Annotated in this window: 50 protein-coding genes, 1 tRNA gene and 1 riboswitch (1 of these 52 running past the window's edge); of the genes, 29 read left to right on the forward strand and 22 right to left on the reverse strand. The window is 70.8% G+C overall.

Annotated elements, in window-relative coordinates:
- The 3 genes in view from nuoL to nuoN are tightly spaced (at most 5 nt apart) and all read left to right on the forward strand, a layout consistent with a single transcriptional unit that may run on beyond the window.
- A protein-coding gene (nuoL, locus tag ACWCQ1_RS23700) for an NADH-quinone oxidoreductase subunit L (RefSeq protein ID WP_133043369.1) crosses the window boundary here: on the forward strand, positions 1-1,729 show its 3' portion. Its footprint begins 218 nt before the window's first position; 1,729 of the gene's 1,947 nt are visible here — the last part of the coding sequence; its start codon lies off the left edge, out of view; it ends in the stop codon at positions 1,727-1,729.
- A gap of 5 nt (positions 1,730-1,734) precedes the next feature.
- Complete coding sequence (locus ACWCQ1_RS23705; protein ID WP_133043368.1) at positions 1,735-3,309, forward strand: NADH-quinone oxidoreductase subunit M; 1,575 nt, start codon at positions 1,735-1,737, stop codon at positions 3,307-3,309.
- Positions 3,306-4,964, forward strand: coding sequence for an NADH-quinone oxidoreductase subunit NuoN (gene nuoN, locus ACWCQ1_RS23710; protein WP_133043367.1), 1,659 nt, complete (start codon positions 3,306-3,308; stop codon positions 4,962-4,964). The genes ACWCQ1_RS23705 and nuoN overlap by 4 nt, the downstream gene beginning before the upstream one ends.
- A 66-nt stretch (positions 4,965-5,030) precedes the next feature.
- Here nuoN and ACWCQ1_RS23715 read toward each other — a convergent pair whose 3' ends face one another.
- The gene (locus tag ACWCQ1_RS23715) at positions 5,031-5,558 is read right to left on the reverse strand and encodes a hypothetical protein (RefSeq protein WP_358593144.1); all 528 of its coding nucleotides are present in this window, start codon (positions 5,556-5,558) and stop codon (positions 5,031-5,033) included.
- Positions 5,559-5,766: 208 nt separating this feature from the next.
- On the opposite strand from ACWCQ1_RS23715, the gene recQ reads away from it, so the two are divergent.
- Positions 5,767-7,797 carry a DNA helicase RecQ gene (gene recQ, locus ACWCQ1_RS23720; protein WP_451027308.1) on the forward strand — a complete coding sequence of 677 codons (2,031 nt, stop codon included), beginning with the start codon at positions 5,767-5,769 and terminating at the stop codon, positions 7,795-7,797.
- A gap of 40 nt (positions 7,798-7,837) precedes the next feature.
- On the opposite strand, the gene ACWCQ1_RS23725 is transcribed toward recQ, so the two are convergent.
- The 8 genes from ACWCQ1_RS23725 to fahA all read right to left on the reverse strand — a co-directional run bounded on the left by ACWCQ1_RS23725 (position 7,838) and on the right by fahA (position 17,725).
- Positions 7,838-10,756: a fumarate reductase/succinate dehydrogenase flavoprotein subunit gene (locus tag ACWCQ1_RS23725; RefSeq protein WP_451027309.1), complete on the reverse strand. Its 2,919-nt coding sequence runs from the start codon at positions 10,754-10,756 to the stop codon at positions 7,838-7,840.
- A 29-nt stretch (positions 10,757-10,785) separates the two neighbouring features.
- The gene (locus ACWCQ1_RS23730; protein ID WP_451027310.1) at positions 10,786-11,643 is read right to left on the reverse strand and encodes an ABC transporter ATP-binding protein; all 858 of its coding nucleotides are present in this window, start codon (positions 11,641-11,643) and stop codon (positions 10,786-10,788) included.
- Complete coding sequence (locus ACWCQ1_RS23735) at positions 11,627-12,499, reverse strand: ABC transporter permease (RefSeq protein ID WP_451027311.1); 873 nt, start codon at positions 12,497-12,499, stop codon at positions 11,627-11,629. The genes ACWCQ1_RS23730 and ACWCQ1_RS23735 overlap by 17 nt, the downstream gene beginning before the upstream one ends.
- Before the next feature lie 158 nt (positions 12,500-12,657).
- The gene (locus ACWCQ1_RS23740) at positions 12,658-13,998 is read right to left on the reverse strand and encodes an ABC transporter substrate-binding protein (protein WP_451027339.1); all 1,341 of its coding nucleotides are present in this window, start codon (positions 13,996-13,998) and stop codon (positions 12,658-12,660) included.
- Positions 13,999-14,031: 33 nt separating this feature from the next.
- Positions 14,032-14,259: a 4Fe-4S dicluster domain-containing protein gene (locus tag ACWCQ1_RS23745; RefSeq protein WP_016437651.1), complete on the reverse strand. Its 228-nt coding sequence runs from the start codon at positions 14,257-14,259 to the stop codon at positions 14,032-14,034.
- A 76-nt stretch (positions 14,260-14,335) separates the two neighbouring features.
- The gene (locus ACWCQ1_RS23750) at positions 14,336-15,124 is read right to left on the reverse strand and encodes a GntR family transcriptional regulator (protein WP_451027312.1); all 789 of its coding nucleotides are present in this window, start codon (positions 15,122-15,124) and stop codon (positions 14,336-14,338) included.
- A gap of 120 nt (positions 15,125-15,244) precedes the next feature.
- Entirely contained in the window at positions 15,245-16,186 is a 942-nt protein-coding gene (locus tag ACWCQ1_RS23755) for a M56 family metallopeptidase (RefSeq protein ID WP_451027313.1), read from the reverse strand.
- A 321-nt stretch (positions 16,187-16,507) separates the two neighbouring features.
- Positions 16,508-17,725, reverse strand: a complete 1,218-nt coding sequence (gene fahA, locus ACWCQ1_RS23760) for a fumarylacetoacetase (RefSeq protein ID WP_451027314.1) — start codon at positions 17,723-17,725, stop codon at positions 16,508-16,510.
- Between the two features lie 195 nt (positions 17,726-17,920).
- Between fahA and ACWCQ1_RS23765 the strand changes: the two genes are divergently transcribed.
- From ACWCQ1_RS23765 to ACWCQ1_RS23775, 3 genes are all read left to right on the forward strand, one after another.
- Complete coding sequence (locus ACWCQ1_RS23765; RefSeq protein ID WP_451027315.1) at positions 17,921-19,189, forward strand: carboxylate--amine ligase; 1,269 nt, start codon at positions 17,921-17,923, stop codon at positions 19,187-19,189.
- Positions 19,190-19,255: 66 nt separating this feature from the next.
- Positions 19,256-20,452 (forward strand): FAD-dependent oxidoreductase, encoded by a 1,197-nt coding sequence (locus ACWCQ1_RS23770; RefSeq protein ID WP_451027316.1) that lies wholly within the window; start codon positions 19,256-19,258, stop codon positions 20,450-20,452.
- 238 nt (positions 20,453-20,690) lie between these two features.
- Complete coding sequence (locus ACWCQ1_RS23775; RefSeq protein ID WP_358593153.1) at positions 20,691-21,494, forward strand: HAD family hydrolase; 804 nt, start codon at positions 20,691-20,693, stop codon at positions 21,492-21,494.
- 21 nt (positions 21,495-21,515) lie between these two features.
- On the opposite strand, the gene ACWCQ1_RS23780 is transcribed toward ACWCQ1_RS23775, so the two are convergent.
- On the reverse strand, positions 21,516-21,998 hold the full coding sequence (locus ACWCQ1_RS23780; RefSeq protein ID WP_133043355.1) for a transglycosylase SLT domain-containing protein: 483 nt from the start codon (positions 21,996-21,998) through the stop codon (positions 21,516-21,518).
- 3 nt (positions 21,999-22,001) lie between these two features.
- A riboswitch (cyclic di-AMP (ydaO/yuaA leader) is annotated at positions 22,002-22,192 on the reverse strand.
- 132 nt (positions 22,193-22,324) lie between these two features.
- Complete coding sequence (locus tag ACWCQ1_RS23785; RefSeq protein WP_358593154.1) at positions 22,325-22,612, reverse strand: hypothetical protein; 288 nt, start codon at positions 22,610-22,612, stop codon at positions 22,325-22,327.
- Positions 22,613-22,831: 219 nt separating this feature from the next.
- Between ACWCQ1_RS23785 and ACWCQ1_RS23790 the strand changes: the two genes are divergently transcribed.
- The 5 genes from ACWCQ1_RS23790 (at position 22,832) to ACWCQ1_RS23810 (ending at position 28,680) form a co-directional block, all read left to right on the forward strand.
- Positions 22,832-23,842 (forward strand): polyprenyl synthetase family protein, encoded by a 1,011-nt coding sequence (locus tag ACWCQ1_RS23790; RefSeq protein ID WP_133043353.1) that lies wholly within the window; start codon positions 22,832-22,834, stop codon positions 23,840-23,842.
- Positions 23,843-24,116: 274 nt separating this feature from the next.
- Positions 24,117-25,079: a CHRD domain-containing protein gene (locus ACWCQ1_RS23795; RefSeq protein ID WP_358593155.1), complete on the forward strand. Its 963-nt coding sequence runs from the start codon at positions 24,117-24,119 to the stop codon at positions 25,077-25,079.
- Between the two features lie 271 nt (positions 25,080-25,350).
- Positions 25,351-26,607 carry a LolA family protein gene (locus tag ACWCQ1_RS23800; RefSeq protein WP_358593156.1) on the forward strand — a complete coding sequence of 419 codons (1,257 nt, stop codon included), beginning with the start codon at positions 25,351-25,353 and terminating at the stop codon, positions 26,605-26,607.
- Between the two features lie 209 nt (positions 26,608-26,816).
- A complete protein-coding gene (locus ACWCQ1_RS23805; RefSeq protein WP_133043350.1) occupies positions 26,817-27,791 on the forward strand; it encodes an ABC transporter ATP-binding protein in 975 nt (324 codons plus the stop codon).
- Positions 27,778-28,680, forward strand: coding sequence for an ABC transporter permease (locus ACWCQ1_RS23810; RefSeq protein WP_451027317.1), 903 nt, complete (start codon positions 27,778-27,780; stop codon positions 28,678-28,680). The genes ACWCQ1_RS23805 and ACWCQ1_RS23810 overlap by 14 nt, the downstream gene beginning before the upstream one ends.
- Before the next feature lies 1 nt (position 28,681).
- On the opposite strand, the gene ACWCQ1_RS23815 is transcribed toward ACWCQ1_RS23810, so the two are convergent.
- Together ACWCQ1_RS23815 and ACWCQ1_RS23820 are read right to left on the reverse strand one after the other, a co-directional pair.
- A complete protein-coding gene (locus tag ACWCQ1_RS23815) occupies positions 28,682-29,278 on the reverse strand; it encodes a flavodoxin family protein (RefSeq protein ID WP_358593158.1) in 597 nt (198 codons plus the stop codon).
- Between the two features lie 120 nt (positions 29,279-29,398).
- Positions 29,399-29,917, reverse strand: coding sequence for a DUF6668 family protein (locus ACWCQ1_RS23820; RefSeq protein WP_133043347.1), 519 nt, complete (start codon positions 29,915-29,917; stop codon positions 29,399-29,401).
- Positions 29,918-30,169: 252 nt separating this feature from the next.
- Between ACWCQ1_RS23820 and ACWCQ1_RS23825 the strand changes: the two genes are divergently transcribed.
- On the forward strand, positions 30,170-31,621 hold the full coding sequence (locus ACWCQ1_RS23825) for a tetratricopeptide repeat protein (protein ID WP_451027318.1): 1,452 nt from the start codon (positions 30,170-30,172) through the stop codon (positions 31,619-31,621).
- 68 nt (positions 31,622-31,689) lie between these two features.
- Here the strand turns inward: ACWCQ1_RS23825 and rarD are convergent, their stop codons facing one another.
- Both rarD and ACWCQ1_RS23835 read right to left on the reverse strand, forming a co-directional pair.
- Positions 31,690-32,643: an EamA family transporter RarD gene (rarD, locus tag ACWCQ1_RS23830; RefSeq protein ID WP_133043345.1), complete on the reverse strand. Its 954-nt coding sequence runs from the start codon at positions 32,641-32,643 to the stop codon at positions 31,690-31,692.
- Between the two features lie 168 nt (positions 32,644-32,811).
- Positions 32,812-33,666 carry an SDR family oxidoreductase gene (locus ACWCQ1_RS23835; protein ID WP_451027319.1) on the reverse strand — a complete coding sequence of 285 codons (855 nt, stop codon included), beginning with the start codon at positions 33,664-33,666 and terminating at the stop codon, positions 32,812-32,814.
- A gap of 92 nt (positions 33,667-33,758) precedes the next feature.
- On the opposite strand from ACWCQ1_RS23835, the gene ACWCQ1_RS23840 reads away from it, so the two are divergent.
- Positions 33,759-34,169, forward strand: coding sequence for a winged helix-turn-helix transcriptional regulator (locus ACWCQ1_RS23840; RefSeq protein WP_358593161.1), 411 nt, complete (start codon positions 33,759-33,761; stop codon positions 34,167-34,169).
- A 94-nt stretch (positions 34,170-34,263) separates the two neighbouring features.
- On the opposite strand, the gene ACWCQ1_RS23845 is transcribed toward ACWCQ1_RS23840, so the two are convergent.
- The 5 genes from ACWCQ1_RS23845 to ACWCQ1_RS23865 all read right to left on the reverse strand — a co-directional run bounded on the left by ACWCQ1_RS23845 (position 34,264) and on the right by ACWCQ1_RS23865 (position 41,152).
- Complete coding sequence (locus ACWCQ1_RS23845) at positions 34,264-35,343, reverse strand: 2-oxoacid:ferredoxin oxidoreductase subunit beta (protein WP_133043342.1); 1,080 nt, start codon at positions 35,341-35,343, stop codon at positions 34,264-34,266.
- A complete protein-coding gene (locus ACWCQ1_RS23850; protein ID WP_133043341.1) occupies positions 35,336-37,279 on the reverse strand; it encodes a 2-oxoacid:acceptor oxidoreductase subunit alpha in 1,944 nt (647 codons plus the stop codon). The genes ACWCQ1_RS23845 and ACWCQ1_RS23850 overlap by 8 nt, the downstream gene beginning before the upstream one ends.
- A 266-nt stretch (positions 37,280-37,545) precedes the next feature.
- Positions 37,546-38,205, reverse strand: coding sequence for a LuxR C-terminal-related transcriptional regulator (locus ACWCQ1_RS23855; protein WP_308286707.1), 660 nt, complete (start codon positions 38,203-38,205; stop codon positions 37,546-37,548).
- 261 nt (positions 38,206-38,466) lie between these two features.
- Positions 38,467-39,831, reverse strand: a complete 1,365-nt coding sequence (locus ACWCQ1_RS23860) for a sensor histidine kinase (RefSeq protein ID WP_358593162.1) — start codon at positions 39,829-39,831, stop codon at positions 38,467-38,469.
- Positions 39,832-39,952: 121 nt separating this feature from the next.
- The gene (locus tag ACWCQ1_RS23865; protein WP_358593163.1) at positions 39,953-41,152 is read right to left on the reverse strand and encodes a sensor histidine kinase; all 1,200 of its coding nucleotides are present in this window, start codon (positions 41,150-41,152) and stop codon (positions 39,953-39,955) included.
- 143 nt (positions 41,153-41,295) lie between these two features.
- Here ACWCQ1_RS23865 and ACWCQ1_RS23870 point away from each other — a divergent pair, with 143 nt between their 5' ends.
- The 13 genes from ACWCQ1_RS23870 (at position 41,296) to ACWCQ1_RS23930 (ending at position 54,059) form a co-directional block, all read left to right on the forward strand.
- The gene (locus ACWCQ1_RS23870; protein ID WP_451027340.1) at positions 41,296-41,742 is read left to right on the forward strand and encodes an NADH-quinone oxidoreductase subunit A; all 447 of its coding nucleotides are present in this window, start codon (positions 41,296-41,298) and stop codon (positions 41,740-41,742) included.
- On the forward strand, positions 41,733-42,521 hold the full coding sequence (locus tag ACWCQ1_RS23875) for an NADH-quinone oxidoreductase subunit B (RefSeq protein WP_451027320.1): 789 nt from the start codon (positions 41,733-41,735) through the stop codon (positions 42,519-42,521). Before ACWCQ1_RS23870 ends, ACWCQ1_RS23875 begins: the two co-directional genes overlap by 10 nt.
- Entirely contained in the window at positions 42,518-44,299 is a 1,782-nt protein-coding gene (locus ACWCQ1_RS23880) for an NADH-quinone oxidoreductase subunit C (RefSeq protein WP_451027321.1), read from the forward strand. The genes ACWCQ1_RS23875 and ACWCQ1_RS23880 overlap by 4 nt, the downstream gene beginning before the upstream one ends.
- On the forward strand, positions 44,296-45,264 hold the full coding sequence (locus tag ACWCQ1_RS23885; RefSeq protein WP_133043335.1) for a complex I subunit 1/NuoH family protein: 969 nt from the start codon (positions 44,296-44,298) through the stop codon (positions 45,262-45,264). Before ACWCQ1_RS23880 ends, ACWCQ1_RS23885 begins: the two co-directional genes overlap by 4 nt.
- A gap of 2 nt (positions 45,265-45,266) precedes the next feature.
- Positions 45,267-45,875, forward strand: a complete 609-nt coding sequence (locus ACWCQ1_RS23890; protein ID WP_358593166.1) for a NuoI/complex I 23 kDa subunit family protein — start codon at positions 45,267-45,269, stop codon at positions 45,873-45,875.
- Entirely contained in the window at positions 45,872-46,564 is a 693-nt protein-coding gene (locus ACWCQ1_RS23895) for an NADH-quinone oxidoreductase subunit J family protein (RefSeq protein ID WP_451027322.1), read from the forward strand. The genes ACWCQ1_RS23890 and ACWCQ1_RS23895 overlap by 4 nt, the downstream gene beginning before the upstream one ends.
- Complete coding sequence (nuoK, locus tag ACWCQ1_RS23900; RefSeq protein WP_133043332.1) at positions 46,564-46,962, forward strand: NADH-quinone oxidoreductase subunit NuoK; 399 nt, start codon at positions 46,564-46,566, stop codon at positions 46,960-46,962. The genes ACWCQ1_RS23895 and nuoK overlap by 1 nt, the downstream gene beginning before the upstream one ends.
- Positions 46,959-48,953 (forward strand): NADH-quinone oxidoreductase subunit 5 family protein, encoded by a 1,995-nt coding sequence (locus tag ACWCQ1_RS23905; protein WP_451027323.1) that lies wholly within the window; start codon positions 46,959-46,961, stop codon positions 48,951-48,953. The genes nuoK and ACWCQ1_RS23905 overlap by 4 nt, the downstream gene beginning before the upstream one ends.
- Before the next feature lie 6 nt (positions 48,954-48,959).
- Positions 48,960-50,534: an NADH-quinone oxidoreductase subunit M gene (locus tag ACWCQ1_RS23910; protein WP_451027324.1), complete on the forward strand. Its 1,575-nt coding sequence runs from the start codon at positions 48,960-48,962 to the stop codon at positions 50,532-50,534.
- Complete coding sequence (locus ACWCQ1_RS23915; protein ID WP_451027325.1) at positions 50,531-52,039, forward strand: NADH-quinone oxidoreductase subunit N; 1,509 nt, start codon at positions 50,531-50,533, stop codon at positions 52,037-52,039. The genes ACWCQ1_RS23910 and ACWCQ1_RS23915 overlap by 4 nt, the downstream gene beginning before the upstream one ends.
- 192 nt (positions 52,040-52,231) lie before the next feature.
- Positions 52,232-53,095: a zinc metalloprotease HtpX gene (gene htpX / locus ACWCQ1_RS23920; RefSeq protein WP_133043328.1), complete on the forward strand. Its 864-nt coding sequence runs from the start codon at positions 52,232-52,234 to the stop codon at positions 53,093-53,095.
- A complete protein-coding gene (locus tag ACWCQ1_RS23925) occupies positions 53,092-53,484 on the forward strand; it encodes a YccF domain-containing protein (protein ID WP_451027326.1) in 393 nt (130 codons plus the stop codon). Before htpX ends, ACWCQ1_RS23925 begins: the two co-directional genes overlap by 4 nt.
- Positions 53,485-53,615: 131 nt before the next feature.
- Positions 53,616-54,059, forward strand: a complete 444-nt coding sequence (locus ACWCQ1_RS23930; RefSeq protein ID WP_451027327.1) for an SMI1/KNR4 family protein — start codon at positions 53,616-53,618, stop codon at positions 54,057-54,059.
- 24 nt (positions 54,060-54,083) lie between these two features.
- On the opposite strand, the gene ACWCQ1_RS23935 is transcribed toward ACWCQ1_RS23930, so the two are convergent.
- The gene (locus ACWCQ1_RS23935; RefSeq protein ID WP_451027328.1) at positions 54,084-55,343 is read right to left on the reverse strand and encodes an APC family permease; all 1,260 of its coding nucleotides are present in this window, start codon (positions 55,341-55,343) and stop codon (positions 54,084-54,086) included.
- Positions 55,344-55,559: 216 nt separating this feature from the next.
- Here ACWCQ1_RS23935 and ACWCQ1_RS23940 point away from each other — a divergent pair, with 216 nt between their 5' ends.
- Positions 55,560-55,826 carry a GlsB/YeaQ/YmgE family stress response membrane protein gene (locus ACWCQ1_RS23940; protein ID WP_133043324.1) on the forward strand — a complete coding sequence of 89 codons (267 nt, stop codon included), beginning with the start codon at positions 55,560-55,562 and terminating at the stop codon, positions 55,824-55,826.
- Between the two features lie 130 nt (positions 55,827-55,956).
- On the opposite strand, the gene ACWCQ1_RS23945 is transcribed toward ACWCQ1_RS23940, so the two are convergent.
- Complete coding sequence (locus tag ACWCQ1_RS23945; protein WP_451027329.1) at positions 55,957-56,445, reverse strand: YajQ family cyclic di-GMP-binding protein; 489 nt, start codon at positions 56,443-56,445, stop codon at positions 55,957-55,959.
- A 225-nt stretch (positions 56,446-56,670) separates the two neighbouring features.
- On the opposite strand from ACWCQ1_RS23945, the gene ACWCQ1_RS23950 reads away from it, so the two are divergent.
- Positions 56,671-56,752 (forward strand) — tRNA-Tyr (locus ACWCQ1_RS23950).
- Positions 56,753-57,244 lie beyond the last annotated feature (492 nt).

Genomic DNA, 57,244 nt, shown 5'->3' on the forward strand with positions numbered 1-57,244 from the left:
GAGCTTCCAGGCGGACGTCACCTTCCGCCTCGACCAGCTCTCGATGACGTTCGTCCTGCTGATCACCGGCGTCGGCTCGCTGATCCACCTGTACTCGGTCGGGTACATGGAGCACGACGAGCGCCGGCGCCGCTTCTTCGGCTATCTGAACCTGTTCCTCGCGGCGATGCTGCTCCTGGTCATCGCCGACAACTACCTGCTGCTGTACGTCGGCTGGGAGGGCGTCGGTCTCGCCTCGTACCTCCTCATCGGCTTCTGGCAGCACAAGCCCAGCGCGGCGACGGCGGCGAAGAAGGCCTTCCTGGTCAACCGCGTCGGCGACATGGGCCTGTCCATCGCGATCATGCTGATGTTCGCGACGTTCGGCACCTTCGCCTTCGGACCGGTCTTCAGCCACGCGGGGGACGCCTCGGAGGGCAAGCTCACCGCCATCGCCCTGATGCTCCTGCTCGCCGCCTGCGGCAAGTCCGCCCAGGTGCCGCTGCAGTCCTGGCTCGGGGACGCGATGGAGGGCCCGACCCCGGTCTCGGCCCTCATCCACGCCGCGACGATGGTGACCGCGGGCGTCTACCTGATCGTCCGCTCCGCGTCGATCTTCAACGGCGCGCCGGACGCGCAGACGGCGGTGGTCGTGGTCGGAGCGGTCACGCTCCTGTTCGGTGCGATCGTCGGTTGCGCGAAGGACGACATCAAGAAGGCGCTGGCCGGCTCGACCATGTCGCAGATCGGCTACATGGTGCTGGCGGCGGGCCTCGGCCCCATCGGCTACGTCTTCGCGATCATGCACCTGGTGACGCACGGCTTCTTCAAGGCCGGGCTCTTCCTCGGCGCCGGTTCCGTCATGCACGGCATGAACGACGAGGTCGACATGCGCAAGTACGGCGGCCTCCGGAAGTACATGCCGATCACCTTCATCACCTTCGGCCTCGGCTACCTCGCCATCATCGGCTTCCCGGGTCTGTCCGGCTTCTTCTCCAAGGACAAGATCATCGAGGCTGCCTTCGCCAAGGGCGGCACCGAGGGCTGGATCCTGGGCACCTGCGCCCTGGTGGGCGCGGCGATCACCGCCTTCTACATGACGCGCGTGATGCTGATGACGTTCTTCGGAGAGGAGCGCTGGAAGAACCAGCCCACTCGCTCCCCCGAGGCGCCGAGCGCGGAGCCCGCCGCCGAGCACCGCGGCGAGCACGCCGAGCCGCACCCGCACGAGTCCCCGAAGGTCATGACGATCCCGATGATCGTGCTGGCTTTCGGCTCGGTCTTCGCCGGCGGGTTCTTCAGCATCGGCGACCGCTTCCTGCACTGGCTGGAGCCCGTCACCGGGCACAGCGAGGGCGACTCCCCGCTCAGCGCCGGGGCCGTCACCGGCGCGACGATGGTCTGCCTGGTCATCGGCGTCGGCATCGCGTACGCCATGTACGGCCGCCGCCCGGTGCCGTCCGTCGCCCCGCGCGGGTCGCTGCTCACCCGGGCCGCCCGGCGCGACCTGCTGCAGGACGACTTCAACCACGTCGTCCTGGTCCGCGGCGGCGAGCACCTCACCCGCTCCCTGGTGTACGTCGACCACACCCTGGTCGACGGCGTCGTCAACGGCACGGCGGCCTCGGTCGGGGGCCTGTCCGGACGCATGCGCAGGCTGCAGAACGGCTACGCGCGCTCCTACGCGGTCTCGATGTTCGGCGGCGCGGCGATCATCGTCGCCGCGACCCTGCTGATGAGGGCGGTCTGATACCGATGTCCTTTCCTCTGCTGACAGCGACGGCGGTGCTCCCGGCGATCGGCGCGATCGCCACAGCCGCCGTACCGGCCGCGCGGCGCACCGCCGCCAAGTGGCTGGCGCTGACCGTCTCGCTCGCCACCCTCGCCCTGGCCGTCACCGTCCTGGTCCGCTTCGACCCGGACGGCGGCCGCTACCAGCTCACCGAATCCCACGCCTGGATCAAGGACTTCGGGGTTCGCTACGAACTCGGCGTGGACGGCATCGCGGTGGCGCTGATCGCGCTGACCGCCCTGCTGATCCCGTTCATCATCCTCGCGGGCTGGCACGACGCCGACCCACTGGAGACCGGAAGCCGTCGCTGGCGTCCCACACAGGGTTTCTTCGCCCTGATCCTGGGCGTCGAGGCGATGGTGATCATCTCCTTCGAGGCCACCGACGTCTTCCTCTTCTACATCTTCTTCGAAGCCATGCTCATCCCGATGTACTTCCTCATCGGCGGCTTCGGGGACCGTGCCCACGAGCACGGAGAGGAGGCGGCGTCCACGCAACGGTCGTACGCGGCCGTGAAGTTCCTCCTCTACAACCTGGTCGGCGGCCTCATCATGCTGGCCGCGGTGATCGGCCTGTACGTGGTCGCCGGGAACTTCAGCCTCCAGGAGATCGCCCAGGCCCGCGCGAACGGCTCGCTGCACATGGCGACCAGCACCGAACGCTGGCTGTTCCTCGGCTTCTTCTTCGCCTTCGCGGTGAAGGCGCCGCTGTGGCCGCTGCACACCTGGCTGCCCAACGCCATGCAGGAGTCGACCGCCCCGGTCGCCGTCCTCATCACGGCGGTCGTCGACAAGGTGGGCACCTTCGCGATGCTCCGCTTCTGCCTCCAGCTCTTCCCGGAGGCCAGCAAGTGGGCGACGCCCGTGATCCTCGTCCTGGCGCTCATCAGCATCGTCTACGGCGCGCTGCTCGCGGTCGGCCAGCGGGACATCAAGCGCCTGGTGGCGTACGCGTCCATCTCGCACTTCGGCTTCATCATCATGGGCATCTTCGCGATGACCAGCCAGGGCCAGTCCGGCGCGACCCTCTACATGGTCAACCACGGGATCTCCACGGCCGCGTGGATGCTGCTGGCCGGGTTCCTGATCTCCCGGCGCGGCTCGCGGCTCATCGCCGACTACGGCGGCGTGCAGAAGGTCGCCCCGGTGCTCGCCGGCACGTTCCTGATCGGCACGCTGGCCACGCTCTCCCTGCCGGGACTCGCGCCCTTCGTGAGCGAGTTCCTCGTCCTGGTCGGCACGTTCACGCGCTACCCGGCGATCGGCATCATCGGCACCTTCGGCATCGTCCTCGCCGCGCTGTACGCCCTCGTCCTCTACCAGCGGACAATGACGGGCCCGGTGAAACCGGAGGTCTCCGCGATGCCCGACCTCAGAGCCCGTGAACTGGTGGTCGTCGCTCCGCTGATCGTTCTGCTGATCTTCCTGGGCGTCTACCCGAAGCCGGTGACGGACATCGTCAACCCGGCAGTGAAGTCGACCCTGTCCGACGTACACAAGAAGGACCCCAAGCCCGAGGTGGAGGCGGTGGCCAAGTGAGCGCAGCAGCCGTCCACAGCCTGTGGACAACGGCGGCAACGGCGGCCGAACCGATCTCGAAGATCAACGCGCCGAAGATCGAGTACGGGCAGTTGTCGCCCACCCTGATCGTCGTGGGCGCGGCGATCGTCGGGGTACTGATCGAGGCGTTCGTGCCGCGCAGGTCGCGTTACTACGCCCAGGTGTTCGTCTCCGCCGTCGCGCTCGTCGCCGCCTTCGCGGCGGTCGTGGCGCTCGCGGCCGACGGATACGGCACCACCAAGGCGCACATCGCGGCGATGGGCGCGATCGCGGTCGACGGACCGTCCCTGTTCCTGCAGGGCACGATCCTGCTGGCCGGCCTGGTCGGCCTGTTCACCTTCGCCGAGCGGCGCCTGGACCCGGCGGCACACGGCAACCGGGTCGACTCCTTCGCCGCGCAGGCCGCGTCCGTGCCGGGCAGCGACAGCGAGAAGGCGGCCGTGAAGGCCGGGTTCACCACCACCGAGGTGTTCCCGCTGCTGCTGTTCGCGGTCTCCGGAATGCTGGTCTTCCCCTCGGCCAACGACCTGCTGACCCTCTTCGTGGCCCTGGAGGTCTTCTCCCTCCCGCTCTACCTGCTGTGCGCCCTGGCCCGCCGCAAGCGGCTGATGTCGCAGGAGGCGGCGGTCAAGTACTTCCTGCTCGGCGCCTTCGCCTCGGCGTTCACGCTGTTCGGCATCGCGCTGCTGTACGGGTACGCGGGCTCGGTGTCGTACGGGACGATCGCGCGGGTCGTCGACGGCACGGTCACCAACGTCGACCCGGCGCTCGCGGACACCATGGGCAACGACGCGCTGCTGCTGGTCGGCGGCGCGATGATCGTCATGGGGCTGCTGTTCAAGGTGGGCGCCGTCCCGTTCCACATGTGGACGCCGGACGTCTACCAAGGCGCGCCGACCCCGGTGACCGGGTTCATGGCGGCGGCGACGAAGGTGGCGGCCTTCGGCGCGCTGCTGCGCCTGCTGTACGTCGTCCTGCCCGGCCTGCGCTGGGACTGGCGGCCGGTCATGTGGGCCGTCGCGATCGTCACCATGCTGGGCGGCGCGATCGTCGCGATCACCCAGACGGACATCAAGCGGCTGCTGGCGTACTCGTCGATCGCGCACGCGGGATTCATCCTCGCGGGTGTCATCGCGACCTCGAAGGACGGCGTCTCGTCCGTCCTGTTCTACCTGGCCGCGTACTCCTTCGTGACCATCGGCGCCTTCGCCGTCGTCACCCTGGTGCGCGACGCGGGCGGCGAGGCCACCCACCTGTCCAAGTGGGCCGGACTCGGCCGCCGTTCACCGCTGGTGGCGGCCGTGTTCGCGGTGTTCCTGCTGGCCTTCGCCGGCATCCCGCTGACCTCCGGCTTCGCCGGGAAGTTCGCCGTGTTCAAGGCGGCGGCGGAGGGCGGGGCGGCCCCGCTGGTCGTGATCGGTGTGATCTCGTCCGCCATCGCTGCCTTCTTCTACATCCGCGTGATCGTGCTGATGTTCTTCAGCGAGCCCAGGCCGGAGGGCCCCACGGTCGCCGTGCCCTCCCCGCTGACGATGACCGCCATCGGGCTCGGTGTGGTGGTCACGCTGGTCCTCGGTGTCGCACCGCAGTACTTCCTGGACCTGGCGAGCCAGGCGGGAGTGTTCGTGCGCTGACCCGCGACGGGCACGCACAAGGCCCCGGTTCCCCCTGCGGGGGCCGGGGCCTTCGCGCATGCCTGATCAGGCGGTCGCGCACGTGACGTCGGGGTTGTACGCCGAGAAGAGCCCGTTGTCGTTGGGCTGGTAGATCCACGCGTGGAGGGTGTAGTAACCGGAGACCGGGTTCTTCTGGAAGGTCTGGCCGAACAGCGTCGGCGTGGCCTGCCCCGTGTCCTTGACGATCCACTCCACCGCGACCAGCTTGCGGTTGGCGCCGACCTCGTCCGTGTCCACGAAGTCGAAGTCGTCGGCGACCTTGTCCGCGTAGACCAGCGCCGCGGGTTTCGCCGGATCGAGTGAGCCGATGTTCGCCTTGTTGACGTAGTGGTAGCCCACGCCCCCCGCAGTGGTGGCGTAGCACCCGCCCAGCGGGACGAAGCCACCGTCCTTGGCGAGGCCCTCGTAGGCGTACTGGGCCGTCGCGTTGTACGTGTCGATGAGATCGGTCCAGACGGAGGGGTCGGTGTCGGCCTGGGCGGGCACGGCGGCCAGCGAGAAGGCAGCGGCCATCGCCACGGTGATGGCGGCCTTGAGGGGCCGAGGGGACATCGCGGTGCTCCTTGCGCTCGGGGATGGGCGGGCCACCCCCGTCCCGCCCGAGCAGCATGTCCCGGCCGTCGGGAGCGCGCCATGCGACGGGAGCCATTGGGCTGACGCCGGGCCCGGCAGGCACAGCCTGTGGATAACTCCGGCGCTGTCGGTCCGGACCCCTATCGTGGAGGCAGTGGTCGAGGGACGACGTACGGGGGACAGGACTATGGGTGGGATGGGCGGGATCAGCGCGATGCCAAGGGTGACCGGGACGGCAGGGGCGACTGAGAGCGAGGCGCTGGCCACGCTGCACCGGGTCTTCGGGTACGAGGCCTTCCGGGGCGAGCAGGAGGCGGTGATCGAGCATGTGGTGGCCGGCGGCGACGCCGTGGTCCTCATGCCGACCGGTGGCGGCAAGTCGCTGTGCTACCAGATCCCGGCCCTGGTCAGACCCGGTACGGGCGTGGTGGTCTCGCCGCTCATCGCGCTGATGCAGGACCAGGTGGACGCGCTGCGGGCGCTCGGCGTGCGCGCCGGGTTCATGAACTCAACGCAGGACTTCGACGAGCGCAGGGTGGTGGAGGCCGAGTTCCTGGCCGGGGAGCTGGACCTCCTCTACCTGGCGCCGGAGCGGCTCCGCCTGGACTCCACCCTCGATCTCCTCTCCCGGGGCAAGATCTCCGTCTTCGCGATCGACGAGGCGCACTGCGTGTCCCAGTGGGGCCACGACTTCCGCCCCGACTATCTGGCCCTGTCCCTGCTCGGCGAGCGCTGGCCGGACGTGCCGCGCATCGCACTCACGGCGACGGCCACGCACGCGACGCACCAGGAGATCACCGAGCGGCTGCACATGCCGACGGCCCGGCACTTCGTGGCGAGCTTCGACCGGCCCAACATCCAGTACCGGATCGTGCCCAAGGCCGACCCCAAGAAGCAGCTGCTGGGCTTCCTGAAAGAGGAGCACGCGGGCGACGCGGGCATCGTGTACTGCCTGTCGCGCAAGTCCGTGGAGGCGACGGCGGAGTTCCTCAGCCGCAACGGCATCGAGGCGGTCCCGTACCACGCCGGTCTGGACGCGGGCACACGCGCGGCGCACCAGTCCCGGTTCCTGCGGGAGGAGGGACTGGTCGTGGTGGCGACCATCGCCTTCGGCATGGGCATCGACAAGCCGGACGTCCGCTTCGTCGCCCACCTCGACCTGCCCAAGTCGGTCGAGGGCTACTACCAGGAGACGGGCCGCGCGGGCCGCGACGGTCTGCCGTCCACGGCCTGGATGGCGTACGGCCTCAACGACGTCATACAGCAGCGCAAGCTGATCCAGCTCGGCGAGGGCGACGAGGCGTTCCGCCGGCGGGCCGCCGCCCACCTGGACTCGATGCTGGCGCTGTGCGAGACGGCCCGGTGCCGGCGCGGACAACTGCTGAACTACTTCGGCCAGGAACCGGACCCGGCCGGCTGCGGCAACTGCGACACGTGTCTGACCCCGCCCGAGACCTGGGACGGCACGGTCGCCGCGCAGAAGGTGCTGTCGACGGTGGTGCGGCTGCAGCGGGAACGTGGGCAGAAGTTCGGCGCGGTCCAGATCATCGACATTCTCCTGGGCAAGCGCACCGGCAAGGTCATCCAGTTCGACCACGACCAGCTGTCGGTGTTCGGCATCGGCGAGGAGCTGACCGAGGGCGAATGGCGGGGCGTCATACGGCAGTTGCTGGCCCAGGGGCTGCTCGCGGTCGAGGGGGAGTACGGCACGCTGGTGCTGACCGAGGCCAGCGGATCGGTGCTGCGGCGCGAGCGGGAGGTGCCACTGCGCAAGGAGCCGAAGAAGCCGGCGACCTCGCGGTCGGCGTCCTCGTCCACCGGCCGGGGCGAGCGCAAGGCCAAGGCCGCTGCGGTCGAGCTGCCCGAGGCGCTGCAGCCGGCGTTCGAGGCCCTGCGTGCCTGGCGCGCCGAGCAGGCCCGGGAGCAGGGCGTCCCGGCGTACGTCATCTTCCACGACGCGACGCTGCGGGAGATCGCCCTGGCCTGGCCGACGTCGGTACGGCAGCTCGGCGGCATCAGCGGGGTCGGCGAGAAGAAGCTGACGACGTACGGGGAGGGTGTGCTGGCGGTACTGGCCTCACTGGGCGACGCCCCGGGTGCGGCTCCGGCGACGGACGGCAAGCCGACGGCGGATGCCAAGCCGGCGGAGGACGACAGGCAGATGCACGACGACTGGCCCGAGATGGACGCGGAGCCGGAGCCGGACGACTGGATATAGGCGGCCGGGAGTGCCGTGGGCTGCGGGTTGTCTGTGACGGTCACACCGCCCGCGCCGCGTACGCCCTGACGTCCGCGTCCGAGTCCGTCGTGGCCGTGGCGAGGGCCGCGCGGGCGTCGGCGGTGCGGTTGTGCCGGGTCAGGGCCAGTACGGCGGCCTTGCGGACATCGGCGTTCGGGTCGGCGAGGGCCTTCGCCAGGGCGGGGACGGCCACGTCGGACCCGGCGGCGGACAGCGCGGTCGCGGCGCCCGACCGGACCTGCCACGCGGAGGCGGACAGGGCGGCCACGGCACGCGCGGCCAGCGGCGGCGGACACCCGGTCGTACCGAGCGCCCCGTAGGCGGCCCCCTGGACCAGCACGTCGGGGTCCTGGGTGAGGTCGGCAAGGGCGGCAAGGATGCTGGCCGACGGGCTGCCGGGCACGGTGTCGTGGGAACCGACAGTCCCCGCACCGCCCTCCGCCCACACCGTCGCCAGCGCCTTGGCGAGGGTCACCCGGACCTCGCGGGACGGGTCGGCGGTGGCGGCCCGGGCCAGTTCCGTGGCGGCGTCGACCGAGACCAGGGCCCGGACGGCCTCGATGCGGACCGGGATCTCCGCGTCGGTCAACGCCCCGGCGAACAGCGCCGCGTCACCCAGGCGCAGGGCGCGCAGGACGTCCAGAGCGGCGGCACGGACGACCGGGTCGGCCACGGTCAGCGCGGCGGCGAGGCCGTCCCGGAGAGTGGTCTCCGCGGGCAGTGTCTCGACGAGTTCCCGGAGTGAGGCGGCGGCCGCGGCCCGCACCTCGGCGGCGCCGTCGCGGAGGGCCTCGGCGAGGGCGGGTCCCGTCCCCGGCGGCACCGTCTCCGTGAGAACGGCGACGGCCTCACGGCGGACGGCCGGCGCGGGGTCGGTCAAGTAGGGCCGCAGCGCGTCGAGTTCGGGTTCCTCCTCGGCGAGGGCGACGAGTTCGAGGAGGCGCGCCGAGGCCCGCTCGGCGTCGAAGGCGTCGGAGGCGTCGGATGCGGGGGTCTGGTCCCCGGCCGGCTCGGAGAAGCCGGCCGAACCCGAACCCGAACCCGAACCCGAACCCGAAGCCGCGCCCAGCCCGGCACCCGTGCGCTCCGCCACCGACGCGGCGCCCGTGACCGCGCCCGTCGCCACCGGTGCCACGTCCCGTGACCCGGCCGTGGCGACTTGCTCGGCGTGGACCTCGCCGAGGTGGCGGGACGGGCCGCCCACCGGCGTGAACTCGTCGATGGGCACGAGGTACGGAGCCACGGGACGGGCCGTGAACTCCATCGCACCGGAGGGGGACTTGTGGAGATCGAGATGGTGGAACCAGGAGGTGTCGTCGCGGTGGGGATGGTCCAGGCGATCGTGGTACAGGCCCCAGCGGGACTCCGTCCGGGCCAGCGACGCGCGCGCGGCCATCTCCGCGCAGTCGCGGATGAAGGTGACCTCGGCGCACCGCATCAGCTCGTGCGGGGTCCGCGCACCCATCGCCGCGATGTCTTCGCGCATCCGCTCGAAGGCCTCGAGAGCGAGCGAGAGCCGGGCGCCCGACTTCGGCGGTGCCACGTAGTCGTTCACGAAGCGGCGCAGCTTGTACTCGACCTGGGTCTGCGGCGGCCCGTCCGGGTTGCGCAGCGGGCGGTAGATCAGCTCGTGCGCCTCACGCAGCTGGTCGGCGGACAACTCCCCTTCGTACGGGGAGTACTGGGCCGCGTCCGCGCCCGCGAGATCACCGAAGACGAACGCGCCGATCATGTAGTTGTGCGGCACGCAGGCCAGGTCGCCGGCGGCGTACAGCCGGGGCACGGTCGTACGGGCGTGGTCGTCCACCCGTACCCCCGAGGCCGAGTGGCCGCCGCACAGGCCGATCTCGGAGATGTGCATCTCCACGTCGTGGGTGCGGTAGTCGTGGCCGCGGCCGGAGTGGAAGGTCCCGCGCGTGGGCCGCTCCGTGGAATGCAGGATCGACTCCAGGGCGGAGATCGACTCCTCCGGGAGATGGCTCAGCTTCAGGTACACCGGCCCCCGGTCGGAGGCGACCTCCGCCGCGAACTCGGCCATCATCTGGCCGGACCAGTAGTCGGAGTCGACGAAGCGTTCGCCGTGCCGGTTTACCTGGTAGCCGCCGAAGGGGTTGGCGACGTAGGCGCAGGCGGGGCCGTTGTAGTCCTTGATCAGCGGGTTGATCTGGAAGCACTCGATGCCGGTGAGCTCGGCGCCCGCGTGGTAGGCCATCGCGTAGCCGTCGCCCGCGTTGGTCGGGTTCTCGTAGGTGCCGTACAGGTAGCCGGAGGCGGGGAGTCCCAGGCGGCCGCATGCGCCGGTCGCCAGGATCACCGCGCCGGCGCGCACCACCACGAAAGCACCCGTACGCGTGTTGAAGCCGACCGCCCCCACGGCCCGCCCGTCCTCGGGGGACGTCAGCACGCGCACCGGCATCACCCGGTTCTCGATGCGGATCCGCTCCCGCATCTCGCGCCGCCGCAGCTGCCGGTACAGAACCTTCTTGACGTCCTTGCCCTCGGGCATCGGCAGCACGTAGGAGCCGGAGCGGTGCACCTGGCGGACCGCGTAGTCGCCGTGCTCGTCCTTCTCGAACTTCACGCCGTACGACTCGAGCCGCTGCACCATCGCGAAGCCGCGGGTGGCGGTCTGGCGGACGGTGGACTGGTCGACGATGCCGTCGTTGGCGCGGGTGATCTCGGCGACGTAGTCGTCGGGCTCGGCGCGGCCGGGGATGACCGCGTTGTTGACGCCGTCCATGCCCATGGCGAGCGCGCCGGAGTGGCGGACGTGGGCCTTCTCCAGCAGCAGCACGTTCGCGCCGTGCTCGGCGGCGGTCAGCGCGGCCATGGTGCCGGCGGTGCCGCCGCCGACGACGAGGACGTCGCAGGAGATCTCCTCCGCCTCGTCGGGGGCGGGGATCTGCAGAGGGGTGTCCACCAAAGTGCCTTTCACCATACGAGTCACCGTCCGGGTGCCGGGCCGGGTCACGTTCCGAGCGAGGAGAGGACGTCGCGGCGCAGCGCCACGCGCGCGGGGTCGTCGTGCGCCGTGCGGTCACGAGGGCGCGGCACCTCGCGTACGGCGGTCAGCCGGCCGTTGCCGAGCAGGGCAACGCGGTCGCCGAGGAAGAGCGCCTCGTCCACGTCGTGGGTGACGAAGACGACCGTCGCGCCCGTGCCGCCGAGCACCTCCACCAGCAGGTCCTGCATGCCGGCGCGGGTCTGGGCGTCGAGTGCGCCGAAGGGTTCGTCCATGAGGACGGCGCGGGGTGCTCCCGCGAGCGCGCGGGCCAGCTGGGCGCGCTGGCGCTGCCCGCCGGAGACCCCGTGCGGCAACTGCCGTGCGTGCGCGGCGAGTCCGACCCGGTCGAGCCAGGAGTCGGCCTGGGACCGGCGTGCGGTGCGGGACAGGCCCTTGATGGCAAGGGGGAGTTCGACGTTGGCGCGCAGGGTGCGCCAGGGCAGGAGGGCGTCCTCCTGGAAGACCAGGGCGCGGTCCGCGGCGGGGCCGGTCAGCGCGCCGCCGTCCTGGGTGATCTCGCCGGCGAGCAGCGGCAGCAGCCCGGCCAGGGTGCGCAGCAGCGTCGACTTGCCGCAGCCGGAGGCGCCGACGACGGTGAGGATCTCGCCGGGGGCGATGTCCAGGTCCACGTCCGCCAGGACCGCGGCGTCCGGACGGCCGAGGGCGGCGCGCCGGAGGGCGAGGCGCGTACCCCGTACCGTGCCCGGCGCTTGCCCCTCGCTCTTCGGTGCCTGCCCCTCCTTCTCCGGGAGGGGAGGGCGGGACGCTTCGGGGTCGGTCACTTCCGGGGTGGTCACTTCCGTGTCAGACGAGGTGCTCATCGCGTGTCTCCTCGGTCGACGGGGCGGTCTCGGTCTTCGCGGTCGCGGCGGCGGGCGACACCGGGACGGTCGCTCGGGGGCGTACGCCGGGGACGTAGGAGGTCCGCGGCAGCCACCGTGTGAGACGGCGGCCGAGCAGTTCCACGGCCGTGGAGGTGACCCAGCCGAGTACGCCGATCGTGACCATGCCGACGAAGACGCCCGCGTAGTTGACGACCGTGTAGTCCTGCCAGGTGCGGTAGCCGACGCCGTACTGGCCGGAGATCATCTCGGCGGAGATCACGCAGATCCACGAGACGCCGATGCCGACCGACAGTCCGCCGAAGATGCCGGGCAGCGCGCCCGGCAGCACGACCGAGCCGAGGATCCGCCAGCGGCCGCCGCCCATCGTGAGTACCGCCTCCTCCCACACGGGCGTCAGCGCCCGGACCGCGTGCCGGGTGGAGACCAGGACCGGGAAGAAGGCGGCCGTGCAGGTGATGAAGACGATGCCCTGCTCGTTGGAGGGGAAGAGGAGGATCGCGACCGGGACCAGGGCGATCGCCGGGATCGGGCGGACGACCTCCAGCAACGGACCGAGCACGTCCTCGGCGAGGCGGGAGCGCGCCACGAGCACGCCCGTCGCCACACCCAGGACGGCGGCGAGGAGGAAGCCGGTGAGGATACGGGTCAGGCTGTCGGTGAGGTCCGTCCAGTAGTCGGGCCCGGACAGCCGGTCGGCGAAGGTACGGGCCACGTCGGCGACCGTCGGGAACTGCGAGAAACGCAGCCACAGGTCGACGTTCAGGCTCGTCAGCAGCTGCCAGACCCCGAGGGCGACGGCCAGCGACGCCACCCGCAGCGCATACCGACCCACCCGCGGCGCACGCCGCCCGCCACGGGATGCAGCCGGGCTTCCCGCGCCTGTCCCGGAGACGGCCGGGTCTACCGTGCCGGCCCCCATTCCCACCCGGTTTGCCGTGCCGGCCCCGGTCCCCGCCCGGCTTCCCGTGTCGGCCCCGGAAGTCGCCCCGCTCACGACGCCCGCCCCAGTGCGTCCGCGTACGTGACGACTCGGGCGCCTCCGTGCGCGGCGATGTACGCCCGCGCGGTCTCCGGGGCCACGAAGGGCAGGAGCTGCTTGCCGGCGGCCACCCAGATCGCCTTGTCGGCGAACCAGAGGGTGCCGGTGGTGGCGTCGGGGACGTAGGCGGCGCGGATGCCGTCCTTGTGCCGGGCCACGTAACTCAGCAGCCGGTCGGGTGACTTGAAGCTCAGTGTCTTCTCGGCGCCCTTGGGCCACACCTCGCTCGCCGCCGCCGGGGGTGCCGAGGCGAGCTGCTGGGCGTAGTCCGCGCCGAGGGCCTTCCTGGCGTACCGGTCGTCGACGAAGGCGTCCACGTCGATGTCCCCGGTCAGCTTGGCCGACTTCAGGACCGAGACGTCCTGCTTCAGCGCGGAGACCAGCTGCGGCTTGATCGCCGGGTCGAAGGTGGAGATGCCGTGGGCACCGTTGTAGAGGTAGACGACCTCGGCGGGCAGTCCGGTGGCCTTGGCGACCGCCTCGGCCGCGGCGACCGGGTGGCCGCCGAGATAGTCGGTGGCCTCCGACTGGGCCTTGAGGAAGGCTTCCAGGACGGCCGGCCGCTGTTTGGCGAAGTCCTCGCGGGCGGTGACACCGTGGAAGGTGGGGAGGTTCAGCTCGGCGCCGTCGTACAGGGCCTTCGCCTTGCCCTGGAAGGCGAGCAGTCCGGGCCACGCGACGAACTGGGACAGCGCGTCCGCGCTGCCCGCCGACAGGGCCGAAGCACCCACCGCGGGCTGCTGGTTGAGCTTCTCGATGCCCTTGTCGGGGTCGATGCCGGCCCGTTGCAGGGCCCGTACGAGTGTGCCGTCGGCCGCGGAGCCGACGCTGGTGGAGACCTTCTTGCCCTGGAGGTCCGCGAGGGAGGCCAGTTTGGAGTCGGGGGAGGTGACGATCGTGTTGAGGCCGCCGCGCAGGTTGTAGCCGGTGACGGAGACCAGACGGGTCGGCCTGCCGAGCTGCTTGCCCCGGGCCGCGTTGATGAGCAGCGGGAAGTCGCCCATCGAGCCGATGTCGATCTTCCCCGCGGTCATCTGCGCGGTGATGGGGGCGCCGGTGGCGTAGTCCTGCCAGTCGACCTTGTAGGTGTGGCCGTCGTCGAGGGCGTTGAGGTCGCGCTCGAAGTAGCCGAGGGAGCGCAGGAGGGTGCCCGCGGTGACCGTGTTGATGGTCTTGGACTGGTAGCCGACGGTGATGGTGACGTTCTTGCCGTCACCGGCCTCGGCGCTGCCACCGCAGGCGGTCAGGGGGAGCAGCAGGGCGGCGGAGACGGGAAGGGCGGTGCGGTTCACGAGTACGGCGCGTTTCACGGGAGTTCGGGCCTCTCACCGGAGCAGATAGGGCATGTTGACCGTCACGGCTCCGGTGGGACAGCGGGCCGCGCAGGGGCCGCAGTACCAGCACTCGTCGACGTGCATGTACGCCTTGCCGCTGCTGTCGTCGATGGCGAGGGAGTCCAGCGGACACATGTCCACGCAGAGGGTGCAGCCGTCGATGCACTTCGACTCGTCGATGGTCACGGGCACGTCGGCCCGCTGGGGCGCCAAAGGCATGGCTGTCTCCAGGAAACGGGTCAGGAAGGGGACTAGCGGGAAGGGGACTTGCAGGAAGGGGACTGCGGGAAGGGGACTAGAGGGAGCGGTGCAGCAGGCCGCTCATGGTGATGCGGTCGCCGCGGAAGCGGATGAACTCCAGGTCGACCGGGCGGCCGTCGGCGAGGTGCGTGAGCCGGTCCAGCATGAGGACGGCCGCGCCGCGCGGTGCTTCGAGCACGGCGGCGGAGTGGGCGTCCGCGTTGACCGCCTCCAGGGTGATCTCGGCGTGGCCGAGCCGCCGACCGGTGATGGCCTCGATGAGGCGGAAGACGTCGGTGTTCTCCAGGTCGGCCCCGAGCAGGGCGGTGCCGATGTCGAGCGGGATGTAGGTCAGGTCGAGGGAGAGGGGGATGCCGTTGAGCCTGCGCAGGCGTTCGATGTAGAGGACGTCGGCGCCGGCGGGGACCCGCAGGCGTTCGGCGGCCGGGGCGGGTGCGGGTGCGGGGCCCATCGTGCGGACCTCGTTGGTGACCCGGCCGTGTTCGTGGAGGGTCTCGGCGAGGCCCATCAGCCGGTCGAGGCCGTGCGGGTACTTCCGCCCCACGACGACGGTGCCGACCCCCGGCTGACGCTCGACGAGTCCCTCGGCCCTCAGCAGGTCCAGGGCCTGCCGGACGGTGTTGCGCGTGGCGCGGTAGTCCGCCGCGAGGGTCGTCTCGTGCGGCAGCGTGCCGTCCGGGAAGCCGTCGGCCAGCAGTTGCTGACGGAGCAGGTCGGCGAGCTGCCGTGCCTGGTCGGCGCGCAGCCGGCGCCGCGCACGGTGGGCGGCGACGGTGGTCGCGCCCTGTCCGGCGTGGTCTCGGATGCGGTCGCTCGGTGGCATGTCCCGAACCATACCGAGCGAGTAGGGAATGAAGTGTTGCGACAGTGTTGCGCCACCTGCCGACCCGTCAGGCAGGGCGATGACCTGGGGAAAGGGCTGGTGCGGGGCAAGATCTGCCAGTCAGGACAGGGCGGTGAGTCCGGGAGCGAACGTGATCAGCAACGGCAGCAGCGGCACGAGCGCGGCCACCGTCGCCGTCAGCGCCCGGTGCCGCCGCCCCAGCCTCAGCGGCGGCTCCAGCAGCCGGTCCACCCGCTCGCCCAGCAGCCGGTGGCTGGAGGCGCAGGACAGCACCCCGCGGTGCTGGTTCAGCTCGATCAGCGCCAGCGCGGTCGTCAGATGCCCGCACCGCCGTGACGCCGTGTCGTCCGCCGCCAGCTCCACCAGCCGGTGCGTCTGGTCGCAGAAGTGGGCGAACAGCGGCACCCGCGGAAACCCGGTGGCCAGCGCGGTCGACAGATGCAGCAGCCAGTCGTGGTGGGCCCGCGCGTGGTCCCGCTCGTGCGTGAGTACGGCGTCCAGCTGGTGGTCGGTGAGCCGGTGCAGCGCGCCCGTCGTGACGACGAGCTGCGGCGGATGCCCCGGCATCCACCAGGCGTCGGGGTACTCGTCCTCCAGCACCAGCAGCGGCCCCCGCGCCGCCGCCTCGAGGCCGGCCGGCAGCTCGGGCGCCCGCTCGCGCAGGTGCGCCCGGGTGACTCCGCGCCGCCGGCGGGCCTCGACCAGTTCGCGGCCGAGCATCGCGGTCGTCCAGGCGGCACCGCAGGCCAGCAGCACCGTGAGGGCGGCGGCCCACACGGGCGCGACGGACAGGTCGTAGGCGGCGGTGACCGCCGGTGGCGCGGGCGCGAAGAGCTGGGTGCGCACCGTGCCGAACACGGCCGCCGCGCCGAGCAGCAGCGCCGCCAGGCAGCACATCAGGACCGTGGCCACCAGGCACTGCCACACCCACAGCGCGACCACGGGCTCCCGCTCGGGCCAGCCGGCCCGCACCAGGGCACGCGGGACCGGCACGGCGGCCGTCAGGGCCACGACACTCAGCAGGAGCAGGCAGAAGGTCATGCCACGGGCTCCGGATCCTGGTCGGAGGAAAGGGGCGAGGGCGGGGCAACCGGCTCGGCGCGCAAGTCGCCCGCCGCCAGTATGACGGCGAAGGACGCCGGAGTCAGGAGACAAGAGCGACCCACTACGTCCCGTGCAGTCACCGTCACACCCCAACTCCCCGCAGCTCTCCGGAGATCGGCGCCTCGCCGGCCCGTCCCTCGCCTGCGACAGGCCTGCTCACGCCACGAATCGTGACGATCCGCGCCCCGCAACCCGGGTACGGTCCGTGCTGTCACCCCCGCCACGAACCGCGCCCTTGTCACTACCATCCGCGCCCCGTCACCCCGCCACGATCCGCCCCGTCACCTCCCCCAGACCCAGCCGCACCCCGTCCGGCCCCGGCGCCCACGCCGAGAGCGTCACCACGTCCCCGTCCTCCAGGAACGTCCGCTTGCCCTCCGGAAGTTCCAGCGGATCCCGCCCGTTCCAGGTCAGCTCGAGGAGCGACCCGCGCTGGGCCGGCTCCGGCCCGCTCACCGTGCCGGACCCGTAGAGGTCCCCCGTCCGCAGGGAGGCCCCGTTCACGGTCATGTGGGCCAGCTGCTGCGCCGCCGTCCAGTACATGGTGGAGAAGGGCGGCTCGGAGACGACATGGCCGTTGATCGCGACGGAGATCCGCAGGTCGTAGCCGCCGGGCTCGGCTTCGGGGCCGGAGTCGTCCAGATACGGCAGCAACGCGTGCGTGCGCCGCGGCGGCGCCACGCGCGCGTGCTCCAGCGCGTCCAGCGGAGTGATCCAGGCGGACACCGAGGTGGCGAAGGACTTGCCGAGGAACGGGCCGAGCGGGACGTACTCCCAGGCCTGGACGTCCCGCGCCGACCAGTCGTTGAGCAGGCACAGCCCGAACACGTGCTCAGGGAACTCCGCGAGCCCCACGGACGTTCCCATGGCGGACGGCACACCCACCACGAAACCCACCTCGGCCTCGATGTCGAGGCGGACCGACGGCCCGAAGACCGGCTCCGCGTCCCCCGGAGCCTTCCGCTGGCCCGAGGGCCGTACGACATCGGTGCCGGAGACCACCACCGTGCCCGACCGCCCGTGATAACCGATCGGGAGGTGCTTCCAGTTCGGCGTCAGCGAGTCCGCCGCGTCGGGGCGGAAGATCTGCCCGACGTTCCGCGCGTGGTTCTCGGAGGCGTAGAAGTCGACGTAGTCCGCGACCTCGAAGGGGAGGTGCAGGGTCACCGAGGACAGAGGGTGCAGGAAGCCCGCGATCGCCTCCTGATGCGCCGGCACGGTCACCCACGCCGTCAGCGCGCGCCGCACGTCCGACCAGGCGGTGCGCCCCGCAGCGAGCAGCGGGTTCAGCGAGGGCTGCGCCAGGAGCGAGGCGTAGGGCGAGCCGAGCGCCCGGGCCGCCGCGCCCGCGTCCAGGACGTGGTCGCCGAGCCGTACGCCGACACCTCGCCGCGCCGAACCGGCGGGCGAGAACACGCCGTACGGAAGGTTGTGCGGACCGAAGGGATCGCCTTCGGGAACATCGAAGGGGGGCATGGGGTGCTGCCTCACTCTCGTGCGTTTCTGCTGGCCGTGCCACACGTTACGGCCGGGTCCGCCTTCTTGAGCAGTGTCTAAAGAGTTTGCAATGTCCGAATTGGCCTTGTCGGAGCACTCAATTCCGGCTTAGCGTCCTTTGGGGGACACGGACGGGGTGGGTCCGGTCCGTAGGGGGGACACGTGGGGGGACCCGTGGCCAGGAGCACGAGCAGTGTGCCGTTCCAGGCGGACCGTGACGTGCCGGGCCTGATCGTCAAGTTCGGCGACTATCCGTTGCACCACGGCGGTGTGGGCGCGATCCGCAGTCTGGGCCGGCTGGGCATCCCCATGTACGCGATCACCGAGGACGCCTACACACCCGCCGCGTCCTCCCGTTATCTCAAGCGGGCCTTCGTCTGGCCGACCACCGGCACGGAGGACCCCGGCCACCTGGTGGAGGGCCTGCTGCGTGTCGGGCGGCGCATCGGCCGCCCCACCGTCCTCGTGCCCACCGACGAGGAGGCCGCCGTCCTGATCGCCGAGCACCAGGACGACCTCGCGGGCCGTTTCCTCTTCCCGCGCGTGGAGCCCGCCCTGCCGCGCCGCCTGGCGAGCAAGCAGGGCCTGCACGAACTGTGCGTGGAGCACGGCATCCCCAGCCCGACGGCCGCGTTCCCGCGGTCGTACGACGACATCGTGGCCTTCGCCGAGAAGGCCCGCTTCCCGGTGGTCGCCAAGAACCGCGAGGCGTTCCTGCGGCGCAGGCGGCCCGCGGTGAACGGCACGACACGCATCGGCACCCGCGAGGGCCTGCTGCGGCTCGCCCGCGACTGGGGCGAGCGGCCCGGGGTGATCCTCCAGGAGTACCTGCCCAGGGAGGACGCCGAGGACTGGATCGTGCACGCCTACTTCGACCAGGACTCCACCCCGCTCGCCATGTTCACCGGCGTGAAGGTGCGCTCCTGGCCGCCGCACGCCGGAATGACGGCGAACGCGTACGTCGTCGACAATCCGGAACTCGCCGACATCGCCGCGCGTTTCATCAAGGAGATCGGCTTCACCGGCATCATCGACCTCGACCTGCGCTTCGACCGGCGCGACGGCCGGTACAAGCTGCTCGACTTCAATCCGCGCGTGGGCGCTCAGTTCCGGCTCTTCGAGAACGAGTCGGGGGTGGACGTCGTCCGCGCCATGCATCTGGACCTGACCGGCCGCACCGTCCCGGAGGGGGAACAGCGAGCCGGTCACCGGTACATCGTGGAGAACATCGACCTGCCCGCCCTGCTCGCCTACCGGCGCAGCGGCTACACGACGCCGCACGCGCCGGCCCGTGCGAGCGGGACGGAGCTGGCCTGGCTCGCGGGTGACGACCCGCTGCCGTTCCTCACGATGCTCGCGCGCTTCGTGCGGCCGGGCGCGAAGCACCTGTATCAGCTGTGGCGGACCAACCGCCGCGGCGGCACCACCAGTTCGGGGGGCTAGCCGACCGTCAGCCGTCCGAGCCGAACCACACGAAGTGGCGAATTCAGCGTCCTGGGGAGGGACTTCGTGATTCAACCGGTTGCGATCATCGGCGCCGGGCCGTTCGGCCTGTCCACCGCCGCCCATCTGCGCGCACGCGGCATCCCGGTCCGCGTCTTCGGCGAGCCCATGGTCAGCTGGCGCGACCACATGCCCGCCGGGATGCTCCTGAAGTCGACGCCCGTGGCCTCCAGCCTCGACGCGCCGCAGCAGGGGCACACCCTCGCCGACTACTGCGACGCCGCCGGCATCAAGCGGCTGGTGACGGACGAGGACATCATCCCGGTCGAGACCTTCATCGCCTACGGCGAGTGGTTCCAGCAGAAGCTGGTGCCCGAGCTGGAGCAGGTGCGGGTGGTCTCGGTCGACCGGGGGAGCGGCGGCTTCGAACTGAAGCTGGACTCCGGCGAGTTGTTCACCGCCCGCGCGGTCGTCGTGGCGACCGGCCTGCACGGCCTCGCCCACCTCCCCGCGGAACTGGCCGCGGCGCCGGACGGCCCCACCCCCACGGGCCCGGTCTCCCACAGCTCACAGCACCACGACCTCACGCGCTACGCCGGCAAGGACCTGATCGTGGTCGGCGCCGGCCAGTCCGCGCTGGAGACGGCGGTCCTGGCGGCGGAGGCGGGCGCGCAGGTGAGGGTGGTCTCCCGCGGCCACGGCAAGGTCGCCTTCGGGGCACCGCCCTGGGACCAGCCCAGGCTGCGCCCCGAGTCGCCTTTCGGCCGTGCCTGGTCGCTGTGGGCACTGAGCTACTACCCGCACCCGTACCGCCGTCTGCCGGCCGGGGCGCGCCACTACCTCGTCCGCCGGGTCCTCGGACCGCTCGGCGCGTGGTGGCTGCGCGACCGCTTCGAGGGCAAGGTGCAGGTCACCGAGGTCGACAGGATCGTGGGAACCGACGCGGACGGTGCCAGCCCGACGCTCACGGTGCGCACCTTCGGCGGTCAGACCGAGAAGCTGGCGGCGGACCACGTCATCGCGGCGACCGGCTACCGCGTGGACATCGCGGCGATGGACTTCCTCGGTCCCGAGCTGCGCACCCGTGTCGCCGTCAGCCGTGGCACGCCCCGGCTGGGCGCCGGGTACGTGTCCTCGGTCCCCGGCCTGTACTTCACCGGCCTGCCGGCCGCGGCCTCGTACGGACCGGTGATGCGGTTCGTCTGCGGCACGGAGTTCGCCTCCCCGAGGCTGGCGAGGCACCTGGCGGCGGCACACGGCTGAACCGCCCACCGCCGACCGGCGAGGAGCGCGTCCGCCCGGCGTGAGGCGCTCCTCGCGAGCTCCCCGGCACCCTCGCGAGCTCCCCGACACCCTCGCGAACTCCCCGACACCCCCCGGTGACAAGGGAGTTGAGCGACGCCCGTCGGCGCTACGGGAGTTGGCGGAGGGGCGGGGGAGAACGGGCCGGTCGACCGGTTCGCGATGAGTCGCCGGGGCGTGCGGTCCGTATTCTCTGATCATGGCCGCACCCACCGCATATGCACTCATCGCCACCGACCTGGACGGCACACTGCTCCGAGGTGACGACACCCTCTCCGACCGGTCTCTCGCCGCCCTCGCGCGCGTGGCCGGCGCCGGTGTCCGGCATCTCGTGGTGACCGGCCGGCCGGCTCCCAGAGTGCGGCCGCTCCTCGACGACCTGGGCGGTCGGGGGCTCGCGGTGTGCGGACAGGGCGCGCAGGTGTACGACCATCGCGCGGACCGTCTGCTGTGGTCCGTGACGCTGGACCGGGAGCTGGCCGAGACGGCCCTCGGCAAGATCGAGGCCGAGGTGGGCCAGGTGTACGCGGCCGTCGACCAGGACGGCGTCGACGGCCTCACGCTCATCGAACCCGGGTACCTCATGCCGCACCCCACCCTGCCCGCCGTACGGGTCGGCCGGCGCGACGACCTGTGGTGCGAGCCCATCAGCAAGGTGCTGCTGCGCCATCCCGACCTGTCCGACGACGAGTTGGCGGCGACGGCGCGCTCGGTGGTCGGCTCGCTTGCCACCGTCACCATGTCGGGGCCCGGGACCGTCGAACTCCAGCCGTGCGGCATCACCAAGGCCACCGGTCTCGCGCTGGCCGCCGAGCACCTGGGGCTCGGCCCGCGGCAGACCATCGCCTTCGGCGACATGCCCAACGACATCCCGATGTTCGACTGGGCCGCCCACGGCGTCGCGATGGCCAACGCCCATCCCGAACTCAAGGCGGTGGCCGACGAGATCACCCTGTCGAACGAGGACGACGGCATCGCCGTCGTCCTCGAGAGACTGTTCTGACCGGGTGGCTCGGTAGACGGCTCAGTAGGCGCCGTACACGTTGTCGATCGAACCGTAGCGCGCGGCCGCGTAGTTGCAGGCGGCGGTGATGTTGGCGACCGGGTCGTAGGGGTCCCAGGAGGTGCCGGACACGTGGTAGGCGGCGAAGGTCGGGTCGATGACCTGCAGCAGACCCTTGGACGGGGTGCCGGCGAGCGCGTTGGAGTCCCAGTTGTTGATCGCGTACGGGTTGCCCGAGGACTCACGGATCACGTTGCGGTAGATGCCGTTGTAGGTGCCGGGGATCCCGTGCTGCGCCATGACCTGGAGGGAGGCCCGGATCCAGCCGTCGAGGTTGTTGGCGTAGCCCAGCGAGGTGGCGGTGGCCACGGTGGGGGTGGCGGCGGAGGCGCTGGTCGCGCCCACGATCGGCAGGGCGAGGACGGCGGCACCCGTGCCGATGACGGCGAGCTTGCGGACGATGCGGGCGCTTCTGGTACGGCGGTGCTGAGCGGCAGCGGACATGACGAGTTTCCTCTCCGTCGCCTGCGAGGTGAGCTGTCGGGTTCGGGCGGGAGATGCCCGGCCGCACCGCCGTACGGCGACACGACTTCACCCCGAGCCGGGCCGGACGTCCTGGGACGTCCGAATCGGCGAACTACCTGGTTCCCCCGCTCCTGCCGTGCGTTCTCGGTTGGTGGAACGGGCGGCGGCAGGATTAGGCGTCCGCCCGACAGGCCGGGAACGTATGCGAGAGCACATGTCCGGAACAAGTACCGGATTCACACATCACCCCTGTTGACCTTGGTCTGAGGCATATGGGGTGCTTGATCCTTTGCGGTTGCCAAGCCTCAACTCGGGCGCGGGAAAAGGCGGATCGGGAGAAATGCACCGGAATGCGGATCATGCTCGGGCGTGAGCCAAGTCACTGGTTTAGACAAGAGAGGCAAAACGGGCAATGCCCTCAACTCGTAGTCAAACAGCCGCCCGTGGGGCAGACCGTGGCGATCGTCCGTTCCGCCATTGGTGAGCGTGTCGGCGGACAGGGGTATCCGGATGGCCTGGCCGCCGAGGAATGCGTGGTCGTCACCGGGGAAAGGTTGACTGCCGGGCTCGGCGTCGGCTTCTGTTCGGGACACGCGCCGCCGCTCCACTTCACGTCGGGTGCGCGAGTCGGTAAAAATCGGTTCATATCAGTTGATCAAAAACATACCGGTCTGATCCGATACCGCCCGGCCTGGACGGGTGGGCGGCATCGGTGATCGAAAGGTGACCGGATACGCTGACTTGAGTGATGGCAGCGACGTATCGACAAACCGCGTAACCGCCAGTAGACACCAGCAGACAGGAGACCCCTCGTGACCGTCGTCGGGCCGTTCGGGCTGAGCGTGCGGGACCAGGCTCTGGAAGCCGATGTCCAGGCCGGATTGGCGGCCGTCGAGGAGGGACTGCTCGAAGCCACCAAGAGCGAGGTCCCCTTCATCACGGAGGCCGCCCAGCACCTGGTGCGGGCGGGTGGAAAGCGCTTCAGGCCGCTGCTCGTGATGCTCGCCGCCCAGTTCGGCGACCCGTACGCGCCCGGAGTCGTACCGTCCGCCGTGGTCGTGGAGCTGACCCACCTCGCCACGCTGTACCACGACGACGTCATGGACGAGGCGGCGGTGCGCCGCGGGGTCGACAGCGCGAACACCCGCTGGGGCAACTCGGTGGCGGTGCTGACCGGCGACTTCCTCTTCGCGCGTGCCTCGCACATCCTGGCCGACCTCGGTCCGGAGGCCGTGCGGGTGCAGGCCGAGGCGTTCGAGCGGCTGGTCACCGGACAGATCCTGGAGACCGCGGGACCGCAGGACGGACGCGACCCGGTCGACCACTACCTGGACGTGCTCGGCGGCAAGACGGGGTCGCTGGTGGCCGTGTCCTGCCGGTTCGGCGCGATGATGTCGGGCGCCGACGAGACGGTCGTGGACGTCCTCACCCAGTACGGGGAGCGCCTCGGGGTCGCCTTCCAGCTCGCCGACGACGTCCTGGACATCGCGTCCGACTCGCACGAGTCGGGGAAGACGCCGGGGACGGACCTGCGCGAGGGCATCCCGACCCTGCCGGTGCTGCGGCTGCGCGAGCGGGCCGCGCGGCTCGGGCTGGCCGAGGACATCGCCCTGTGCGAGCTGCTCGACTCCGACCTCACCGACGACGAGCGGCACGCGGAGGCACTCGCCGGGCTGCGGGCGCATCCCGCCCTGGAGCAGGCGCGGCGCGACACCGTGCGGTACGCGGAGGAGGCGCGCTCGGCGCTGGCGCCGCTGAGGGAGTGCGACGCGAAGCTGGCGCTGATGGAGATGTGCGACGCGGTGGTGCACCGCGCGGGCTGATCCGCCCACGCCCCCTCGCCAGGGGGAATGCCCCTTTGGACGCGGCAGGGGACTCGTCCCCTGCACCGCCGTCGGCCCGGAAGGGCCTCGTTCCCCGGATGCCGTACGGGCTACAACGGACGGGCTGAGCCAGCCCCTCCCGGTGATGCGACACCCACCTGATGTGACGCGCATCACAAGCTTGGACTGAGTCCAGTCTCAGATCGCTTCCGTACTCATACCCAGCAGGCCGACGCAGGGGGTGTCGGCCGGTCTACGGGGAGAAAACTGCATCATGGGCAAGAACACGACGTTCTCGAAGCGCCGTAAGAGCCTCATTGTCACCGCCCTCGCGGTGGCCACCGCCGGCGGTGTCGCCGCCGCCACGATTCCCGCATCGGCCACCACGGCCACCCGCGCCGACCACGCGGGTTCCACCGCGACCCTGCTCGCCACCAGCCTGCGCGGCGCCAACGAGGTGCCGGTGCAGGGCGGCCCGGCCGTGGGGGACAAGGACGGCGCCGCGCTGGAGTTCATCAAGGTCCAGGGCGACAAGGTGTCCGTCGCCGTGACCTGGCGCGGCACCGGCAGGCCGACCATGCTCCACATCCACCAGGGCGCCAAGGGCACCAACGGCGGCGTCAAGATCGACTTCAGCAAGCTCATCGCCAAGAAGGCCAAGGGCCACCACCTCACCGGCACCGTCAAGGTCGACGACCCGGCGCTGCTCCAGGCGCTGACCTCCGACCCCGGCTCCTTCTACGCCAACCTGCACACGTCCCGGTTCCCGGGCGGAGCCGTCCGCGGCCAGCTCCACAAGGTCACCGTCGCCGCCTTCGACTTCCGCGACGCCCTGCACAACTTCCAGGCGTCCGTGGTCAAGGGCAAGCAGATCTACGAGTGCAAGCCGGCCGACGGCGGCGGGTACGCCTTCGCCCAGCGGGACGTCAGCGCCCTGCTCGGCGGCGGCATCAGGCACTCCTTCGTCGCGCCCAACTCCGGTACGCCGCAGTGGGTCGCACCCGACGGCAGCTCGGTGACCGGGGCCGTCCTGACCAAGACCCCGAACGGCACCGGCAACATCCCCGAGCTCGACCTGAAGGCCACGCAGTCCGGCAAGCACCGGGGCCTGCTCGCCGGCACCGCGGAGATCCTGCGGCTCAACACGGTCGGCGGAGTCGCTCCCTCCGGCAGCTGCACGCCGGGCGACATCGTCGGGGTCCCGTACCACGCCGACTACGTGTTCCTTCAGCGCTGACACGGTAGTTGACGCTCAGACCCAGGGCGGCGCCCTCCCCGTCACACCCGTACCCCTACGGGTCGGGGGAGGCGTCGCCCTCTCGCGTCATACCCCAGGAGTACACGGAGTTGCCCCCGAGGTTTGACGCTTGTCCTCCGTCGATTTGGTCAACTGGAAACCACGGAAAACACCACTCCTCACCGATTCGGGTGAGAATGGCGGCTTGGGTGGAAGACGAGTGCTGACAGGCAAGTTGGAAGCCGCCGCCGACGACGGAGGTAGCGCACACATGGCACCGTACGAATCCGACGACAGCACGATCGCCGGCGAGGCCGACGACCTGCGCGCGGGCAGGCGCAAGGCCGCGCGGTACGTCGTCCCGGTCGCGGTGGTGGGGGTGGCGGCGGCGACCATCGGGCTAGTCCCGGCGCTCGCCGACTCCGGCGACCCCAGCCTGCCGAAGATCAGCGCGCAGCAACTCCTCGACAAGATCGCCAAGTCGGACGTGCAGCAGCTGTCCGGCACGGTGAAGGTCACCACGGATCTGGGCCTGCCGAACCTGGGCGGCCTGGAGAGCAGCCTGACGTCCGGCGCCGGGCGCGGATCCGGTGACGGGTCCTCCGCCGACCCCACGTCCAAGCTCACCGAACTCGCCAGCGGCACCCACACCCTGCGCGTGGCGGCCGACGGCCCGGACCGGCAGAAGCTGTCCCTGCTGGAGAACGCGGCGGAGTACAGCCTCATCCACAACGGCAAGGACGTCTGGGGCTACGACAGCCAGTCGAACGAGGTCTACCACTCCACCGCCCCCGACGACGGCGCCTCCGAGAAGAAGCAGGAGCAGCCGCCCGCCACGCCCGACCAGCTCACCAAGGACGCCCTGAAGGCCGTCGACGACACCACCTCCGTGACCGTCCAGGGCACCGCCCAGGTCGCGGGCCGGGACGCGTACCGGCTGGTCGTCAAGCCGAAGGACTCCGGTTCGACGGTCGGTCAGATCACCGTGGCCGTGGACGCGAAGACCGGTCTGCCGCTGAAGTTCACCCTGACCCCGGCGAGCGGCGGCGCCGCCGTCATCGACGCCGGCTTCACGCAGATCAGCTTCGCCAAGCCGGCCGCCTCGACCTTCGACTTCAAGGCCCCCAAGGGCGCGAAGGTCACCGAGGGCGACCAGGGCGAGCACGCGGACGGGCACGCCAAGGGCGCCCCGAAGGTCGCCCCGAAGGGCGCTCCGAAGGGCGACGACAGGAGCGGCCCGTCCGGGAAGGACTCGGGCAAGGGTCCCGACGGGATGAACGTCATCGGCAAGGGCTGGGACTCCATCGCCACCTTCGACACCGGCGGCCAGGGCGTGCCCTCCGGCGCCGAGGCCGGCGGCCAGTTCGGCGGCTTCCTCGACTCCCTCGGCGACAAGGTCACGGGCAAGTTCGGTTCGGGCACGGTCTTCAAGACCCGCCTGATCAACGCCCTGATCACCGACGACGGCAAGGTCTACGTCGGCGCGGTCAGCAAGGACGCGTTGGTGAAGGCGGCGAACGCGGGCTGAGCGAACCTGGTGAAGTCCGCCGCGGTCCGGTGGCGCCTCCGAAGGGGAGCGGGGAACTGCGCCACCGGCCACGACGGCGCCGCGGACGACCGACGACGCGCCCGGTACTTCCAGCGGAGCGCTTGGCCGGGAACCTTGCGCGGCGACCGTTCGTCATCACGGTGAGTAGTCGCCGCGCCACGCGGTACGAGCACGAATCGAGGGAGCCGATGGACGAGGCGTCAGCCCCGGAGCCGGACCGCGCCGAGCCGGGTGACAGCGTCATCGCCACCCGCGCGCTCACCAAGCGCTACCGCGGCGGGCAACTCGCCGTCGACGGCCTCGACCTGACGGTCCCGGCGGGCAGCGTCTTCGGCTTCCTCGGTCCGAACGGCTCGGGCAAGACCACCACCATCCGCATGCTGATGGGCCTGATAGAGCCCACCTCGGGCACCGCCCGGGTGCTCGGCCGCCCCATGCCGAGGAGCTCGCGCGCCGTCCTCCCGCATGTCGGCGCGCTCATCGAGGGCCCCGCTCTGTACGGCTTCCTCTCCGGCCGCGACAACCTGATCCGTTACGACGCCGCCGACCCGACCGCCGACCCGCGCACCCGGCGTGCCCGCGTCGCGGCGGCGCTGGAGCGGGTGGGGCTCATGGCGGCGGCCGGCAAGAAGGCCAAGGCCTACTCGCTCGGCATGAAGCAGCGGCTCGGTCTCGCCGCCGCGCTGCTGCAGCCGCGCAGACTCCTGGTCCTGGACGAGCCGACCAACGGCCTCGATCCCCAGGGCATGCGGGAAATCCGCTCCCTGGTCCGGGAGTTGGCCTCGGACGGCACCACCGTCTTCCTCTCCTCCCACCTCCTCGACGAGATCGAGCAGGTCTGCACCCACGCGGCGGTGATGGCACAGGGCCGCCTCATCACCCAGGGCGCGGTGTCCGACCTGGCTGCGGGCGCGCGCGGCCGGCTGGTCGTCACGACGCCGGACACCGGGGACGCGGCCCGCGTGCTGAAGGAGCAGGGCGCCGCCGACGTCGTCGCCGCCGAGGACCGGGTGACCGCGGAGCCCCCGGACCGGGATCTGGCCGAGGTGAACGCCGCGCTGGTGACGGCGGGTGTGCGCGTGCGTGGCTTCGGAGTGGAGCGGGCCTCGCTGGAGGACGCGTTCGTGGCGCTGACGGGGGAGGGCTTCGATGTCGCGGGCTGAGACGGCGGTCCCCCGGGAGCTGGGCGAGGTGCGCACGCCGAGCCCCCTGTGGACCTTCGGCTTGCTGCGCAGCGAGTTGGTCACCACCTTCCGCCGCTGGCGCACCCTCGCCCTGCTCGCCGTCCTCGCGGCCGTCCCGATCCTCGTCGGCATCGCCGTCAAGATCGAGACGAGCGACGGCTCCTCGGCCGGTCCCGGCCGCGGTGGCGGAGGGGGCGGCCCGGCGTTCATCGCCCAGATCACCAACAACGGCCTGTTCCTGGTCTTCACGGCCCTCGCGGCGACGCTGCCGTTCTTCCTCCCGATGGCGATCGGGGTCGTCGCGGGAGACGCGATAGCGGGGGAGGCCAACGCCGGCACCCTGCGCTACCTGCTGGTCGCCCCGGCCGGCCGCACCCGGCTGCTGCTCACCAAGTACACGACGGTGCTGGCCTTCTGCCTGGTCGCCACCCTCGTGGTCGCGGCATCGGCGCTCGCCGTCGGAGCCGTCCTGTTCCCGCTCGGCGATCTGACGACCATCTCCGGCACCCGGATCGGCTTCGCCGACGGTCTGGGGCGGGCCCTGCTGATCGCCCTGGTCGTCGCGGCATCGCTCATCGGCATAGCCGCGCTCGGCCTGTTCATCTCGACGCTGACCAACAGCGGCATCGCCGCGATGGCGACGACCGTCGGACTGCTGATCACCGTTCAGATCCTCGACCAGATACCCCAACTGCACGCCCTGCAGCCGTACTTCTTCTCCCACTACTGGCTGTCCTTCGCCGACCTGATGCGCGACCCGGTCTACTGGGACGACCTGACGAAGAACCTCGGCCTCCAGGCCCTGTACGCGGCGGTGTTCGGCTCGGCGGCCTGGGCGCGGTTCACGACGAGGGACATCACGGCGTAGCTCAGGCGGCGGCCCGGGTCTCGTGGGGGAAGCGGGCGAGCGGCGGCTCCTGCGCGAAGAAGCTCTTGGCGCGGGCGAGGGCCGCGGTGTCGTGCAGCACATCACCGCGCCTACTGCCGTTGCCGAGGAGCACTCCGCCGAACCGCATCCCGAGGTACGCGGCCGAGTTGTTCAGGGTGCCGATCAGCGGGTCGGCGACGGACGGCTCGCTGTCGGCGAGCGCGGCGACACCCCAGAGCGTGCGGCCGGCCATGGCCGCCTTGAAGTCGAGACCCGGGGTGCGCAGCCAGCCGGACCAGTAATCCAGGTAGCGCTTGGTCAGACCGGAGACCGAGTACCAGTACAGCGGGGAGGCGATCACGATGTCGGTGGCCGCCAGCGTCGCGTCGAGAAGGAGGGCCGGGACACTGCCGGTGGGCGGGTGGACATGGTCGCTGTCGCGTCGCAGGTCCACGAAGTCGGGCAGCGGCTGCTCGGCCAGGGAGATCCACTGCTGCTCGACCTCGGCGGGCAACTGCTCGGCGGCCCGGCGGGCGAGGAGTTCGGTGTTGCCGTCGGCGCGGCTGCTGCCGAGCACGAACAGGAAGCGACGGGTCATGAGGTCCCCCAGAGAAAGGCGGCGTACGACGATTACTCGCACCTGCATTATATGCGCACACAAGTAGTTGTCCATGGGGTGGCGAGGCGACGCCTGGAGGGCGCCCCCAACGGACGGGACTCAGCCGCGCCGTCCGGCCGCCGCCCCCGTCAGCCGGGCCAGCGCCTCCGTCTCGCGGGGCGGACGGCCGCCGAGGTCGCCGAGACGCCAGTCGGGGACCCAGGGGACGCGATAGACGTCGATGACCTGCTCCAGCGGCCGGATCTGCCGGTCGAGCGGGCGGGGCAGCCGGCCCGGCGCGTCCGCCACCAGGACGAGGGCGTCCAGGTCGAGCCCCTGGGGCGCCTGCCCGCGCCGGAACACCTCCAGGGCGCGCAGGGCGGCGGCCAGTCCGGAGGCATGGGTGCGGGCGACGAGCAGGACGGAGCGCGGGTCGTCCGGTCCGGGCCACTCCCGGCCGCAGTCATGGCCGCCGTACACGGCGGCGAGGGTGGAGACGCCGGCGCCGCCGTGGGTGCCGACCCAGGAGTAGCGCCGGGCGGTGGCGACGGCGTGGGCGGGCTCCTGGGGTCCGGGCTCCGACGGGGCGACCGGTCCGCGGAGCCAGATCTCCGGTCCCTGTTGCATGTCCGTGCGCATGCCCGCTCTCCTTTCTCGCCAAGCCCACGGATCCGCGCGGTGCCGGGCGGCCGGCGAACCGGGGCGCCGATCGCTGGGACGAGTCTGTGACGCGACGGTGACGTGAGAACCGGCAGCGACCGGAGAGACTCGACAGTACGTGAACGACCGGATCTTGACGCCGGGGTGGCGGGGCCCGACGGCGGGAGGGAGCACCATGGAACCCGAACGCGCCGTCCGCTCCACTTCCGACGCATCCGAGTGAGGGAACCGATGTCTCGACTCAGCCGCGAGAAGAAGCGGGAACAGAAGGGGGCCGCGCTCCCCGCGGCCCTCGTGGCGGCACCGATCGACGTCCATGTCCCCGCGGGCGGTCCGGGAGCGGGGGGTGCCTCGATCGGCGGCGTTCCGGTCGTCCCGGCGGCCGGTGAGGAGATCCAGCAGGCCGTCCTCGACCACCTCCACCGCATCGCCCTCGCCACGGGCCATCCCGTTCGGGCCACGATTCACGACGAGCGCATCGGCTGCGTCGTACACCTCCAGGTGGCGGCCGACGGTTCGAGCACGTTCACGGGGGAGCCGGTACGGATGCCTCCGGCGGTCGAGCCGGTTGAGCTGAGCGAGCCGGTCGAGCAGGGGGAGCGGGCAAGGGGTGAGGCCCGGCGACGGGAGGAAGCGGTCCCGTCGGCTTCTGCGGTACGGGAGTCGGCCCCGGCGACGGCGGGCGTAGGTCCGTCGGGGGACGCGGTGGCGAAGGAGCACCCCGCGGAACCGTCCGGTCCCCAGCCCCAGTCCACGCCCTACCGAGACGTGCCCACGCACCTGCTGCGGCCGGCCTCCGAGCCCGTACGGGACGCCGCGCCGACCTTCCCGTTGCGCGCGCTGCCGGAGCCGCCTCAGGACCGCGCACCCGGCACGGTCGCACCGCCCACGGGACAATTCGGGCCGCCCCCGCCCATGGACGCGATCACGCCGCACGCGGTCGGCGGGGCCGACCAGGCATCCGGAACAAGGGCCGACGAGGCACCCGGAGCAAGCGCCGACCGAGCCGCCGTACCCCCGCGCATCACCACCCCCCACCCGCTCCCCGCGCCCCCCTCAGCCGCCCCAGCTCCCAGCCCCCTACCCGCGCCCGCCTCCGCCGCCCCCGCCCCCAACCCCCTCGCCATCCCGCCCCTCGACCCCGGGCCCGAGCCCACCCCGACCCCCGCCCGTGGGTTCGATGCCGTGGCCGAAGCGGTGCTGGGGGACGAGCCGTCCACCACCACCGGGGTTCTCGCGGAGCCGATGACACGGATCAACGAGGCCGTGAAGGCGGGGCGGATAGCCGAGGCGGACGGGTTGGCCGTGGGAGCCGTAGGGGAGGCCATGGCGGTGCTCGGGCCGGAGCACGGCGAGGTGCTGAAGCTGCGCGAACTGACCGCCTACATCGCCTACTTGGCGGGCGACCCGGTGCGTGCGTTCCGGCTGTCCCTCGACCTCGCAAGGACCTATCGGCGCACCGGCGACGCGGAGGGGGCGTACGGCAACGTCCAGAGCGCCGCCTCCGCCTGGCGCGCCGTACGCGACCCGCACCAGGGGCTGGAGCTGGGCCGCGACCTGATCGGCCTGTGGACGGAGCTGACGGCCGAGGACGGGCCGGCCGCCGACGACATCGAGGAACTGGAGTCGGCCCGCGCACGCATGGGCCGACTCACGGAACGCGCCCGCAAGTCGGCGCGGTGACGGTGACGGCGGGGAGCAGCCGAGCATTCACCCAACACGCCGGAACATCCCTGCCCGCGTCGGCGCGGTCAGGCGTCCACCGGAGCCGACGGTGCCACCTCGACCCGTGGCGCCTCCTCCAGCCGCCGCCTCATCTCCCGTGCCGTCCGCCACGCGTCGACGGTGAGCAGGCACAGGGCGCCCCACACCAGCGCGAACCCGGCCCACCGCTCGACCGGCATCGCCTCATGGAAGTACGCGACTCCCAGCAGGAACTGGAACACCGGTGCCAGATACTGCAGCAGCCCCAGGGTCGACAACGGCACCCGGATCGCCGCCGCGCCGAAGCACACGAGCGGCAGCGCGGTCACCACACCGGTCGCCGCGAGCAGCGCCCCGTGTCCGGGTCCCTCGGTGGTGAACGTGGAGTCCCCGCGCGAGGTCAGCCACAGCAGATAACCGACGGCCGGCAGGAACTGGATCGCGGTCTCCGCGGCCAGCGACTCGATCCCGCCCAGATTCACCTTCTTCTTCACGAGCCCGTATGTGGCGAAGGAGAAGGCCAGGGTCAGCGAGATCCACGGCGGCTGCCCGTACCCGACGGTCAGCACGATCACCGCGGCGAAGCCGATCCCGACCGCCGCCCACTGCACGGGCCGCAGCCGTTCCTTCAGGAGCAGTACGCCCATGGCGATGGTGACCAGCGGGTTGATGAAGTACCCGAGCGAGGCCTCGACGACATGGCCGCTGTTGACGGCCCAGATGTACACGCCCCAGTTGACGGTGATGACCGCCGCCGCCACGGCGACCAGCGCCAGCCGCCGCGGCTGCCGCAGCAGCTCACCGGCCCAGGCCCAGCGCCGTACATGGAGAAGCGCGACGGCGACGAAGACCAGCGACCACACCATGCGGTGGGCGAGGATCTCGACCGCGCCAGCGGGCTTGAGGAGGGGCCAGAAGAGGGGCACCAGGCCCCACATCCCGTACGCCGCGAAGCCGTTCAGCAGACCTGTGCGCCGCTCGCCCTTCGACTTCCCGCTCACGGGCACCTCCTCCTCGACGCTCTCGCGCCGTCGCACACGTATGCAGGCAAGAAGGTAACGCCGAAGGCCCCCGCCTGTCATGCCCGTATCGCTATACGGTCATGACAGGCGGGGGTGGTGCGTCCGAGAGCCCGGCGGGGGAGTGCGGCCCTCGGACCTCCGGCGAGGTCAGCCCTTGAGCGCGGCCGTGATCGCGTCGGCGATCGTGCTGGTCGGACGCCCGGCGAGCCGCGAGAGGTCACCGCTGTCGACGACCAGCTCGCCCTTCTCGACGGAGGCGTCGACGCCCGCGATGACCGCGGCGACCGGCTCCGGCAGCCCGGCGCCGGCCAGGATGCCGGTGAAGGCCTCGACGGAGACGGGGTTGTAGACGATCTCCTTGCCGGTCTGCTTGCTCAGCTCCGCCGCGTACTCCGCGAAGCTCCACGCCTCGTCGCCGCCCAGCTCGTACGTCTTGTTCTCGTGGCCCTCGCCGGTCAGTACGGCGACCGCGGCGGCCGCGTAGTCGGCGCGGGAGGCGGAGGAGATGCGGCCGTCACCGGCAGCCTGGACCACGGCGTTGTGCTCCAGCACCGGGGCGAGGTTCTCGGTGTAGTTCTCGTGGTACCAGCCGTTGCGCAGCAGGACGTACGGCACGCCGGAGCCGAGCAGGATCTCCTCGGTGCCGCGGTGGTCGTCGGCGAGGGCGGCCTTCAAGGCGCCCGGGGCGCTGGTGTAGGCGAGCAGGGCGACCCCGGCCGCCTTGGCGGCCTCGATGACGACCCGGTGCTGGCCGACGCGGTCGTTGCCGACCTCGCTGCCACTGATGAGCAGCACCTTGTCGCCTGCGGAGAAGACGTGGTCGAAGGTCTCGGGGGCGTTGTAGTCGGCGACCGCGAGCCTCACGCCGCGCTCGGCGAGGTCGGCGGCCTTGGCCTCGTCGCGCACGACGGCGGTGACCTGCTCGGCCGGGACCTTCTCCAGCAGCTGCTCGATGACGTGCCCGCCGAGGTGTCCGGTGGCTCCGGTGACGACGATGCTCATGATGTGCGATCTCCTTGTGGGGTGCGGATGTCACTAACCCTAGGGGGAGCGCTAACTCTGCGAAAGTACCCACTTTGAAGTAAGGTACTGGCATGGCCGTAAGTGCAGTGGACTCCGTTGTCTCCAAGTACGACACCGGCGAGGCGATGTGCCCGTACCGCCTCGTCCTGGAACACGTCACCAGCCGCTGGGGCGTCCTCGTCCTGATCGAGCTCCTCGACCGCCCGTACCGCTTCAGCGAACTGCGCCGGGCGATCGGCCGCGTCAGCGAGAAGATGCTGACCCAGACCCTCCAGACCCTGGAACGCGACGGCCTGGTCCACCGCGACGCCAAGCCGGTCATCCCGCCCCGAGTCGACTACTCGCTGACCGACCTCGGCCGCGAGGCGGCGGAACAGGTGAGGGCGCTGGCGGGGTGGACCCAGAAGCGGCTGGATGCGGTGCAGGAGGCGCGGGAGCGGTACGACGCCGCGAAGGCCGATGCCGGCTCGTCCGACCAGTGAGCGACGAGGAGTGAGCGGCACCCGCCCGAGGAACGAGAAGGGCCCGGATGCCGTGCGGTGCATCCGGGCCCCTTTGTGTCGCACGCGGCGGTCGTCAGCCGACCACCGTCCAGGTGTCGCCGCCCGCCAGCAGCGTCGCCAGGTCGCCCTTGCCGTTCTGTTCGATGGCGGAGTCCAGCTGGTCGGCCATCTGGGTGTCGTAGACCGGCCGGTCCACCGAGCGCAGGACGCCGATCGGGGTGTGGTGGAGGGTGTCCGGGTCGGCCAGGCGGGAGAGGGCGAAGGCGGTCGTGGGGGACGCCGCGTGGGCGTCGTGGACCAGGATCTGGGACTCGTTGTCCGGCGTCACGTCGACCACCTTCAGATCGCCGGTGACCGCATCGCGGACGACGCCCCGCGAACCGTCCGCCCCGAAGCGGATCGGCTGCCCGTGCTCGAGGCGGATCACCGCCTCCTCCGCCTGCTGCTTGTCCTTGAGGGCGTCGAAGGCGCCGTCGTTGAAGATGTTGCAGTTCTGGTAGATCTCGATCAGCGCCGTGCCCGGGTGGGCCGCGGCCTGGCGCAGGACCTCGGTGAGGTGCTTGCGGTCGGAGTCGATGGTGCGGGCGACGAAGGACGCCTCCGCGCCGAGGGCGAGGGACACCGGGTTGAAGGGGGCGTCCAGCGAGCCCATCGGCGTCGACTTCGTGATCTTTCCGACCTCGGAGGTCGGGGAGTACTGGCCCTTGGTCAGGCCGTAGATCCGGTTGTTGAACAGCAGGATCTTCAGGTTCACATTCCGGCGCAGGGCGTGGATCAGGTGGTTTCCGCCGATCGACAGCGCATCGCCGTCACCGGTGACCACCCACACCGACAGATCCCGCCGCGAGGCCGCGAGCCCCGTCGCGATCGCCGGCGCACGGCCGTGGATGGAGTGCATGCCGTACGTGTTCATGTAGTACGGGAAGCGGGACGAGCAGCCGATGCCCGAGACGAAGACGATGTTCTCCTTGGCCAGGCCCAGCTCCGGCATGAAGCCCTGGACGGCCGCCAGGATCGCGTAGTCACCGCAGCCGGGGCACCAGCGCACTTCCTGATCGGACTTGAAGTCCTTCATGGACTGCCGGGCCGCGGCCTTGGGGACGAGAGTGAGCGCCTCGATCGTGCCCGTGCCTTCCGTGGACGTCTCAGCCATCGATGGCCTCCTTGAGAGCCGTGGCGAGCTGCTCAGCCTTGAACGGCATGCCGTTGACCTGGTTGTACGAGTGGGCGTCGACCAGGTACTTCGCCCGGATCAGCGTGGCGAGCTGACCGAGGTTCATCTCGGGGATCACGACCTTCTCGTAACGCCCGAGCACCGCGCCCAGATTCCGCGGGAAGGGGTTGAGGTGGCGCAGATGCGCCTGCGCGATCGACTCACCGGCCGCCCGCAGCCGCCGTACCGCCGCCGTGATCGGTCCGTACGTCGAGCCCCAGCCCAGCACCAGGGTGCGTGCCTCGTGCGGGTCGTCGACCTCCAGATCCGGTACGTCGATGCCGTCGATCTTGGCCTGCCGGGTGCGGACCATGAAGTCGTGGTTGGCGGGGTCGTAGGAGATGTTGCCGGTGCCGTCCTGCTTCTCGATGCCGCCGATGCGGTGCTCCAGGCCGGGCGTGCCCGGGACGGCCCAGGGGCGGGCGAGGGTCTGCGGGTCGCGCTTGTAGGGCCAGAAGACCTCGCTGCCGTCGGGCAGAGTGTGGTTGGGGCCCTGCGCGAACTGCACGGTCAGGTCCGGGAGTTCGTCGAGTTCCGGGATGCGCCAGGGCTCGGAGCCGTTGGCCAGGTAGCCGTCGGACAGCAGCATCACGGGGGTTCTGTAGGTCAGGGCGATGCGGACGGCCTCCAGGGCCGCGTCGAAGCAGTCGGCCGGCGTGCGCGGGGCGACGATCGGGACCGGCGCCTCGCCGTTGCGGCCGAACATGGCCTGCAGCAGGTCGGCCTGCTCGGTCTTGGTCGGCAGACCCGTGGACGGACCGCCGCGCTGGATGTCGATGACCAGCAGCGGCAGCTCCAGGGAGACCGCGAGCCCGATGGTCTCGCTCTTGAGCGCCACACCCGGACCGGACGTCGTCGTCACGCCCAGCGCGCCGCCGAAGGCCGCGCCCAGGGCCGCGCCGATGCCCGCGATCTCGTCCTCGGCCTGGAAGGTGCGCACGCCGAAGTTCTTGTGCCGGCTCAGCTCGTGCAGGATGTCCGAGGCCGGAGTGATCGGGTACGAGCCCAGGAACAGCGGCAGATCGGCCTGGCGCGAGGCCGCGATCAGACCGTAGGCGAGCGCGAGGTTGCCGGAGATGTTGCGGTACAGGCCCGGCGGGAACGCGGTCGTCGCCGGGGCGATCTCGTAGGAGACCGCGAAGTCCTCCGTCGTCTCGCCGAAGTTCCAGCCCGCGCGGTAGGCCGCCAGGTTCGCCTCGGCGATCTCCGGCTTCTTCGCGAACTTGGTGCGCAGGAACTTCTCGGTGCCCTCGGTCGGCCGGTGGTACATCCAGCTCAGCAGCCCCAGCGCGAACATGTTCTTGCTGCGCTCGGCCTCTTTCCGGCTGAGGTCGAAGTCCTTGAGGGCCTCCACCGTCAGCGTGGTCAGCGGCACCTCGTGCAGGCTGTAGCCGTCCAGCGAGCCGTCCTCCAGCGGGGAGACGGCGTAGCCGACCTTCTGCATCGCCCGTTTGGTGAACTCGTCCGTGTTGACGATGATCTCCGCGCCGCGCGGCAGATCGCCGATGTTCGCCTTCAGCGCGGCCGGGTTCATCGCGACGAGCACGTTCGGCGCGTCGCCCGGAGTGAGGATGTCGTGGTCGGCGAAGTGGAGCTGGAAGGACGAGACACCCGGGAGGGTTCCGGCGGGGGCGCGGATCTCGGCGGGGAAGTTGGGAAGGGTGGAGAGATCGTTGCCGAAGGACGCCGTCTCCGACGTGAAGCGGTCACCGGTGAGCTGCATCCCGTCACCGGAGTCTCCCGCGAACCTGATGATCACCCGGTCCAGCCGGCGGACGTCCTTCGTCCCCGCCGGCCTGCGCTGCTCTCCTACGACGGCTCCGTCCGCCGTGTCCGCTTCTGCCTGCTCCGTTGTCCTGCTGACCTGGCTGGTCACTGAACTGGACCTCCCTCGAGGCGGCTGTCTGGGACCGGCCTTCCCGCAGGCCTTCCCAGGATCAACCCTACGTCCGTTAGGGTCGCCTTCCCTCGGCCATTCGCATGATGGACACGCATTTGAGACGGTCCGACGCCCTGAATTGTCATGATTTCTCGCCCCCCGGCGCTTGCTGTGAAGACGCTCCCCGCGATTCTTCGGTTCTGGGGCTGGACGGACGCTGGACTGACGGCTGAGCGCGCGGCCGCCGGTCCGGTGTCAGCCGGTCATGAGTTGAGGTAGGTGAGGACCGCGAGAACACGCCGGTGATCCCCGTCGCTCTGCGACAGCCCGAGCTTCAGGAAGATGTTGCTGACGTGCTTCTCCACGGCGCCGTCGCTGACCACGAGCTGCCGGGCGATCGCGGAGTTCGTCCGTCCCTCGGCCATCAGTCCCAACACCTCCCGTTCCCGCGGCGTGAGCCCGGCCAGCACATCCTGCTTACGGCTGCGTCCGAGCAGCTGCGCCACCACCTCCGGGTCCAGCGCGGTACCGCCCCGGGCCACCCGCACCACCGCGTCCACGAACTCACGCACCTCGGCCACCCGGTCCTTGAGCAGGTAGCCGACGCCGTGACTGGACCCGGCGAGCAGCTCGGTGGCGTACCGCTCCTCCACGTACTGCGACAGTACGAGTACCCCGAGACCGGGATGTGCCTTCCGCAGTTGTACGGCGGCTCGCACCCCTTCGTCGGTGTGCGTCGGCGGCATCCGCACGTCCGCGACCACCACGTCCGGCAGCTCGCCCTGCCCGTCGAGCTCCGTGATGGTCTTGATCAGCGCCTCCCCGTCCCCGACCCCGGCGACGACGTCGTGCCCACGGTCGGTCAACAGCCGCGTCAGCCCCTCCCGCAGGAGCACCGAATCCTCGGCGATGACCACCCGCACCCTGTCCTCCACGATGTCCGGCCCCCCACGCCCTGTTCCGTCTGCCAGTAGTCCAGCATTCCAGCATCCGGACCCTGAGGGGCCCCGGCAACGCGATTCCCTGGGCAATCAGCGGGAAACAGCCGCACGGCAGGCCCGTTTCCGGCCTGCCGTGCGGGTGATCCGATCATCGGCCGTACGGGAATCGGGCGTACGGGAACTGGGAGTACGGGAATCAGGCGTACGGGAACTGTGCGTACGGGAATCGGGCGTACGGACGCGTCACCGCAACGACCGCTCCCCCCGCCACGGCAGCTCCGCCGTCACCCGGGTCGGGCCGCCCGTCGGGGAGTCCACCACCAGGATCCCGTCCACCGCGTCCAGCCGCTCCGCGAGCCCGGCCAGGCCCGAACCGGTGGAGGCGTCCGCGCCGCCCACGCCGTTGTCGACGACCTGCACCATCAGCCGGCCCTCGACCCGCCACACGTCCACCGCCGCCCAGGTGGCCCGGGAGTGCTTGCTGATGTTCTGCAGCAGCTCCGACACCGTGAAGTAGGCGATCCCCTCGATCGCGGGCGCCGGCCGCTCGGCCAGATCCACCTCCACCTGCACGGGCACGGTGCAGCGGGAGGCGACGGCGGACAGCGCCGCGTCCAGGCCCCGGTCGGTGAGTACGGCGGGATGGATGCCCCGCGCCAGGTCCCGCAGCTCCTGCAGCGCCGTCTTCACCTCACCGTGCGCCTCGTCCACCATCCGCGCCGCCGCCCGCGGATCCTCCGCCAGCTTCTCCTTCGCCAGCCCCAGATCCATCGCCAGCGCCACCAGCCGCGCCTGCGCCCCGTCGTGCAGGTCCCGCTCGATCCGCCGCAGATCGGCCGCAGCGGCGTCCACCACGACCCCCCGGTCCGACTCCAGCTCCACCACCCGCGCCGACAGCCGCGACGGCCCCAGCAGCCCGTGCACCATGACCCGGTCCACCATGGTCAGCGCCCGCACGATCCACGGCGTGGCCAGCGTGAACAACAGCCCCACCAACGCCGTGACGGTGATCTCGAACGGGTTGTCGAGGTAGACCGAGTGATGGGCGTCGCCGAACAGCTGCAGCCCGCCTTGACCGGCGTACACCGGGAAGACCCAGAACCACAGCGGGTACGTCAGCAGCGCCCAGCCGTACGCCCAGAAGTTCACGGCGACCACGAACGAGAACACCGACCAGGGGAACTGCAGCAGCGCGTACAGCAGCGTCCGCCACGAGGTGCCGCTCTTCAGCACGGCCCCCATCCAGGCCATCACCCCGGACTTCCTCATCCGCAGCGGCTCTGGGTCCCCCACCTCCAGCCCCAGCATGCCGCGCGCCCGCGCCCGCTCCAGCGCCCCGAACCCCCGGCAGCCGGCGAGCCCCGCCGCCAGCACCGGGATGCCGAGGAACGTCACCAGCAGACCGGCGCCGAGCGCCACCATGGTCACGGCGTACGTGAAGAGCATGATCCCGATCGGCAGGCTCAGCAGCACATACCCGAACTCCCGCCAGCTGCGCGCCTCGAACGGCGCCCGCAGCCCGGCAGGCAGCCGGCGCCGGCGCGGCTCGGCGAGCCCGAACCCGCTGTCGTACCCGTGCCCGTAGCCCTGTCCGTACTCCGTGGCCATCGGCGTCGTCCGTTCTACTCGTCCCGTTCCTTGTGCGGCTTCTTCCGCCCTACCTCCACCCTGCTGCGCCGCAGGTCCGCGAACCATGGAGTCCGTCGGCATCTTCGGCGGGGGGTTTTCCCTACCCCGCGGCCCCGGAACGGTCGCGCCAGGGCAGTTCCGCCGTGACGACGGTCGGCCCGCCCTGCGGCGAGTCGACGACGAACAGCCCGTCGACCGCGCCCAGCCGCTCGGCCAGCCCCCGCATACCGCTGCCGCCGTCCAGCCGCGCACCGCCCCGGCCGTCGTCCTCGACCTGGATGAGCAGCCGGTTCTCCGCCCGCCACACCTCGACGACCGCGTTCCTCGCCCCGCTGTGCTTGCTGATGTTCTGCAGCAGCTCCGACACGGTGAAATAGGCGATGCCCTCGATGGCCGCGGCCGGCCGCGACTCCAGATCCACCGTCACCTTGACGGGCACGGTGCAGCGGGAGGCGACAGCGGACAGCGCCGCGTCCAGTCCCCGGTCGGTGAGTACGGCGGGATGGATGCCCCGCGCCAGGTCCCGCAGCTCCTGCAGCGCGAGCTTCACCTCGCCATGCGCCTCGGCGACCATCTCCGCCGCCGAGTCGGGATCCTCCAGGAGCTTCTCCTTCGCCAGGCCCAGCCCCATCGCCAGATTGACCAGCCGCGCCTGCGCCCCGTCGTGCAGGTCGCGCTCGATGCGCCGCAGATCCGCGTTGGCCGTGTCGACCACGACCCCCCGGTCCGACTCCAGCTCGGCGATGCGCCGCTCCAGCTCGTCGGAGGGCGACAGCAGCCCACGCACCATCGCCCGGTCCGCGTTGGCCAGCCCGCGCGCGATGAACGGCAGCACCGGCCACAGCACGAACAACGAGGTCAGCGTGGTGACGAAGGTGAGGATGCCCCACGGCAGCCGGATGAAGTCGTACAGCACCGTGCGCCAGGCGACCGGATCCTTCACCGCCATCCACAGCCAGGGCAGGAAACCGCCCGCCGCCGCACGCCGGGGCAGCGGACTCGGCTCGTCGACGCGCACCCCGAGCAGCCGCCGGGCCCGCGCCCGCTCCATCCGCCCCCAGCGCCGCGCACCCATCAGCCCGGCCGCCAGCAACGGGAACCCGATCACCGTCACGGTCAGCCAGAAACCGGTCCACAGCACCGTCACGACGTAGACGAACCCGAACACCGCCAGCGGAAGATTCGCCAGCAGATGCGCGATCTCCTTCCAGGTGTGTCCTTCGTAGGCGAGACGGGCGGGCGGCAGACGGTCGTCGGCGCCTTCCGGGGCCCGGGCCGGGCGCGAGAATCCTTCGGTCATATGGGCTAGCGTGCCGCGCGCCGGGCGCCCGCGCCATGAGGTCGGCCGCCCCCGTCTGCTGGGGAAAACCCCACCTTGGCATCACGTGCCGATCTCAAGGCATGACGGGCTGCTTACCGTCCCTTTATCAGGGCCTAGACTCCCTGCGTACAGATCGTCGAACAGCAGCGAGTGAAGCGAGTGAGGGGACGGACGTGCGGGAACCGACCGTCGTCATCGCGGCGGGCTACTTCCGGTCGTACTCGGTCGTCGGACTGCTCGCCGTGGTCGGCGTGCTCTTCGTGGCCGTCGCCTTCGGCGCGGGCCGCCTGCTGCGGCCGGTGGTCCCCACCCCGGAGAAACTCCTGACGTACGAGTGCGGAGTCGACCCCGTCGGCGAAGGCTGGGCCCACACCCAGGTCCGCTACTACGTCTACGCCTTCCTGTACGTCGTCTTCGCCGTCGACTCGATCTTCCTGTTCCCCTGGGCGACGGTCTTCGCCGCCCCGGGTTACGGCGCGACGACCCTGGTCGAGATGTTCATCTTCCTCGGCTTCCTGGCCGTGGGGCTGCTGTACGCATACAAGAAGGGCGTACTGGCATGGACGTGACGCCAGAGACCAACGTCACCGAGGTCAACGCTGTCACTGCTGTCAACGATGTCACCGGTGTCACCGACGGGCAGCCGGTCCAGCCGCCGTTGCAGCCGGTCCTGTTGCCGGAGCCGAAGCGACTCGGCGCCCTCGCCCGCCTCGCGCCGGAACCGATGAAGGTGATCCTCAACTGGGGCCGCCGCTACTCGCTCTGGGTCTTCAACTTCGGCCTGGCCTGCTGCGCGATCGAGTTCATCGCCGCGTCGATGGCCCGCCACGACTTCATCCGCCTCGGCGTGATCCCCTTCGCCCCGGGCCCCCGCCAGGCCGACCTGATGGTCGTCTCCGGCACGGTCACGGACAAGATGGCCCCGGCCGTGAAGCGCCTGTACGAACAGATGCCGGAACCGAAGTACGTCATCTCCTTCGGCGCCTGCTCCAACTGCGGGGGCCCCTACTGGGACTCCTACTCCGTCACCAAGGGCGTCGACCAGATCATCCCGGTCGACGTCTACGTCCCCGGCTGCCCACCCCGCCCGGAAGCCCTCCTCCAGGGCATCCTCAAACTCCAGGAGAAGATCGCCAGGGAGTCCCTGGGCGAGCGGTACGGCGCGGTGGACGCAGGTGCTCGGCCGTCGGCGGAAGCTCTGCAGAGCGGGCTGGTGAAGGGGCCGGGGGAGAGGGCGGCATCGGGGGCCGGTGTTTCCGACTCCGAAGCCGATGACTCTCGGGCTTCCGACGCTCCGACTTCCGACGCTCCGACTTCCGACGCTCCGGCTTCTGAGGAGGGTCGATGAGCACGGTCGGCTGGCTTCCCGCCCCGGTCGAGGAACTGTTCGGTACGGAGGCCACGGCGGACGTGTCCTACGACGTCCTGACCGTGGACGTTCCGCTCGCCTCCTGGCTCACCGCGCTGGCGGTGGCCCGTGACCAGCTGGCCTGCACCTACTTCGACTGGCTGAGCGCGGTCGACGAACCCGGCACGGGCTTCCGCGTCTCGGCACACGTCGTCGCCCTCGCCCCGGTCCGCCGCCTCCTCCTGCGTACGACGGTCCCGCACGACGCGCCGGCCCTGCCGAGCGCGGTCAACCTCTACGCGGGCGCCGCGTGGCACGAACGCGAGACCCACGAAATGTTCGGCGTGACCTTCGAAGGCCACCCCTCACTTGACCACCTCCTCCTCCCGGAGACCTTCGAGGGGCACCCCCTCCGCAAGGACTTCGTCCTCGCCGCCCGAGTCGCCAAGGCCTGGCCCGGCGCCAAGGAACCCGGCGAGTCCGACCACGGCGGCCCCAAACGCCGTCAGATGCTCCCCCCGGGCGTCCCGGACCCCAACGAGTGGGGCCCCCTGAAGGGCCAACTCCCTCCGGCCCCGCCCCGCCCCGCCCGAGGGGCAGGCCGCACCGCAGCGGACCGAACCGCCCCAGACCGCCCGGCCCGCACCACAGCCGACCGCCCGGCCCGCCGAACCCGCTCGGCCTCCGAACGCTCCGCCAGCCAGACGGAACCGAAGGCGCCCGCGGGAGCTTCAGCGGCGGAGACTTCAACTGCCGGGACGGCACCGAGGCGCGCGCGTTCGGCGGCTGAGGGCTCGGTGAGCCAGACGGGCGCGTCGGAGGGAGCAGAGTCCCGGCGCGCGCGCTCGGCGGCGGAAGGTTCGGCGAGTCAGACGCCAGGCACGTCGGGGGCGGGTCCGAGGCGTGCGCGTTCGGCGGCTGAGGGTTCGGTGAGCCAGACGGGCGCGTCGGAGGGAGCAGAGTCCCGGCGCGCGCGCTCGGCAGCTGAAGGTTCGGCGAGTCAGGCCGAGACGGTGGCCGGCGAGACCTCCGCTGCGGATGCTCCGTCGACTGCCGCACCACGGCGTACCCGCTCGGCGGCCGACGGTTCCGTGAGCCAGACGGCGGCCGGCACCCAGAGCGCGGCAGAAGGGTCGGCGCCGGGGACTGAGGACGTGACGCCTGCCGCCGAGCCCCCAACCGGGGCTGCCGAGTCCGCGACCGGCGCCTCCGAGCCCCCTGCCCCGGCGGCGCCCACTACCCCCCGCCGCTCGCGGAGTGCGAGCCAGGGCTCGGCGAGCCAGCGAGCCACGACGTCGACCGACGAGGGCGCCGGGACCGACGAGGGATCCGGGGCCGAGGAGGGCTCGGGGCCGCGGCCCACCTCGACCACACCCGAACCGAAGGCGACCACCGCTCCGCGCAGCCCGGACGCTCCTTGGCACCACGCCCGCCCAGCCTTCGACGACCCCGCCCCATCCGCCCGTCCGGCCCCCAAGCTCCAGCCACCGGAGCGGGCAGACCAGCCGCACCCCGCTATGGCATCGGAGCCCCCCACCCCCGAGCAGCCCGCACAGAACAGGCCCGCTCCCCAAACCCCCGCCCCGGACGCACCAGCGCCTGAAGACTCCGCACGCCAAGCCCCCGCGTCCGAAGACCCAACGCCGGAAGCCTCCGCGCCCCAGACTCCCGCACCCGAAGCACCGGCGTCCGCAGACCCCGCGCCCGAAGCCCCGGCGTCCGCAGACCCCGCGTCCGAGGACGCCACCCCCGAAGACCCCCAAGGAGGCCCGCAGTGAACGACGCTCTCGACGTCGCTCTGCGACTCCTGGTCGTCTTCGTCGTCTTTCTCACCTTCCCCCTGATCGTCGGTCAGACCGAGCACAAGGTGATGGCCCACATGCAGGGCCGCCTCGGCCCGATGTACGCGGGCGGATTCCACGGCTGGGCCCAACTCGTGGCCGACGGCGTGAAGTTCGCCCAGAAGGAAGACGTCGTACCGGCCGGCGCCGACCGCCGCGTGTTCCAGCTCGCCCCCGCCGTCGCCCTCCTCCCCTACCTCGTCGTCCTCCTCGCCATCCCCATCGGCCCCGGTGAGGGCGCCGTCGGCCAGGTCCTGGACGCCGGCATCTTCTTCGTCCTCGCGGTGATGGGCATCGGCGTCCTCGGCTCCCTCATGGCCGGCTGGGCCTCCGCCAACAAGTTCTCCCTCCTCGGCGGCCTCCGCACCGCCGCCCAGCTCCTCGCCTACGAACTCCCCATGCTCCTCGCCGCCGCCTCCGTCGCGATGGCGGCCGGCACCGTCTCCCTCCCCGGCATCCTCGACGCCTTCCACTGGTGGTGGCTGCCCTGGCAGATCGTCGGCGCCGTCGTCTTCTTCGTCGCCGGCCTCGCCGAACTTCAGCGCCCGCCCTTCGACATGCCCGTCGCCGACTCGGAGATCATCTTCGGCGCCTACACCGAGTACACCGGCCTGCGCTTCGCCCTGTTCCTCCTCGCCGAGTACGCCGGGATCATCGTCCTGTGCGGCCTGACCACCGTCCTCTTCCTGGGCGGCTGGCACGGTCCCTGGGGCGCCGACGGCCTCGGCTGGGTGTGGACCCTGCTGAAGACGGCCGTCCTCGCCTTCGTCGTGATCTGGCTCCGCGTCACCTATCCCCGCCTGCGCGAGGACCAGCTCCAGAAACTCTCCTGGACCCTCCTCGTCCCCCTCTCCCTCGCTCAGATCGCCCTCACCGGCATCGTCAAGGTGGTGATCCAGTAGCCATGGCCGAGCCCGTCCCGTCCACCCGGCACGGCGTTGCCCCGCCCACCAGGTCCCGCATCCCCGGCTCCGGCCTGGCCAAGGGCCTGGCCGTCACCCTCCGCACGATGACGAAGAAGACCGTCACCGAGCAGTACCCCGACGTCCAGCCCGACCTTCCGCCCCGTACCCGAGGCGTGATCGGCCTGTTCGAGGAGAACTGCACGGTCTGCATGCTGTGCGCCCGGGAGTGCCCGGACTGGTGCATCTACATCGACTCCCACAAGGAGACCGTCCCGCCCGCCGCCCCCGGCGGACGTGAGCGCAGCCGCAACGTCCTGGACCGCTTCGCCATCGACTTCTCCCTGTGCATGTACTGCGGTATCTGCATCGAGGTCTGTCCTTTCGACGCCCTGTTCTGGTCCCCGGAGTTCGAGTACGCCGAGACCGACATCCGCGAACTCACCCACGAACGCGACAAGCTCCGCGAGTGGATGTGGACGGTGCCGGCCCCGCCCGCTCTCGACCCCGGCGCTGAGGAGCCGAAGGAGATCGCCGCCGCCCGCAAGACCGCCGAGAAACTGGCGGCGGCACAGACGGGGCCGACCGAGCCGCAGGGAGAACAGCCGTGACCCTCTCCGCCGCGGAACACGGCTTCCTCTCCCCGACCGGCGTCGAGATCGCCTTCCTCCTCGTCGGCCTGGTCACCTTCGGCGCCGCGCTCGTCACCGTCACCACCCGACAGCTGGTGCACGCCGCCCTCTGGCTGGTGGTCACCCTCGGTGGCCTGGCCGTCGAATACCTCCTGCTCACCGCCGAGTTCATCGCATGGGTACAGGTCCTCATCTACGTCGGTTCCGTCGTCGTGCTCCTCCTTTTCGGTCTCATGCTCACCAAGGCCCCCATCGGCCGCTCCCCGGACGCCGACTCCCGAAACCGCTGGGCCGCCCTCACCGTGGCCGTCGCCGCGGCTGCCGCCCTGGTCTGGGTCGTCGTCGACGCCTTCCGCACGACCTGGGTCGACCTGAACGGCCCCGCCTCCGGATCCACCGCCGTGACCGGCGCCAGCCTGTTCCAGAACTGGGTCCTTCCCTTCGAGGCCCTCTCCGTCCTCCTCCTCGCCGCACTGGTCGGCGCCATCGTCCTGTCCCGCAAGGCGAAGGCCGAGTCGAGCTCTCCCCCTGTGAACTCCCGGGCCACGACCGGTGGTTCCCCATCCGTCCCGGATTCCCGGAATCACCCGATTGGGGGACAGGCTCCCGCCGGGCAGTCGAAGTCCGCCGTACAGCAGGGCCCGGCCGAGCAGGAAGGCGCCCGCTGATGCACCTCGCCTATCCCGCCGTGCTGGCCGCCCTCCTCTTCTGCACGGGCCTGTACGGAGTCCTCGCCCGCCGCAACGCGATCCTCGTGCTGATGTCGGTCGAGCTGATGCTCAACGCCGTCAACCTGAACCTGGTCGCCTTCGACGTCTGGCTCAGCCGGACCACCCGGGAGACCCTGCACTCCGGTCAGGCCCTGACCCTGTTCACCATCGCCATCGCCGCCGCCGAGATCGGCATCGGCCTGGCGATCGTCCTCGCCGTCTACCGCAACCGCGGCACCTCGGACATCGACAAGCTCCGGGACACCGCCGAGGGCCACGAGACCGACGGCCCCGACAGTGACGCCCTCACGGCCGAGCAGGCCGGCCGGGCCGGGAAGACCGAGGCCACCGCGTGACCACGACCACCCTCGCCGTCCTCGTCCCCCTCCTGCCCTTCCTGGGGGCGGCCGCAGGCCTGCTGCTGGGCCGTACGGCTCCCGGCTTCGTCCGGCCGCTGGCCGTTGTGCCGACCCTCGCGGCCCTCGTCCTCGCCGTCCTCGTCGCGGCGGACCAAGGGGGCGGACGGGCTGTCGACGCGACCAGCGAGCTCACCCCCACCGGCTCCGTCCCGATCGAGCTCTCTCTGCACATCGACGGCTTCGCCGCCCTCGTCGCCGTCCTGGTCGGCGTGGTCGCGACCTGCGTGCAGATCTACTCCACGGGGTACCTGCGCGACGACCCGCGCTACCCCTCGTACGCCGCTCTCGTCTCCCTGTTCACCTCCGCGATGCTGCTCGTCGTCTACTCCGGCGACCTGATCGTGCTGCTGGTCGGCTGGGAGATCATGGGCATCTGCTCCTACTTCCTCGTCGGCCACTACTGGGAGACCCCTGAGGCCCGTGCCGCCTCCATCAAGGCCTTCCTGGTGACCAAGCTCGGTGACGTCCCCTTCCTGATCGGCCTGTTCGCGCTCGCCACCGAGACCGGCTCGTTCCGCATCACCACCGTCCTCGGCGCCGTCGCGCACGGCGGGCTCGACCACCCGACCGTCATCGCCCTGCTGCTCCTGGCAGGCGTGGCGGGCAAGTCGGCGCAGTTCCCGCTGCACACCTGGCTTCCCGACGCGATGGCGGGTCCGACGCCCGTCTCCGCGCTGATCCACGCGGCGACCATGGTGGCCGCAGGCGTCTACTTCGTCGCCCGCCTCCTCCCCGTCTTCGAGGCCAGCCGGGCCGCGATGGTCGTCCTCGCCGTCATGGCCGCCGTCACCATGCTCGGCTCCGGTCTCGCCGCGCTCGCCCAGGACGACATCAAGCGGGTCCTCGCCTACTCGACCATCGGGCAGCTCGGCTACATGACCGGCGCCCTCGCCGTCGGCGAGCGCGGGGCCGCCGTCTTCCACCTCCTCACACACGGCGCCTTCAAGGCACTGCTGTTCCTCGCCGCCGGCGTCGTCATCCATGCCGCCGGCACCAACTCGCTGGCCGCCATGTCCCGCATGACCAACCTGCGCGACCGCGTCCCGGACGCCTTCTGGACGATGACCGTGGCGCTGCTCGCCCTCGCCGCGATCCCGCCCTTCAGCGGCTTCTTCTCCAAGGAGTCCGTCCTGGGCGCCGCCGAGCACGTCGTCACCGGCCACGCCGAGCACGTCCCCGAAGCCTCAGGCTGGATCACCCTCGTCGCCGGTCTGCTCACGGCCCTGCTCACCGCCGCGTACGCGACCCGCCTGTGGCTGCTGGCCTTCCACGGCCGAGGCGCCGAGGCCCCCGACCACGGCAGGCAGCCCCTGACCATGACCGTCGTGCTGTGGGTGCTCGCCGTCCCGTCTCTCGCGCTGGGCGGGTTCACCTTCCGCCTGCTGCCGGACTGGTTCGACGGCCACGACCTCACCCCGACCCTGACCACCTCCGTCGTCGGAACGGGCCTGGCCCTGGCCGGCGTCATCGTCACCTACGCGGCCTGGCGCCACACCACCGCCCTCGCGGCCCGGGTCCCGCTGGGAGCGGTCGCCGCGCACCCCGAGCGCGACGCCGGGCTCGTCGAGGCCGAGGCGATCGCCAGCCACGCCCCCGTGTACGGGGGAGTGGCCTACGCGCCCGATCCCGCCGACCCAGGACGGCTGCTGCTCGGTCCGCTGCACCGGCACGCAGCCGTCGGCTTCCACCTCGACACCGTGTACGCGACCCTCTTCGTCCGCCCGGTCCAGGCCGGAGCGAGCCTCGTGAGGTTCCTGGACCGCGAGGTCGTCGAGACCTACGTACGCGGTGCGGGCGCCCTGCCCCGGCTGCTCGGAGCCGCCGTACGCCGCGCCCAGACCGGCAATGTGCAGACCTATGTGAGCGCGCTGCTCGCCGGCACCGTCGTCCTCGCGGTCGCCGTCCTCCTCGTCGCCACGGGAGCGTGAGCAGGCGTGATCGATATCAACGAGTCCGTGATGCAGTTCCTTCTGGCGTTCGTCGTCGTCGCCCCGCTCCTCGGCGCGGTCGCGGCTCTCCTGCCCGCACCGCCCGGACTGAAGGGGAAGTCGCCCGGGCAGGCCGTGCTCCGGCACGGCGTCACCGTGACCGGCGCGGTCCTCATCGCAACGGTCGTCCTCGCGGTCGGCTTCGACCACGACCATCCGTCGAAGATGCAGGCCACGACCGACATCAGCTGGATCCCAGCACTCGATGTGCGCATCCACCTGGGCATCGACGGCATCTCCCTCCCCCTTCTGGTCCTGACCGCGCTGCTGACCTTCCTCTGCGCGCTCTACTCGTACTTCAAGATGCCTGCGGGCCCGACCCCGAAGGCCTTCGTCGCGCTGCTGCTCGTCCTCGAGTCCGGCACGCTCGCGACCTTCGCCGTCCTCGATCTGCTGCTGTTCTTCCTGGCGTTCGAGATGGTGCTCATCCCGATGTACTTCCTCATCGCCCGCTGGGGCGGCGAGGGCAGGACCCGGGCCGCCTGGCGGTTCATCCTCTACACACTGCTCGGTTCGGTCGTCATGCTGCTCGGCCTGCTCCTGATCGGGATCAAGGCCGGCACTTTCGACATGGTGGCACTCGCCACTGACAACGGCCGGTCACTCACCGCATCCGTCCAGGTCATCGCCGTTCTGGCGATCGGGATCGGGCTCGCGGTCAAGACGCCGATGTGGCCGCTGCACAGCTGGCTGCCCGACGCCCACACCGCCGCCCCGACCGTCGGTTCGGTCCTGCTGGCCGGTGTCCTGCTGAAGATGGGTACCTACGGGTTCGTCCGGATCCTCCTCCCGATCGCGCCGGACGGTTTCCGCACCTTCGCCCCCTACCTCGCCGCCTTCGCCGTCGTCGGGATCATCTACGGATCCCTGGCCTGCCTGGCCCTCGCCAAGCAGGGTGCGAAAGGCGACCTCAAACGGCTCATCGCCTACTCCTCCGTCGGCCACATGGGCTTCGTCCTGCTCGGCATCGCGACCATGACCCCGACCGGCGTCAACGGCGCCCTGTTCGCCAACATCGCCCACGGTCTTATCACCGGCCTGCTGTTCTTCCTGGTCGGAGCGCTCAAGGACCGCACCGGAACGACCGACCTCGACACGCTCGCCGAGGAGACCGGCGCCGGGCTCTACGGCAAGGCCCCGCGCCTCGGCGGCCTCCTCGCGTTCGCCGCGGTCGCCTCGCTCGGACTGCCGGGACTGGCCGGGTTCTGGGGCGAGATGCTGGCCCTGTTCGGCGCCTTCAAGCCGGCTGCGGACCTCAGCCGCCCCGCCTTCCTCACCTTCATGGCGATCGCGGCCTTCGGCACCCTCCTCACCGCCGCGTACATGCTCGTCGTCGTCCGCCGCGTCTGCATGGGCGCCGTACTGCAGGAAGCGCCGAGACTCGCCGACGTCCACACGTACGAGTTCGCGGCCTGGACCCCGCTCGTCGCCCTCACCGTCGTCGCCGGGCTGTGGCCCAGGGCCCTTCTCGGCCTGACCGACCCGGCCGTGCAACAGCTCCTCGCAGGAGGCACCCGATGAGCGCCCTGGCCGCGAACCTCGTCCAGTCCGTCGACTGGCTCGCCATCGCGCCCCCCACCATCGCGGCAGCCCTCGGACTCGTCGTCCTCGTCGCCGACCTGTTCGTGCCCGAGGCAAGCAAACCGCTCCTCGGCTGGGTCTCCGTAGCAGGCCTCGCCGCAGCCGCGCTGATGCTCCTGCCGCTGTTGGACGGCGACCGCGCCACCTTCTGCGTGAACGGCACACACGCGTGCAGCTACACCGCCGACCGTTTCACCCTGGTCATCCAGTTCCTGGTCCTCGGCGGGGCCCTGCTGGCCGCCCTGCTGTCGGTCACCACCCTCAAGGACGCGGACAGACAACTCCCCGAAGGGGAGTACTGGTTCCTTCTGCTGTCCTCCGCCGCCGGCGCCGCCCTTCTGCCCGCCTCCCGCGATCTCGCGACCCTCATCGTCGCCCTGGAGGTCGCCTCCCTGCCCGCCTTCGCCCTCGTCGGCATCCGGCACGGCGACAAGAAGTCCTCCGAGGCCGCCCTGAAGTTCTTCCTGTCGTCGGTCACCGCGACCGCCGTCAGCCTCATGGGCATCAGCTTCGTGTACGCGTCCACCGGCACCCTTTACCTCACCCAGGTCGCCGACCGCATCCAGCACGTCGAGGGCCAGTTCCACACCCTCGCCCAGACCGGCGTCGTCCTCACCCTGGTCGGCTTCGCCTTCAAGACCGCCGCCGTACCCTTCCACTTCTGGGTCCCCGACACCTACGTGGGAGCCCCGCTCCCGATCGCCGCCTACCTGTCGGTCGTGGGCAAGGCGGTCGGCTTCACCGGCCTGATCCTCGTCACGGTCGTCGCCTTCCCCTCGTACGCCGACGTCTGGGGTCCCGCACTCGCCGCCCTGGCCGCCCTCACCATGACCGTCGGCAACGTCGGCGCCCTGCGCCAGCAGGCCACGCGCGCGTACAGCGCCGTACGCCTCCTCGCCTGGTCCTCCGTCGGCCAGGCCGGCTACCTCCTCGTACCGATCGCCGCGGCCGCCTACTCGAACGACGCCGAACGCTCCATCGGCTCCACGGTCGCCTACGCCCTCATGTACGCGGCCGTGAACCTCGGCGCCTTCGCCGTGGCCGCACTGGTGGGCCGCACCAGGACCGCGAACCGCATCATCGACTACCGCGGCCTCTACGCCACGAACCCGCTCGCCGCCCTCCTCCTCGCCTTCTTCCTGCTCTGCCTGGCGGGACTGCCACCGGGCATCATCGGCCTGTTCGCCAAGGTCACCGTCTTCTCCGCCGCCGTGAACGCGGGCCTGGGCTGGCTGGCCGTCGTGATGGCCGCCAACGTCGTGATCGCCCTCTTCTACTACCTGCAGTGGACGGCGCTGCTGTTCCGCGCCCCCGAGGGCGAGCCCGTCAGACACCGCCTCCCGGCCCCCCTCACCGCCGCGATCACCCTCACCGGGGTCCTCGGCATCGCCCTCTCCGGCGCCCCCCAACTGGTCCTGCGGTTCGCCGACACCGGACTCTTCTGACCTCCGCATGGCCCGTCACCCGCACGGCCGAGGCATGCCGTCGTACGCACAAGGGAACTAGTGACCCTCGCCTGGCGTTGAGCTGGGCGGGAAGGTCCACTGGACGTGTCACCACGGGCCAGTGGCATCGGAGACAGCAAGCATGATCCGCAAGCAAAGGGTTCCCCTGCTGCACGACTTGGAGGGCGTACCGTGCACCGCCGGCACAACGGGCTAAGGACCGCAGTACTCCTCGGAGGACTGTCCGCCCTCATCATCGTCATCGGCAGCTTCTTCGGCCGCATGGGGCTCGTCGTAGCGGTTCTCGTCGCGCTGGGCACGAACGCGTACGCGTACTGGAACAGCGACAAACTGGCGCTACGCGCGATGCGCGCGCGCCCGGTGAGCGAGTTCGAGGCACCGGCCCTCTACCGCATGGTCCGCGACCTCTCCACCCAGGCCCGCCAGCCCATGCCGCGCCTGTACATCTCCCCGACGGAGGCCCCGAACGCCTTCGCCACGGGCCGCAACCCGCGCAACGCCGCCGTGTGCTGCACGGAAGGCATCATGCGCATCCTGGACGAGCGTGAACTGCGCGGAGTGATCGGCCACGAGCTGAGCCACGTCTACAACCGCGACATCCTCATCTCGTCGGTCGCCGGAGCCCTCGCCTCGGTGATCATGTTCCTGGTCAACTTCGCCTGGCTGATCCCGATCGGCCGTTCGGACGACGACGACGGTCCCGGCATCCTCGGCATGCTGCTCATCATGATCCTGGGCCCGCTCGCGGCCACCCTCATCCAGCTGGCGATCAGCCGCTCGCGTGAGTACGAGGCCGACGCCTCCGGCGCCCAGCTCACCGGCGACCCGCTCGCCCTCGCCAGCGCGCTGCGCAAGCTGGAGACGGGCACCCAGCAGCTGCCGCTGCCTCCCGAGCCGCGCATCGAGACCGCGAGTCATATGATGATCGCGAACCCCTTCCGTCCTGGTCAGGGACTCTCCAAGATGTTCTCGACGCATCCGCCGATGGCGGAACGCATCGCCCGGCTCGAGAAGATGGCAGGTCGCCCCCAGTGAAAACCATCCTGAACGTCATCTGGCTGGTCCTCAGCGGCTTCTGGCTGTTCCTCGGATACGTGGCCGCGGGACTCCTGCTCTGCATCACGATCATCGGCATTCCCTTCGGAATCGCCGCGTTCCGTATCGGCGTCTACGCCCTGTGGCCTTTCGGATACACCACGGTCGAGCGCCGTGACGCCGGTGCGCCCTCATGCGTGGGCAACGTCCTGTGGCTGGTCCTCGCGGGCTGGTGGCTGGCGCTCACGCACATCGTCACCGGCATCGCGCTGTGCATCACGATCATCGGCATCCCGTTCGGCATCGCCAATTTCAAGCTGATCCCGGTCTCCCTGCTGCCGCTCGGCCGCGAGATCGTACGCACGGACGAGCCCTTCGCGGCCAGCTGACCTCCCCGGTCTTCGCCGCCCGGGGGGTCGCGTTTTCCACAGCCGAGGTTTTCCACAGCCGACGTTGTCCCCAATCCCACGGTTGTCCACAGGCCGGCCGGGGTGTCAGTGGCGGCTTGCATCATGAACCCATGACCGAGAACGAGCAGTTGCTGGCACGGGTGGCCGCCAAGGCACGCAACACCCGCCCCTGGGGCTGGCCTTCCCTCCCCGAGCCTGTCGACGAGGCGACGCCGGCACGCGCCGAGGCCTCCCTGGGCTTCACCCTGCCGTCACTGCTCTCCGACCTGTACCTGCGGATAGGGGCCAGCGGATTCGGCCCGGAATACGGCCTGTTGCCCCTGCTCGACAGCCCGCCTGCCGGTGAGCCCGCCCCCGTTGTGCAGTACCTCGCCAACCGCGACAGCGGCCGCAAGGACCCCGACCATGCCTGGTTCGTGGACACCCCTGACCTCGCGGACTGGCTGCGGGCCTGGGGCGACGGCACAGGCTGGTACGACGTGATGGACGACGAGTTCCAGATGCCTGCCTGGACCGACTTCCGTATACGTACGGCGCAGGCGTCGGCTTCCTGACACCGCCCGGCACTCAACGACCGCCTACACCTGGCGCCGCCCCGCCACCCGCCGCCGCACGCAGTACAACGCCACACCCACCGCCAACACGGCCGCGCCCACCACCGTCGAGACGCCCGGCAGCGAGAACGCCAGCACCACGCAGCCGACGAGTCCCACCGCCGGCAACAGCCGCGCCTTCGGAACCGGATCGAGGGTCCAGGCGGAGGCGTTGGCCACGGCGTAGTACGCCAGCACACCGAAGGAGGAGAACCCGATCGCGCCCCGGACGTCCACCGTGGCGGCCAGGACGGCGACGACCGCGCCGACAGCCAGTTCGGCCCGGTGCGGCACCTGGAAGCGCGGATGCACGGCCGACAGCGCGCCGGGCAGATACCGGTCGCGGGCCATGGCCAGCGTCGTCCGCGAGACACCCAGGATCAGGGCGAGCAGCGAACCCAGCGCGGCCACCGCCGCACCCACCCGCACGACCGGCACCATCCCCGGCACCCCGGCAGCCCGCACCGCGTCGGCCAGCGGAGCCCCCGCCCGCCCGAGACCATCGGCACCCAGTACCGAAAGGACGGCCACCGCCACACACACGTACACCGCGAGCGCGATGCCCAGAGCCACCGGGATGGCTCGGGGGATGGTGCGCGCAGGATCCCGCACCTCCTCACCGAGGGTCGCGATGCGGGCGTACCCCGCGAACGCGAAGAACAGCAGGCCGGCCGCCTGCATCACCCCGCCCACACCGCCCGACGTCCCGACGCTCAGCCGCCCGGCCTCGGACGCCCCCGACCCCAGGCACACGACCACCACGGACGCGAGGACAGCCAGCACCACCGCCACGATCGCCCGCGTCAGCCAGGCAGACTTCTGGATGCCGCCGTAGTTCACTGCCGTCAACGCCACCACGGCGGCGACCGCCACGGCATGCGTCTGCTCCGGCCAGACGTACGCGCCCACAGTCAGTGCCATCGCCGCACAGGAGGCCGTTTTCCCGACGACGAACGACCAGCCCGCGAGATAGCCCCAGAAGGCACTGAGCCGCTCGCGCCCGTACACGTAGGTGCCGCCGGAGGCCGGATACAGCGCGGCCAGCCGCGCCGAGGACGTGGCGTTGCAGTACGCGACCACGGCGGCGACCGCCAGGCCGACCAGCAGCCCCGAACCGGCGGCGCGTGCCGCCGGCCCGAGGGCGGCGAAGATGCCTGCCCCGACCATCGAGCCGAGCCCGATGACGACGGCGTCCCCGACCCCCAGGGTGCGCCGTAGCTCGGACGTGGCGCCAGAATGCGTCATGCCCGGCACCCTACTGATCGCCGCAACCGAGGAGTGCCGCCTTGACGTCCTCTATCCCAACAGAGCACGAACAGGCGCGCGACGAGCCGGTCGTACGGACCGACCGGCCCCCGGCCCGCGCACCACGGACGCACGACGCGCGGCGCACAGCATGTCCGCACCGAAATCACACCGTACGGACAGTGCAAGCACAGTGCGGAAGGGCAGGTTCACGGCATGACGATCATCAGCTGGATCATTCTGGGGCTGTTGGCCGGGGCCATCGCCAAGTTCCTGCTGCCGGGCCGCGACCCGGGCGGCTTCATCGGAACGACGCTCATCGGCATCGCGGGCGCGTTCATCGGCGGCTGGATCTCGGCCCGCTGGCTGGACCATCCGATCTCCAAGAACTTCTACGACGGAGCCACCTGGGCAGCAGCGATTGGCGGCTCACTGGTCCTGCTGATCGTCTACCGCATCCTGTTCGGCAACTCGCGAGACTGAGCACCACCGAGTACACCCCCGGACCGCAGCCAGCAGGGGAGAAGGGTGGGCACCGACGGGTGCCCACCCTTCTCGTACGCCGAGGAGTCAGCGACTGCCTGATGTCGCCGATATCACGGTTCCGCCGGTGTCACCGGTAGTTCACGAACTGGAGCGCGAAGTCGAAGTCCTTGCCCTTCAGGAGGGCGATGACGGCCTGCAGATCGTCCCGGCTCTTGGAGCTGACGCGCAGCTCGTCACCCTGGACCTGGGCCTTCACGCCCTTCGGGCCCTCATCGCGGATGATCTTCGCCACCTTCTTCGCGTTCTCCTGGGAGATGCCCTCCTCGATCGACGCGAAGATCTTGTACTCCTTGCCCGAGAGCTGGGGCTCGCCCGCGTCCAGCGCCTTCAGGGAGATCCCGCGCTTGATCAGCTTGGACTGGAAGACGTCGAGGACGGCCTTGACCCGGTCCTCGGTGTTCGCCTCCATGAGGATCTTGTCACCGGACCACGAGATCGAGGCTCCCACGCCCTTGAAGTCGTAGCGCTGCGAGATCTCCTTGGCGGCCTGGTTGAGGGCGTTGTCGACCTCCTGCCGCTCGACCTTCGAGACGATGTCGAAACTGGAGTCGGCCATGTCCTGTGGCTCCTTGTATCGGGGTGCGTGTGGGGTGCGGATCGGCGGGCGTGGGGGTGACCGCCGAGCCCGGCGTGTTGCCCGGGCAGCATCCGCTCAAGCCTAGCCACCCACGGTCCTCCGAGCGCAGATCAATCGGGTGGCGAAGCACCCCTCGGCATCGGGTATTGTTTACGTCGTTGCCAGAGAGCACCGCCGAAAAGCGGTTCGAACGGCAGCAACCCCGGCGGTGTGCCCGAGCGGCCAAAGGGAGCAGACTGTAAATCTGCCGGCTCAGCCTTCCCAGGTTCGAATCCTGGCGCCGCCACGCTGAGAGAGACCCCCTCCGAACTGCGGAAACGCAGCGCGAGGGGGTCTCTTTGTATTCGAACACGGTCATTCGAGGCGAGGTTGAAATGCGTGGCTTGTCTCACCTGATTCCAGCTGAGTGTCAGGTCTGATCAGCGCGTGTCCCCCACGCGTCCCCCGAGGATCCGTCCCATTCGCGCAGGTTAGCCTAGATCTGGTGGTTGGCTCGGCTCTGGGCTTGCGCTAGAACCTTCGCGTAGACGCGTACGGGCACTGCGATCGAGTGTCCGGCCCGACGCGGAATCTCTATGGAGTCGACTTCGCTGTAAAGCCAGAAGGGCCACCTCGTCGCTGTCGTCGTCGAGCTTTAAGCAGTGGACGTTCGCCACAGCGCATCCGATGGGAGCGAGAATGCTCATGGTGGGGGACCGAGAGGTTCTCCACCCAGGGCGCGAGGTCGGCGGATACGTCGCCTACCTCAACAGTTGGGTCCCTGACGAACTGGACCTTG

The organism is Streptomyces sp. NPDC002144 (assembly GCF_053593695.1).

Coding starts and splice junctions, on each gene's coding strand:
- ACWCQ1_RS23705 (WP_133043368.1), top strand. CDS start 1,735: ATGTCCTTTCCTCTGCTGACAGCGACGGCGGTGCTCCCGGCGATCGGC.
- ACWCQ1_RS23715 (WP_358593144.1), bottom strand. CDS start 5,558: ATGTCCCCTCGGCCCCTCAAGGCCGCCATCACCGTGGCGATGGCCGCT.
- recQ (WP_451027308.1), top strand. CDS start 5,767: ATGGGTGGGATGGGCGGGATCAGCGCGATGCCAAGGGTGACCGGGACG.
- ACWCQ1_RS23725 (WP_451027309.1), bottom strand. CDS start 10,756: ATGGTGAAAGGCACTTTGGTGGACACCCCTCTGCAGATCCCCGCCCCC.
- ACWCQ1_RS23730 (WP_451027310.1), bottom strand. CDS start 11,643: ATGAGCACCTCGTCTGACACGGAAGTGACCACCCCGGAAGTGACCGAC.
- ACWCQ1_RS23745 (WP_016437651.1), bottom strand. CDS start 14,259: ATGCCTTTGGCGCCCCAGCGGGCCGACGTGCCCGTGACCATCGACGAG.
- ACWCQ1_RS23750 (WP_451027312.1), bottom strand. CDS start 15,124: ATGCCACCGAGCGACCGCATCCGAGACCACGCCGGACAGGGCGCGACC.
- ACWCQ1_RS23755 (WP_451027313.1), bottom strand. CDS start 16,186: ATGACCTTCTGCCTGCTCCTGCTGAGTGTCGTGGCCCTGACGGCCGCC.
- fahA (WP_451027314.1), bottom strand. CDS start 17,725: ATGCCCCCCTTCGATGTTCCCGAAGGCGATCCCTTCGGTCCGCACAAC.
- ACWCQ1_RS23775 (WP_358593153.1), top strand. CDS start 20,691: ATGGCCGCACCCACCGCATATGCACTCATCGCCACCGACCTGGACGGC.
- ACWCQ1_RS23780 (WP_133043355.1), bottom strand. CDS start 21,998: ATGTCCGCTGCCGCTCAGCACCGCCGTACCAGAAGCGCCCGCATCGTC.
- ACWCQ1_RS23795 (WP_358593155.1), top strand. CDS start 24,117: ATGGGCAAGAACACGACGTTCTCGAAGCGCCGTAAGAGCCTCATTGTC.
- ACWCQ1_RS23800 (WP_358593156.1), top strand. CDS start 25,351: ATGGCACCGTACGAATCCGACGACAGCACGATCGCCGGCGAGGCCGAC.
- ACWCQ1_RS23805 (WP_133043350.1), top strand. CDS start 26,817: ATGGACGAGGCGTCAGCCCCGGAGCCGGACCGCGCCGAGCCGGGTGAC.
- ACWCQ1_RS23810 (WP_451027317.1), top strand. CDS start 27,778: ATGTCGCGGGCTGAGACGGCGGTCCCCCGGGAGCTGGGCGAGGTGCGC.
- ACWCQ1_RS23815 (WP_358593158.1), bottom strand. CDS start 29,278: ATGACCCGTCGCTTCCTGTTCGTGCTCGGCAGCAGCCGCGCCGACGGC.
- ACWCQ1_RS23820 (WP_133043347.1), bottom strand. CDS start 29,917: ATGCGCACGGACATGCAACAGGGACCGGAGATCTGGCTCCGCGGACCG.
- ACWCQ1_RS23825 (WP_451027318.1), top strand. CDS start 30,170: ATGTCTCGACTCAGCCGCGAGAAGAAGCGGGAACAGAAGGGGGCCGCG.
- ACWCQ1_RS23835 (WP_451027319.1), bottom strand. CDS start 33,666: ATGAGCATCGTCGTCACCGGAGCCACCGGACACCTCGGCGGGCACGTC.
- ACWCQ1_RS23840 (WP_358593161.1), top strand. CDS start 33,759: ATGGCCGTAAGTGCAGTGGACTCCGTTGTCTCCAAGTACGACACCGGC.
- ACWCQ1_RS23845 (WP_133043342.1), bottom strand. CDS start 35,343: ATGGCTGAGACGTCCACGGAAGGCACGGGCACGATCGAGGCGCTCACT.
- ACWCQ1_RS23860 (WP_358593162.1), bottom strand. CDS start 39,831: ATGGCCACGGAGTACGGACAGGGCTACGGGCACGGGTACGACAGCGGG.
- ACWCQ1_RS23865 (WP_358593163.1), bottom strand. CDS start 41,152: ATGACCGAAGGATTCTCGCGCCCGGCCCGGGCCCCGGAAGGCGCCGAC.
- ACWCQ1_RS23875 (WP_451027320.1), top strand. CDS start 41,733: ATGGACGTGACGCCAGAGACCAACGTCACCGAGGTCAACGCTGTCACT.
- ACWCQ1_RS23880 (WP_451027321.1), top strand. CDS start 42,518: ATGAGCACGGTCGGCTGGCTTCCCGCCCCGGTCGAGGAACTGTTCGGT.
- ACWCQ1_RS23890 (WP_358593166.1), top strand. CDS start 45,267: ATGGCCGAGCCCGTCCCGTCCACCCGGCACGGCGTTGCCCCGCCCACC.
- nuoK (WP_133043332.1), top strand. CDS start 46,564: ATGCACCTCGCCTATCCCGCCGTGCTGGCCGCCCTCCTCTTCTGCACG.
- ACWCQ1_RS23915 (WP_451027325.1), top strand. CDS start 50,531: ATGAGCGCCCTGGCCGCGAACCTCGTCCAGTCCGTCGACTGGCTCGCC.
- ACWCQ1_RS23930 (WP_451027327.1), top strand. CDS start 53,616: ATGACCGAGAACGAGCAGTTGCTGGCACGGGTGGCCGCCAAGGCACGC.
- ACWCQ1_RS23935 (WP_451027328.1), bottom strand. CDS start 55,343: ATGACGCATTCTGGCGCCACGTCCGAGCTACGGCGCACCCTGGGGGTC.
- ACWCQ1_RS23940 (WP_133043324.1), top strand. CDS start 55,560: ATGACGATCATCAGCTGGATCATTCTGGGGCTGTTGGCCGGGGCCATC.
- ACWCQ1_RS23945 (WP_451027329.1), bottom strand. CDS start 56,445: ATGGCCGACTCCAGTTTCGACATCGTCTCGAAGGTCGAGCGGCAGGAG.